Source organism: Escherichia sp. B1147 (assembly GCF_001660175.1).
GTDB classification, from domain to species: Bacteria; Pseudomonadota; Gammaproteobacteria; order Enterobacterales; family Enterobacteriaceae; genus Escherichia; species Escherichia whittamii.
Map to the genome: position 1 here is coordinate 230687 of NZ_LFHY01000012.1, position 57671 is coordinate 288357.

Genomic DNA, 57671 nt, shown 5'->3' on the forward strand with positions numbered 1-57671 from the left:
CAATGCCCGCCGCTATCAACCTGCCGTTAATGAATAACGATGAACGCGCCGCCGTTGGCACCTGCTATAAACAGCAAGGGTCAGACGCGGCGCTGGCGCTGGGGCATAAACTGGTGGCGGGTGAAATTCGTCAGCAGCGCATGGACGCCTGGCGCTCTGCTTGTCTGCAAAATCCGCAAGGTATTCTCTGCTGCGCCCGTGGCGGTCAACGTTCGCATATTGTGCAACGCTGGCTACATGAAGCGGGAATTGATTATCCGCTGGTGGAAGGCGGTTATAAGGCACTGCGCCAGACCGCGATTCAGGCGACCATTGAACTGTCACAAAAACCGATAGTGCTGATTGGCGGTTGTACCGGCAGCGGTAAAACGCTGTTAGTGCAACAGCAGCCGAACGGTGTTGATCTGGAAGGGCTGGCGCGCCATCGCGGCTCTGCTTTTGGTCGCACATTACAGCCGCAACTTAGCCAGGCGAGTTTTGAAAACCTGCTGACTACCGAAATGCTAAAAACCGACGCCCGTCAGGATCTACGCTTGTGGGTACTGGAAGATGAAAGCCGGATGATCGGTTCGAATCACCTGCCGGAATGTCTGCGCGAACGCATGACCCAGGCGGCGATTGCGGTGGTGGAAGACCCGTTTGAGATCCGTCTTGAACGCCTGAACGAAGAGTATTTCTTGCGGATGCATCATGATTTTACCCACGCCTATGGCGACGAACAGGGCTGGCAAGAGTATTGCGAATACCTGCATCATGGGCTTTCGGCAATTAAGCGTCGGCTGGGGTTACAGCGTTATAACGAACTGGCTGTCCGGCTGGATGCGGCGCTGACAACACAACTCGCAACCGGCAGCACCGACGGTCATATGGCCTGGCTGGTGCCGCTGCTTGAAGAGTATTACGACCCGATGTATCGCTATCAGCTTGAGAAAAAAGCGGAAAAAATTGTCTTTCGCGGTGAGTGGGCGGAAGTGGCGGAGTGGGTTAAGGCGTATGCCTGTGGTTATTAACCCACAAAAGTGCTTTTCCTTTCCTCTTTAAGAAATTGTGCAACTGGTTAACTACCAGTTGCCGTATGGATATTTTTTATCTTTGATAAAGTTTTTTGTACTTTCCGGATAAGAATACCCATGTTTATAGGCACTTCGGCCGTTACACATTTCCATTTTTTCACCTGAAACTGTTTCTATCAGAATCTGCTTATCTGTCAGGTGAATATTGGGTTTGTCAGGCTTCTCCAGCCATACCCGTACTTTTCCTTCCGGAGCCAGACCAATTAACAGATACCGCAGATAATACTTTTCACTGCTATCACCTGGTGGTGAATAAGGTGTGAGCATCAATTTCCAGACTTCTCCCGCCAGCGTTATCCAGGTTTCATACACTTTTTTATCAATCACTGAGTCCCAGCAGAAATGGATAGACATTGGGGGATTTTTGGCATGATTGAATGCCGTCATTCCACCACTAAGATTTTCCTGCCATTGTCCTATTGTTGTTGAGACAGGGATAGTGCCATCCAGCGTTCTGAACTGATAATAGATGCCATCAGTATCCAATAATTCCACATAGGTAACTTGTGCAGGTAGTGCATTAGGGTAAAAAAAATTGAAATACCACTTTTCATAGGGTGCAAGCAGCGATATTTTTTCTTTCGCTGCTGTCTGGACGGCTCCGGATATCATTAACGCAATGGTTAATCTATAAATTATTTTAGCTATTATTTTCACTGTTGCTTACCAGTTACCGTAGGGATATTTTTTATCTTTGATAAAGTTTTTTGTACTTTCCGGGTAGGAATACCCATGTTTATAGGCACTTCGGCCTTTACACATTTCCATTTTTTCACCTGAAACCGTTTCTATCAGAATCTGCTTATCTGTCAGGCGAATATTGGGTTTATCAGGTTTCTCCAGCCATACTCCTATTTTCCCTTCCGGAGCCAGCCCGATTAACAGATGCCGCAGATAATACTTTTCACTGCCATCGCCAGGTACTGAATAAGGTGTGAGCATCAATTTCCAGACGTCTCCCGCCAGCGTTATCCAGGTTTCATACACTCTTTTATCAATCACTGAATCCCAGCAGAAATGGATAGATATAGGGGGATTTTTGGCTTTATTGAATGATAACACCCCAACCCGAAGATTATCTTTCCATGGACCAATAGTTGTGGAACTCGGAGCGGTAGCATCCAGCGTTCTGAACTGATAATAGATACCATCAGTGTCCAATAGTTCTACATAGGTAACTTGTGCTGGTAGCGCATTAGGGTAGAAAAAAAGGAAATACCACTCATCATAGGGTGCAAGCAACGATATTTTTTCTTTCGCTGCTACGTTAAAATTAAGAATCATACACATAATAAAAACAAACGTTAACTTTATATTAAATTCCATTTTGTTTACTCCCTTGCATATCGTATATAGTTCTGCTCCAATTTTCATCCGGCCGATTAACAAAACTAAATGTTTTAAACGCTGATACTTCAGCAGACACCTTATTTTTTAATCGATAATCGACGGCATTCCAGTTGGAAGAACAGTGTAAATATTTTCCGACAACGAGTAGTTCTTCTGAAGAAAAAGGTTGTGGCGTAGATTTTTTCAATGCATCTTTAGCTTGTGATATTGATTTATCACATATTTTACTTAACTCCTCTGGATATTTATAATAATCATTATCTGGTATTTCATCAAATAATACCCCTGCCTCTTTAGCGACTTCATACATTACTCTTAACGCAATCTTTGACCAGTCATTGGTGATAGTTCTGCGAAATGTCACCGCTGCAGCGACCCGTTTTCTCACATTACCTAAGTGGTCAGGTGACGCTATTTCATCAATATTGGATTCAATTTTCAGGACACCAGAAGGCAGAATCGGAGCCAGCGTTGAATAGCGCCACAATAACTCTGCCTGCTGTGCTGCTTTTTGGTAAGTGCTTGTCGCTTCCACCGGCACATTTTCCAGTACCGTTTCAATCGCCGGGCGACTTAAAAACAGGTACTCATCTTCCAGTGGGTCATAACCGCCACCAATATCAGCATGTGATCCAGGGAAACTTAATTCTGGCCAGCTTTCCTTTATGCTATTGAGACAAAAGTTATAGCGGCATTCGTGCATTGCTGTAAGCTGGAATACATGTTTGGCCACACCTGGCGGTAACTTCACTTTTACCGGAAAGTTATTACCATCATGAGGGTCAAAACCATCCATCAGCCCTCCGATGGCTGCAACTGTGTCAAAAATACCTAAAAATTGCACTTCCCCGGAAGGTTTACCCAAATATTCAACTGACTGAAATGCCGTTGCAATGGTTTTAATCAGTACCGGATCACGCTCAAATACGCGATTAGCAAAATGCCGCGCGGCAGCAGCCCCACGACTAAAGCCAAATACGTCAAACTGTAGGCGCTTAATTACTAATTTATTCTCTTTTAAATCGACAATAACCTCTGCTAGTGCCTCACGAAGCAGTGATATTGCACGGTCAGTTTTAGCAATTACCCCAGTATCATTATTTCCAAGCCCCATTCCTACCAGAGAGTCTGCTTTATTATTTTCAGTGCCTATACCTTCGATATATATTTTTTTCTGAACTTTAGATAACCCTTCATATATATAGATATCTTTATGATACAATTCATTCAACCAATGAATATTCGTATAGTAATTCAAATAGCTCTGTACACCTGATCCCGTTTTACCCTGCTTGCTCATACATTGTTTATTAAACAAAGCCAAATCCTGGACATCCAGACCATAGGTTTCAGGTTGGCACAAACTCATACGTAAATTCGTATTGGTTAAATTGTTACCTGTGCCATCAAAGAATACGCCAATGGTGAGGATAATTTCTCGTTTAGGCGGTATTACTGGTTTTTCCTCGACAGATAAGAGCGTCGGTGGGAAAAGGCGATTATAATTTTCAGGTGTGAGTAAATAGCTAAATTCTGTATTGGCTGTAAGATGCTTACAGTAGATATATTCGTAGTGTATCGTTATATATTGATAGTCAAGTTCATTTTGTTTTATTACAATCTGATTTTGACTTAACGTCGCACCACGGACTTCAATATAATAATACCTTTCCCATTTTCCATATTTATTAATGCGATAAAAATCGAACTCAAAACGGCATCGCTCGTTATTATTAATGCAGTTCATCAGCAACGGTGAGCTTTTATCTAGAATTTTACAAAATTGTATCGTTTGATGATTAATGCCAAATCCTGTGTTACTTACTCCTCCCTGAAAACTAAAAACAAATATTTCATCCTCATGCCCCTGTTGATACCGATTCCCGACAGAGGCTTGCGTCCCGCATCCTGCAGAAATATTCCCTTGTTGCTCCCCTGTAATGCGTAAATATATAATGTCACTCATATTATCATACCCATTCCATAGATTTTAATTATATAACATAAACTTAATAAACATCTCATTTGGCAATGTATATTAATTAATGCTTGGGCATAACAATTTTTTATAAATTACCAATATAAATTTTTAATTACGTGATGCACTAATAAAAAAGCCGTCTATCTACCAGATAGACGGCTTTATCACATCACCCCGCAAACTGTCTGAACAGCGCCTTCCCCTTAACCAGCCGCGCGCCCAGCCAGCCGCCGCACAGGGAAAGAAGCAGCGCACCGCTGCACGGCAGCACAATCCACAATCGCCAGTCCGGCTCCCACGGGAAATCAAACACTTTCGATTGCAGTACCGCCAGCGCCGTTTCCGCACCGATCGCAGCCACCAGGCCAGAAACAAACCCAAGCATGGCGAACTCACACCATAATGTCGTGCGCAGCAGCTTTTTGCCCGCGCCGAGTGTGCGCCACACCACCAGCTCCTGATGACGCTGACGCATTCCCACCTGCACCTGTGCCAGCAACAGCAACATACCGCAGGCGGTGACCAGCACCACCATCACTTCCAGCGCCCGACTTACCTGTTCCAGCACCTGACCAACCTGTTTTAAAATCGCGCCAATGTCTAACAGGCTAATGGTCGGGAACTGGCGGTTGAGTTGCGTCAACATGCCGTTGCCGTTCTCCCAGCGGAAACTGGTGAGCCAGCTTTGCGGCTGCCCGTCCAGCGCCCCTTCCGGGAAAATAAAATAGAAATTAGGCCGCAGACTTTCCCAGTCCACTTTGCGCAGGCTGGTCACTTTGGCGCGAAACTCCTGGGTATCGCCCATAAAGGTGACGGTATCACCCAGAGCAACGTTTAAGCGTTTCGCCAGCCCCTCTTCCATCGACACTTCATCAGCTTTTGGCGGCCAGTTACCGGCGACAATCGGATTATGATCGGGCCGCGTATTTTGCCAGGTGAGATTAAGTTCGCGGTTGAGCGCCTCATCTTCATTGCCTTCTGTCGGCTTGTCATTAATCGCCGTCAGCCGCGCCCGCACCACCGGATAAAATGATTCCGGGACTATCTGATGTTCCGCGAGGAACGCTTTTAGTGGCGTTACCTGTTCCGTGGCGATGTTGATTAAAAAGTAGTTCGGGCTTTCTGGCGGTAGCTGCTGTTGCCAGCGGTCGAGCAGATCGCCACGCAGCACCAGCAGCAGTGCCAGCAGCATAAAGGAGATCGAAAATGCTGAAAGCTGGCTCAACGTTGACCACGGTTGGCGCAGCAGGCGGCTGACCGCCAGGCGCAGAGGTAGCGATTTCAGCGTCATGCGGCGAAGTACATTAAGCAGCATCCAGCCCAGCACACCACACAGCAAAGCCAGCACTACCGCGCCTGCCAGCACCGCCCAGAGCAGCATACTGCCGCCCATCAGTCCGGCAAGCAGCAGCACTACCACCACGGTGACAATCGGCAGATAAAACTTCAGCGGCCAGACGTTCGCGACCACATCATTACGTAATACGCGTAAAGGCTGCGTTGCCAGCAACAGGCGGTACGGTCGCAGCCCCACCAGCAGTGAGATGACCGTTATGGTGCCGAGCGCCCACAGCCACGGCCAGAGACTGGCAGGGGGTAGCGCGGCTGGCAGAACCGGCTTGAGCAAAACCATCAACACGTTTTCGAACAACAGGCCAATCGCCCCGCCGGTAACGGCTGAAAGTATCAGCACCATCAACCACTGACCGACAATCAACTTACGCAGCTGCGCTCGCCCTGCCCCCAGCGTTTTGAGGATCGCCACCAGGTCGTAGCGACTGCGACAGTAATGATTCATCGCCACCGCCACCGCCGCCACCGCCAGCAGCAAGGTCAGCAGCGCCGAAAGCAGCAGGAACTGCTGCGAACGTTCCATCGAGCGCCCCAGCGCGCCTTCGTCCTGTTCCAGACCGTACCAGCGTTGTTCGGGTTTAAGCTGTGGTAACAGCCATTTCTCATAGCCGTCGAGCTGATTCTCGCTGCCACCGAATTTATAGCGCCAGGTGACCCGACTCCCCGGCTGCACGGCTCCGGTTTTATCGACATCCGCCAGATTCATCATCAGGCGTGGGGCTATCTGGAAGGGGTTAAAACCGGAATCCGGTTCCTGAATCACTTCTCCGGCAATCCGCAGCGTGGCATCGCCCACGTCGATGGTGTCGCCCGTTTTCAGGTTAAGGAGTGCCATAAGACGTGGGGCCAGCAATACGCTGCCCGCCTGCGGTTTCAGGCCTGGAGGATTGGTTTGCAGCTCACCATACATCGGATAGATATCATCCACCGCTTTGACGTTCGCCAACTGCGGTGTGTCGCCCGCAAAGGTCATCGTGGCGAAAGTAAGCTGCTTGCCGACTTTCAGACCGCGCTTTTGCGCTTCCTCCAGCCACGCTTGCGGCACTTCGCGCGAACTGCGCAGCGCCCGATCGCCCGCCATAAACTCACGGCTTTGCTGGCTTAAACCTTTCTCCATCCGATCGCTGATATTGCCCAGCGCCAGCACGCAGGCTACAGCCAGACTTAGCGCCAGCCAGACAATTAATAGCGACGGCGAGCGCCATTCGCGCCAGAACCAACGTGCAATCATGCTTCCTCCTGCAACTGCCCGTTCACCAGCCGTAAGCAGCGGTCGCAGCGTGCCGCCAGTTGCAGGTCATGGGTCACCATAATCAGGGTGGTGCCATGTTCACGGTTGAGGGAAAACAACAGATCGGCAATTTTATCGCCCGTCTGGCGGTCAAGGTTGCCGGTAGGTTCGTCGGCAAACAGCACATCAGGCCGACCGTTAAAGGCTCGCGCCAGCGCCACACGTTGCTGTTCGCCGCCAGAAAGCTGTGCCGGAAGATGATCAAGACGTTTGCCCAGCCCTAACTGTTCGAGCAATGCTTTCGCACCGCTGCGACTTTCTGCGCTACTTTCGCCGCGCAACAGTGCCGGAAGCTCGACGTTTTCCAGGGCGTTAAGGGTCGGAATTAACATAAATGACTGAAAAACAAAGCCGATATGCTTCGCACGTAGCTTTGCCCGCGCCTCTTCATCCATGTCATGTAGCGGTTGCCCCACCAGATTCACTTCGCCACTGGTGCCGTCATCCAGCCCGGCGAGGATCGCCAGCAAGGTAGACTTACCCGATCCCGACTCGCCCACCAGCGCAATGGTTTCGCCGCGTTTGACAACCAGCTCAACTCCGGTAAGGATGGAGAGTTCATGCTCCCCCTGACCGACGGACTTCTTAAGATGATGAACTTCAACAATGTTTTCCGCTGGCATTTGCCCTTCCTGTTCCTGGTCCTGTTAACCTTCCGTGCCGCCGCAGCGGACACGTTATTAATTTTGGGTGATAGCCTGAGCGCCGGGTATCGAATGTCTGCCAGCGCGGCCTGGCCTGCCTTGTTGAATGATAAGTGGCAGAGTAAAACGTCGGTAGTCAATGCCAGCATCAGCGGCGACACCTCGCAACAAGGGCTGGCGCGCCTTCCGGCTTTGCTGAAACAGCATCAGCCGCGCTGGGTGCTGGTTGAACTGGGCGGCAATGACGGTTTGCGGGGCTTTCAGCCGCAGCAAACGGAGCAGACGCTGCGCCAGATTTTGCAGGATGTCAGAGCCGCCAACGCTGAACCATTGTTAATGCAAATACGTCTGCCTGCAAACTATGGTCGCCGTTATAATGAAGCCTTTAGCGCCATTTACCCCAAACTCGCCAAAGAGTTTGATGTTCCGCTGCTGCCCTTTTTTATGGAAGAGATCTATCTCAAGCCACAATGGATGCAGGATGACGGAATTCATCCCAACCGCGACGCCCAGCCGTTCATTGCCGACTGGATGGCGAAGCAGTTGAAGCCTTTAGTAAATCATGACTCATAAAGCAACGGAGATCCTGACAGGTAAAGTTATGCAAAAATCGGTCTTAATTACCGGATGTTCCAGTGGAATTGGTCTGGAAAGCGCGCTCGAATTAAAACGCCAGGGTTTTCATGTACTGGCAGGTTGCCGAAAACCAGATGATGTGGTGCGCATGAACAGCATGGGATTCACCGGTGTGTTGATCGATCTGGATTCGCCAGAAAGTGTTGATCGCGCAGCCGATGAAGTGATCGCCCTGACCGATAATTGTCTGTATGGGATCTTTAACAATGCCGGATTCGGCATGTATGGCCCCCTTTCCACCATCAGCCGCGCGCAGATGGAACAGCAGTTTTCCGCCAACTTTTTTGGCGCGCATCAGCTCACTATGCGCCTGTTACCGGCAATGTTGCCACACGGTGAAGGGCGTATTGTGATGACTTCATCGGTGATGGGATTAATCTCCACGCCAGGTCGTGGCGCTTACGCGGCCAGTAAATATGCGCTGGAAGCCTGGTCAGACGCGCTGCGCATGGAGCTGCGCCACAGTGGAATCAAAGTCAGTCTGATTGAACCCGGCCCCATTCGTACCCGCTTTACTGACAACGTCAACCAGACGCAAAGCGATCAACCGGTCGAAAACCCCGGTATTGCCGCCCGTTTTACTCTGGGGCCGGAAGCGGTAGTAGCCAAAGTGCGCCATGCTTTTATCAGCGAGAAACCGAAAATGCGCTATCCGGTGACGCTGGTGACCTGGGCGGTAATGGTGCTCAAGCGCCTGCTGCCGGGGCGCGTGATGGACAAAATATTGCAGGGGTGAGTTGAAGCGCGCGCTTAAGCCCCCATGTCAAAGAAAATATCGACAACAGAGAGCGACTCCATGTCCATAGAAAATATTGTCAACATTAACGAATCTAACCTGCAACAGGTTCTTGAACAGTCGATGACCACACCGGTGCTGTTCTATTTTTGGTCTGAACGTAGCCAGCACTGTTTGCAGTTAACGCCGATCCTGGAAAGCCTGGCAACGCAGTACAACGGGCAGTTTATTCTGGCGAAGCTGGACTGCGACGCAGAGCAGGTGATTGCCGCCCAGTTTGGCCTGCGCGCGATTCCGACCGTGTATCTGTTCCAGAACGGTCAGCCGGTAGACGGCTTCCAGGGGCCACAACCGGAAGAAGCGATCCGCGCCCTGCTGGATAAAGTGCTGCCACGCGAAGAAGAGTTAAAAGCGCAGCAGGCGATGCAACTGATGCAGGAAGGCAATTACACCGACGCCCTGCCATTGCTGAAAGATGCCTGGCAGTTGTCGAATCAGAACGGAGAAATCGGCCTGCTACTGGCAGAAACGCTGATTGCGCTGAACCGTTCTGAGGATGCAGAAGCGGTGCTGAAAACCATTCCGTTGCAGGATCAGGACACCCGCTACCAGGGGCTTGTGGCGCAAATTGAACTACTGAAGCAGGCGGCAGATACGCCGGAAATTCAGCAGCTGCAACAGCAGGTGGCGGAGAATCCAGAAGATGCCGCGCTGGCAACGCAACTGGCGCTGCAACTGCATCAGGTGGGGCGCAATGAAGAGGCGCTGGAGTTGCTGTTCGGGCATCTGCGTAAAGATCTCACCGCCGCAGACGGTCAGACGCGTAAAACGTTCCAGGAGATCCTCGCTGCGCTGGGCACGGGTGATGCGCTGGCGTCGAAATATCGCCGTCAGCTGTATGCGTTGTTGTATTGATATTGCGTTGAGATGCGATGCTGCATAGTTTCCAGGCTTGATAAAACGCGCCAGCGTCGCATCGGGCATTCGTGCATAACCGCCGGATGCGGCGTAAACGCCTTATCCGGCCTACGTTCGCGCACAGACTGTGCGGGCATCGCATTATTTCTTTTTCAATTGCGTCACCACCAACTGGTGGCGCGAATTGTAAAACTTACGATAGGTTAAATAGCAGGCGATAATAGTCGACAGGCTGGCAGTTGATAGCAGCATAAAGGTCACCATAATCTGATATTTAATCGCCTTTACCGGATCAATCCCGGCAAATATCAACCCGGACATCATTCCCGGCAAACTCACCAAACCAACCGTTTTTGCCGAATCCACCGTCGGAATTAATGCCGCGCGAATACTGTCGCGTATTAATATCGCTGACGCCTGTTTCGGCGTCGCACCAAGACTCAATTTTTCCTGGATTTGCTGCTGTTCGCTGATAAACCGCTGGCCGAGATTGTTATAACACAGCCCTACCGCCACCATAGCGTTACCGGCAATCATCCCGGCGATAGGGATCACCTGCATCGGGATAAACTCAATCGACCCTGAGAGAATCAATACCGCCAGAGTAATTCCCGCCCCCACCGTAATGGCAATAAACGACGAAACAAAGGCTTTAGTAATATATTTACTGCGTTTTTGCGCATTCCATGCCGCATTAAAGCAAATAAATAACACCATCAATAATGTCAAACTGGCATCATCAACGCTGAAAATATATTTCAGCACATAGCCGACAATAATCAGTTGGATTATCGCCCGTCCTACGCTCCAGAGAATATCTTTCTCCAGCGCCAGCTTTTCTTTATGGCTAATTAAAATTGCCACCACCACCAGCATTAATGCCAGGGCTAATGATTCGTTGGTAATATTATGCGTGTTCATAGCGTGCTTCCTGCATTTCTCCGGCATGCGGTTGCAGCGTAATCACCTTATCCGCATGATTAATCTCGTCTTTGTCGTGTGTCACCCACAGCACGGCAATATTTTTTTCGTGTACATAGCGATGGATAATCTCATTAACGTTACGTTTGTTGCTTTCGTCCAACGCACTGGTGATTTCGTCGAGCAATAAAACCTTCGGCATAAATTGCAGGTTGCGAATCAACGAGATGCGTTGTTTTTCACCACCAGAAAGCTCGGCGATGTTTTTTGTCAGGATGGTGTCCGGCAAGGAGAAACGTTCGAGAAAATCGAGGAAAATGGCCGGGTCAGGCTGCTGGTTACGGATCTGCCAGGGAAAGATCAGGTTATCGTATACCGTGTCGCCAAACAACACAGGTGTCTGAGCACAGTAGGAGACTTGCTGGCGATACTCTTCTGGCTTCAGTGTGAATATATCTTCGCCTGCAAATAGTAACGTTCCGCTGGTCGGGCTGATTAATGAAGCAACAATTTTTAGTAGCGTACTTTTGCCGCAGCCGGAAGGGCCGGTAATTAACTTAAATTCGCCAGCACGCAGCGAAAAATTGATGTTATTTAGAATCTTCGTATCGCCCACCTGATATCCAACATTTTGCAGTTGGAGCAAAAGACTATTTTCCTGCATTGCCCATCCCTTTTCTGATTTTTACTAAAAACAGTTTATCCTCCGCAAGAATAAGGGGGAACTCTCTTTCAGTAATCAGGTATAATTTGTTTAATCAAGCAGCAATTTTGCTCTTTATGGACGGTACAACAGGAGGTTTTCCCGATGCTAATTTTTATCCCGATTCTCATTTTTGTCGCGCTGGTGGTTGTTGGCGCGGGCGTCAAAATCGTACCGCAGGGCTATCAGTGGACGGTAGAACGTTTTGGTCGCTATACCAAAACGTTACAGCCGGGGCTAAGTCTGGTGGTGCCGTTTATGGATCGCATTGGTCGTAAGATCAATATGATGGAGCAAGTGCTCGACATCCCATCCCAGGAAGTTATCTCGAAAGATAACGCCAACGTGACCATCGACGCAGTCTGTTTTATTCAGGTGATCGATGCCCCGCGCGCGGCTTATGAAGTCAGCAATCTGGAACTGGCAATCATCAACCTGACCATGACCAACATCCGTACCGTTCTGGGTTCAATGGAACTTGACGAAATGCTCTCTCAGCGCGACAGCATTAACTCGCGTCTGCTGCATATTGTCGATGAAGCCACTAATCCGTGGGGGATAAAAGTCACCCGTATCGAAATCCGTGATGTACGCCCGCCCGCAGAACTTATCTCTTCAATGAACGCGCAGATGAAAGCGGAACGTACCAAACGCGCTTACATTCTTGAAGCAGAAGGGATACGTCAGGCGGAAATCCTCAAAGCCGAAGGTGAAAAACAGTCGCAAATCCTGAAAGCGGAGGGTGAACGTCAATCGGCGTTTTTACAGGCTGAAGCGCGTGAACGTTCTGCCGAAGCGGAAGCCCGCGCGACCCAAATGGTGTCTGAAGCCATTGCCTCTGGTGATATTCAGGCGGTGAACTACTTCGTGGCGCAGAAATACACCGAAGCGTTGCAGCAGATTGGTTCGTCCAGTAACAGCAAAGTGGTGATGATGCCATTAGACGCCAGCAGCCTGATGGGGTCGATTGCCGGGATTGCCGAACTGGTGAAAGACAGCGCCAACGAGCGAAATAAATCATGATCGAGATGATAGCTATCCATCCGCATATTTTTTGGCTGAGTCTCGGCGGTTTATTGCTGGCTGCCGAAATGCTGGGCGGCAATGGTTATCTGTTATGGAGCGGTGTCGCGGCGGTGATTACTGGTCTGGTGGTCTGGTTGCTACCGCTGGGTTGGGAATGGCAAGGGGTGATGTTTGCCATTCTGACGCTGCTCGCCGCCTGGCTGTGGTGGAAATGGCTGGCACGAGGCGTGCGCGAACAAAAGCACAGCGACAACCATCTTAACCAGCGCGGTCAACAATTGATCGGCAGACGATTTGTGCTGGAATCGCCACTGGTCAACGGGCGAGGTCATATGCGCGTCGGTGACAGTTCATGGCCGGTCAGCGCCAGCGAGGATCTCGGCGCAGGTACGCATGTTGAGGTGATTGCGATTGAAGGGATTACACTGATCATCCGTGCTGTCATCGCCTGATGCGACTTATCAGGCCTGGAAGTCTGTGCCTGAACGTAGGCCGGATAAGGCGTTTACGCCGCATCCGGCGGTTATGCGCGAATGCCTGATGCGACGCTGGCGCGTCTTATCAGGCCTACAAAACTAGCCAGTCTGCGCACGAACGTAGGCCGGATAAGGCGTTCACGCCGCATCCGGCATGTGAGCGGGTAATGGCAATTTACTCTTCTGTGGTTTTACCCATACTTTTCTGGTCTTCATCCGGATAATGTTTTTTTAGATATTCCAGGACGTTTTTATTGACCTTGTGTTGGGTATACACCCACCCTTTCCAGTAATCAGGCTGGTCCAGGTAAACTTCTGGTGGAATGGTGAAATCAGAAAGCGTTAACCATTCGGCTAACAAATCAGGATTACGTTTCTGGATTAACTGCAACAGCATAATCAGCGACATGGCAGAGGCAGGAGCCGTACTATCGCCACTTAAATATTTCCACACTGTTGACCGGTTCGAACGAAAAAGGATGGGTAGCAGCGCCCTGTCCAGATTCATTTCATTAAAAATCTTCTCAAATTCATTCATTTAATTTTCCTGCCTGGCGTAAACCTCTTAAAATTTGAGATTTATCAAAGAAACGCATTCTAGCACACATCAGGAACCGCTTCACGTTTAACCCAGAAACATCATTTATTTCGCTTATCAAAACAAGTCTTTATAGTTTCTTACAGAGAAATAGCACAAAATGCTTTTCCATTTTATTTCTAAAAGAAACATTTTTAGTTTCTATTAGTCGGTGTTTACGCTTACACAGTATAAAAACGCGCTTTACATCACACAAATGCCAGCGTAGATTCCGATCAATGCGAAACACATAACATTTCTTATAACAACAATTAGTGTTGCTATAAGAAACAAAAATGTGACTTACTTTGATTGAGAAAAAATGAATGAAAACTGTAAAGATGTCTTTACTGGCTGTCGTTGTTGCTACTGCTGTATGTCCATCGGCCTTTGCGGGGGACACCATTGAGGCGGCAGCGACAGAACAGACCCAGACAGACCGCGATGCGGCACAAGATACCGCCATCCAGAATGCGCAAACCACCGCGAACAAAGCAGTGACGACCGCCGATGAAGCACACCAAGCCATTACGTCAGCGCAAAACGATATTGACGCCAACAAAGCGGCTATTCATAAAAATACCAACAACATTACCGAACAGAATAACATTCTCAGAGCTCAACAAGAGCAAATTACCGACACACAAAAAACGGTTGCTGCTACCGGTGATGTTCAGAACGCAGCACGTTATCAAAGCATGGTAAACGCCCGTCAGGAGGCTGCGGATAACGCACAGCAGCAACAAGCCGAAGCCCAACAAACGCAGATTACCGAACAGCAAAAGCAAATCGAAGCCACACAAAAAACGGTCGCAGCAACCGGTGACGTTCAGACCGCAGCACGTTATCAAAGCATGGTTAACGCCCGTCAGGAGGCTGCAGATAACGCACAGCAGCAACAAATCGAAGCCACACAAAAAACAGTTGCAGCTACCGGTGACGTTCATACCGCCGCCCGTTATCAGGGAATGGTCAACGCTAAACTGGCTGCGGAAAATGAAGCCAGCACGCGAGCTTCTGCGGAGCAAGGGCAAAAAATTGACGCTCTTTCTTCTACCATGACGACGGTATCTCAAAGTGTTGCTACCGAGAACCACACAAAAGATCTGGAAGAAATTCATGGCGATATAACAAAAACCAACACTGCGGTAAGTAAGCTGGCGGCACAACAACAGATAGATAGCGTTCATTACGGTGAACAAATTCAAAACCTGGTGCAAGATTCCACCGATACGCATCAGCAGTTAAGCAACACGCAAAAACGAGTAGCGGATAACAGCCAGCAAATTAATACGCTCAATAACCATTTCAGCTCACTGAAAAACGAAGTTGAAGACAACCGTAAAGATGCCAATGCAGGGATCGCGTCAGCTATTGCCATTGCTTCACAGCCGCAGGTGAAAACCGGTGATTTAATGATGGTGTCTGCGGGAGCGGGAACGTTTAATGGTGAATCGGCGGTATCTGTCGGCACGTCTTTTAATGCCGGGGTCCACACGGTAATTAAAGCAGGCGTTTCTGCGGATACGCAATCTGATTTCGGTGCGGGTGTCGGTGTGGGATATTCGTTTTAAGATCTCGCTGGATATTTTATAAATATCAATAATAACCATTAAATAAATTAGAGCAAGGACGTTTGCCTGTTTTCACTCCTTAATTATTTTCATACTCTATTTAAGGTTAACAATGATGAATAGCTCCATTAAATCGTTTTCCCTGCTGGCTGTTATATTACTGGCTGGCTGTAGCTCTCCCACTTCCCGCATCGCAGATTGCCAGGCGCAGGGTGTCAGCCATGACACCTGTTATCTCGCCGAACAGCAGCGTCAGGCGGCTATTTTAAGTGCATCCGAGGCGCAGGCATTTAAAAATGCAGAAGCCGCACAACACGCCCAGGCGGCAAAGAAAGCCATTTATAAAGGATATGGCATGACCTTTAGAATGAGCAGTAAAAACTTTGCGTATCTCAATGATTCATTATGTGCGATAGATGAAGATAACGCCGATGCCACCGTTTATCAGTCTGGTCTGTATAACGTGATTGTTTATCACCACACAGGAAAAGTAGCATTAATGAAAGAAGGCCAGTTTGTAGGCTATTTAAAATGAAGGATGAAAAGAAAATATCCCTGACGCATATTCTGATCATCGGTGCGTTTATTTTTGCCTTCTTGCAAGTAGTATTATTAGCCTCCCTGATTCACGCTGTAAATGTTAACAACGAAATCCAGGAGGGCTTATTTCAGTCAGGGCGCATTATGGTAGAAAGTTTGCAGCATATTCTTTCTGTGCAAACGGGGATTAACGGGTAAAAGCACCATTTCCATTTACAGAGCAATAGTCACCTGCGTAATTTTCTGGCACAGTTCAGGGATCTGAATTTTCGGCTAAGGAGTGGCCATGCTTTTCCCCTTTCGAAAACCTGAAGTACGCCTGTTGAAAAATACCTCTGCGGGCGTCATTTTTTCGGTGAAGTCCGGGAAAGGATTTCTGCGTCAGTGTGTAGTTTACGATCCGCACCCTTACGGTCTTATCCGTTCGCTCTGCTGGCAGGATGTCCCATTGATACGTTTCTGGTCCGAGGCAGGCTGCCCCACCTGCGCAGAATTTGTCTACAGTGGTTTTGCGGATGATGAACAGGGAGCCGCCCGTTTTTTGTCTGCCCTCGAAAACTGGAATCGCCCATGGTCTGGCATGACGGATGCTTTTGCCGCGCTGACACCGCTGTTCTCATGCCTGGCCGATGGCTATTATCTGCTGGAAGATCGTGAGCTTTACCCGACGGATGGCAATGGACATTTCTTTTGGGCGGCAACGGACCATAGCCCCAGTAATCCGGCAACCGTTGCCGTCTGGGATCCTGAATATTGCTATTTCAGTGACACCGCCCCCTGTTTTCTTCTTCCCGGTCAGCCTCCATCACATTTTAATCCTGATCGTGCGACGTTTTATCGCGATAAGCCGGACGCCCGCGCTCTGGCCTGGTATCTCGCTGACTCGTTCCTCTGCGTTCTGCTCGACGGACACCATAAAGCCACTGCCGCCGCGCTGGAAGGGCGTCCACTGAAAACACTGGTGATCAGCACGGCAGCCCGTTTTAATGATGAGCAGCAAACACTGGTATTTCCGGGCGGGGAATTTCTGCACAAAACAGAGCTGCAATACCGCATACCAAAACTCACAGCGTGGAAAACATTACCGCCCAGCGCGTGGGAGAGTTTCGGCCCTGATAAGCACGTCACCCCATCCGAAACCTGGCCAGAAGAGTTGAAGCAGAGTGTCAGTCGTTACCCTTCACTGGATCAAGTCTGGCAAATTGTTGAGGCCGGGAATTTAAGCGAAACCCAAATTAAGCGCCTTATCCAGCAAGGACTGGCACATGATGAAAAGGCTGATGTTATTTTGCAGGCGCTATTTTACACACGCTCGCCGCTTTTTGTTGACTTTGCCCGATTCATTATCAGCCATCCGGCATACGCCATTTATCGCCCCCTCGCCTTCCGGTTGATGGCGCAAAACCGAACGCCGCAAGCAGATGCTTTTTTTCTGGATTTTGCCATTAACGATGACGGCGAACGTCCGGAGCTGACGAAAATAATGGACGACTATTTCCGCAAGCCCTAATCACCCCGCCCGATGATGACAGCAGCCGGAGAGATTTTCGATAATCGGGCAGTCTGCGCTGTCATCACCTGGGCAGGCATTCGCCAGCGCCAGCAATTGGTCGCGCATGGATTGCAGTTCTTCGATATGTCGCTCGATCTCCGCCACCTTCTCCAGCGTGCGCCGTTTCACGTCGGCACTGTGACGCTGCGGGTCGTTAAACAGATTAACCAGTTCGCCACTCTCCTCCAGGTTAAAGCCCACCTGGCGCGCCTGACGCAGTAAGGTCAGTTCGTTGAGATGCTGCTGCGTGTAGGTACGATAACCGTTTTCGCTGCGCATCGGCGGCGTCACCAGCCCCTTCTCTTCATAGAAGCGGATGGCTTTGCTGGTCAGGCCGGTAATTTTTGCTACATCGCTAATGTTCATCGTTCGCGCAACGCCTCCTGTGCTTTGTTAAAAGGTTTCAACAGATAATCCAGCACGCTTTTTTTGCCAGTGCGGATATCGACCGTCGCCACCATACCTGGGAATATCGGAAACTGCTGTTTATGTTTATTTTCCAGATGGTTGCTAAAGGTGCGAATGTACACCCGATAGTAATAAACATCGCGCCGCACTTCATCCTGAATAGTGTCCGGTGAGATCACCGCAACTTCTCCTGGTAAGCCACCGTAGATGGAGTAATCGTAGGCGGTTATTTTTACCAGCGATTTTTGCCCTGGATGGATAAACGCCACATCGCGCGGGGAGATTTTTGCCTCAATCAACAGTTGTTCGTCCAGCGGCACGATGGTCATCAGTTTACCACCAGGGGCGATGACGCCGCCAACCGTGGTGACGTCAATGTCCTGGACAATGCCACGCACCGGCGCGGTAAAGTTAAGCCTGGTGAGGGAGTCTTCTCGCCCACGGATCACCGAACGCTGGGTTTCCACTTCCGCATTAGCTTTTGCTAGCTCTTCCCGCGCCTGAACGAAATATTGTGTGCGCACGTCGTTAAGTTTGTTTTCCAGTTCATTGGCCTGGCGTTGCAAACGCAGTACTTCCACACTGCTCGCCGCCCCTTGTTTCACCAGTGGCTGGGTCATCGCCAGTTCGCGATTGACCAGACTAATCCCCTGCGTCAGCCCGGTAGTGGCTTTGTTCAGCCCGTCGCGGCGAGTGTTATATAACGCCGTTTCCGACTCGATAAGTTCGGGGAATTTATTCAGTTCGTCAGGGAAGACCAGCGGTTTATTGCTCACTTCCGCCCGCAGCCGCGCCGAGGTTGCCAGCGCCGCGTACAGGCGCGACATCGCTTCCTGGACGTCAGATTCGGTTTTGGTGCGGTTTAACTGCGCCAGCGGCTGGCCCTGTTCGACAATATCGCCAACCTTCACGTCGAGATGATACAAAATCCCGCCTTCCAGCGACTGCACCACCTGCTCACGCCCGGAAGGTTCTACCGTGCCGCTGCCAGTGGTGACTTCATCAAGCTGGAAGTACCACGCCCAGCCGAGAAAACAGAGCAGCATGACGACGGTCACACGTACCGCCAGCGCCGAACGCGGCAGGCGGGGTTCAGTCAGGCCACGGTTATATTGCAGTTGTCCGTTCATGCGGCAGACCCCTTATTCTTCTCCTGCAACACCACGCGTCGTGCCGTGGGTTCGCCCTGTTCACGCAAAATAGTCTCTTTCGCGCCGTCCATCACAATCCGCCCCTGATCCATCACGATTATCCTGTCCACCAGCTGCAGCATCGCCGTGCGGTGAGTGGCGATGACCAGCGTACGATGACCAATCCACTGTTTCAGTTGTTCGATTAAGTACGCTTCCGCCATTTCATCCAGCGAGGCGCTGGGTTCGTCGAGCAGAACAATATTGGGTTGAGAGATGAGTAGCCGCGCCAGCAGCAGCGTTTGCCGCTGACCACCGGAAAGGCCAAATCCCCCTTCCTGAATCATGTAGTTGAGGCCGTTTTTCTGCTTCTGGACAAAAGGCAGCGCCCCGCTGAGGGTTAAGGCGCGTTCGATATCTTCATCGCTAGCCTCCGGCATCCCCATGGTGAGATTTTCCCGTAGCGAGCCGAAGAATAGCCACCCGGTCTGGCTGAGTAACCCCATGTCGCGGCGCAGATCCGCCGGATCAAGCTGCCCGATGCTGATGTTATCCAGCAGCACCTGCCCCTGCTGGGCGATGCGCATTCCGGCGAGCATTTGCAGCAGCGTCGATTTGCCCGCGCCGTTGCGCCCAAGAATGGCGATTTTCTCACCTGCCTGAATGTTGAGTTTGCCGATCGCCACATCGGCAATCTTCTCTTCTTCGTCGTAATAAAACACCGCGTTGCTGAACTGATAATTACCGTGCAGCACCGCTTTATGCACCAGTTTGCCGTGCTCCGGCTGATCCACCGGGCGCTTCATCAGTTCATCAAGGCCGTTACGCGTCACTTTCGCCTGCTGCCAGCGCGAGAGCACGCCGGAAATCTGCGACAGCGGCGCAATGGTGTGCGAAGCCAGGATCGTCGTCCCGACCAGCGCGCCGGTGGTCATGTCGCCGTTCATCACCATAAAACAGCCCACCAACAGCACCACCACGTAGACGATGGATTGTACTTCCTGGTTCCAGGTGAGCAGCAGCCCGGTGAGAAAACGTTGCTTCATGCTGATGGAAGAGGCCACATCGTTGGTGTGATTCCACTGATTCTGGAAACGCTGTTCGGCGCGCAGCAGTTTAATGTCTTCAATCGACTGCACGGCTTCCACAAGCGTCGCGTTGCGTACCGCCGACTCGCGCATCCCTTCGTTCGCCAGCCGCGCCAGCGGGCCGGGGATCACCAGCAACGGCAGCGCCAACAGGACAACCAGCACCAGCCAGCCGCCAATCATCCACAGAATAAAGACAAACAGCAGGAAGAACGGCAGATCCGCCACCGCGCCAATGGTGGTAGAGGTGATCAGTTCACGCACCGACTCCAGTTCGCGGATCTGCGAGATAAACGATCCGGTGGATTTCGATCGCACGTTATTTTTCAGCCGTAACGCATGACCAAAAACGCGATCCGAAATCCGTAAATCCGCCCGCTTGCCAATCATATCCGAGAGGTGCGTGCGCACCATGCGCATACAGAACTCAAACAGGATCGCCATCATCACCCCGGCGAACAGCACCCATAGCGTCGGGTACGACTGCGCCGGAACGACGCGGTCGTAAACCTGCATCGAGAAAATCATCGCCGCCAGCGCCAGCACGTTCGCCACCAGAGAGGCCAGCATAATGTCGCCATAGCGCCGCCAGTCTTTCAGCGAGAGATTCCAGAACCAGTTCATCTGATACGGGCGAATATAGTCATCTACCCGCGCGTCAGGGATAGCACTGAGCGGTCGCAGCAGCGCCAGTTCGACGATGTTATCTTCAACATCCGCGACGTTAAGCGTGGTTTCCAGCCCTTCGTCACCGCTGAACTGAACGCTGATATTGTCGTGGTTGTCGCGGCGAGTGATCACGCCAATCTGCTGATTATCAAAAACCGCAATCAGCGGCAGCCGCCAGGGGTTAAGCGAATCGGCGGAGAACTCCACCAGCCGCAGCCCCATCCCCAACTGCCGCGCCATATCGGTAAGTAACTCTTCCCGCTTGCTGTCACGCTCCCAGTTGACGGTTGCGCGCACATTCTCCTGAGAAAAATCGAGGCGATAATAACGCGCCACGGCGATCATCGCCTCCAGCCAGGCTTCCACGGACTGGGCATTTTTTTTCATTATCTACACCACCATCAACTGATGATTCGCCAGTAAGGTGGCGAGGTCGGTATGCACGCCCGTCAGCGTGACCACGTTAGCTGTCGCAAAATTGCCGCCTGTGCCGTCGCGGTCGATCTGCACAATGGTGTCGCTGCCGCTCTGGGTCACTTTGACAAAATCACCGATGTTCCCCGCCTGGGCATCCAGCGTCGCCACGCCGTTGACGTAGCTGGCTTTACCGTTTCCGGTGTAGCCGCTGCCCTGTAACAGTTCGCGAATATCAATGCGATCGGTGTCAGCGGTGCCTTCCCAGGTGCCTACCGTAAAGCCATTCACCAGGTCCGAACCGTTACCACCAGTGGCGTCGCTGGCGTTGAGCAGTTTATAGAGCAAGGTGTCGTGCCCCCCGTTGCCGATGTTGATGGTGTCGTTGCCGCCGCGCCCTTCCAGTTGGTTATCACCTGTGCTGCCGGTCAGAGTGTCGTTAAAGTTAGAGCCGGAAATCCCCTCGATATTGGTAAATGTCGAGGTATTAAAACCGGTCGCCTGCGCGGCGGTGCTGCTTAAGTTCGCGGTCACGCCCACCGTCGAAAGCCGGAAATCAACCACATCCATCCCGCCGTTCGCCAGCCACGTTCCGGTGCCGGAGCTGTACACCCAGCCGCCGGAGCCGTCGTAAATATCGGTGCCTGCGGTGGCAAAGAAGGTATCGTTATAGCCAGTACCGACAAACTTGCCGTTGTTGCTCGCCGTGCCTGCTTCGGCGCTGAGATCGTAAGCGTGAGTGGCATCGGTGGCCTGTAAGCCGCCCCAGGTGGTATTCACCGTCTGGTCAATATTGCTGGCGGTGGCACCGGTGGATTTGATCAGCACCGCGTTATAGGTTTCTCCGGCATTCAGCCCGTAGAAATTAACCAGCGCCGAGGTGTCGTTAACGCCCATCCCCGACTGCGGGTTGATGATTTGCGTGGCGACCAGCACACCTGCCGAGTTGTACAGTTTTACGGTATTGCCGTAATAGACGTTAATACCGTTAGGATCGGTAATACGCAGGTGCAGCGAAGTGCCGTAGCTCACCGTGTTGGTGTTGCGAATCAGGAACACGCTGCCCGACTGCTTCGTCACCAGTACATCCACCGCGCCGTCCCAGTCGTAGTCCATTGCCGCCACGCCGCTGGTGGTGCCGCTCTGGCTGCCGCCGAGTGCCGCCTGCGTCCAGTTGCTGGCACCGCCAACGTTGGTGTAAAGGTAGGACTGTCCGGTCTGGGCGATACGGGCGATATCCATCAGGCCGTCGTGGTTCCAGTCCACCGCCACGCTGAACTGGCTGGCATAGGTGGTTGCCGTTGCCCCCACGGCCACCGGATTACCCAATACGCCGTTGGTATTGAATAACAGGGAACCGTAGTTAGCTCTTCCCTGACTGGCAGGCAGGAAGAGGTCCATATCGCCGTCACCATCGAAATCCGCCCAGGTCATGGAGACAGACGTCGAGTTGCCGCCGCCACCCGCTGTACTGAGGAAGGTATTGATGGTGTTCTGCCCCCAGACAAACGTGCCGTTGCCCTGGCTGATAAGCGACGAAAGTGTGTAGAAGTTATTCAGGTTGAAAGTGTGCTGAACCAGGTCAATCCTGCCGTCATTGTTAAGATCGACGCCGGAACCTTCGTTGAGCGAAAGATAGCCGTTCACCACCCCGCCGACCGTGGCGCTCCCGCCGTTGTTGGCGGTGGTGGAGTTGCCTACCAGCGTGCCTGCGTTGTTCCACAGGAAGGTATTGGAGTCCGGCCCCCCGGCGTCGCCAATCCAGAAATCAAGATAGCCGTCGCCTTCTTTATCGAACGCCACAATCGAACCGAACCACGTCAGCGTGCCGACGTTAACCTGAATGGCACTGGAGAAGGTGCCATCGCCGTTATTGGTAAAGCCGTTGATATACCCCGTGCCGTAGTCATCGCGAGTGATAAACAGATCGCCCGTGCCGTTACGATCGTAATCGGCAATGGAACTGGTGGCGTAGTTGTTACCGCTTTGCACCAGCGTCAGGGCGGTTTTCGACCAGGTGAGCGGGTCGGTTGATTGCATAATTTGCTGGTTGGCCAGCACCGTCCACATCCCGTGGCTGTCGAGGCCGTAGGTCAGCCCCCAGGCCGTTGTTTTATTGGCGGTCGTCCAGGCTGGCGTGTAATCGATCGCCGCGTTAACCGTCACCGTGCCGTTGCTGACGTTAGCGGTGTTGCCGTTGCCCGCCGAGCTTTTCACCTGCGCGGTGACGTTATAAGCGGTTGCGGACGCTGCCAGCACATCGGTATCTGGCAACTGCACATACCAGGTGTTGTGCGCCGGATCGACCACCACCGCACCGCCCGGCTGAGAGGTATAGGTTTTGCCGTTGATGACCACTTCGACATACTGCCCACTGGCGAGTGCCGCGGTGATTACGCCGCTGATAATTGGCGTGGTATCGCGCGTGGTTTGATTGGTGATTTGTGCCAGCGTGGTTGGAATAGACGTATCCACCGTCAGAACAAAATCACTGGAGGAGGTGATATTCCCTGCCAAATCCACTACCCGCGCACTGTAGGTATAGGCACCGCTGACCAGACCGCTGTCGCTGTAGGTCCAGTTCAGCGTGCCGACCATGGTCACCGCGCCTAACAGCAGGCCGTTACGGTAGAGGTAAACCACTTCACCGCTGGCCAGTGGGCCGGAGAGTACGCCGTTCAGTAACGGCGTGGTGTCGTCAGTGGCCTGCGAACTGCTTAACGTCCCCTGCCGCTGCCCGACATCATCGGTATACGACACAATACCTGGCGTGGCGGTCGGGTTAATCGTATCGACCACCACCGTTTTCGATACTACCGGGCCGGTATTTCCCGCCAGGTCCAGTACCCGCACCTGATAAATGTAGCTGCCATCGGTCAGCGTGCGGCTGTCGGTATAAGTCCACTGCGTGCCGTTGGTGGTGAGCGTGGTCCAGGTCGCGCCGCCATCAAGGCTAATCTGCGCCACTTCGCCGCTGGCAAGCCCCGCCCCCAGCGAACCGGTCAGCGTGAGCGTGGTATCGCTGGTAATAAAGTCGCTGCTGCTGGCTCCGGTGTCATCGCTGATGCCGGTAATGGTGATGCTTTTCGCCGCTTCCGGGCTAGTGGTATCGACCACCACGTTTTGCGTCGCGGTCTGCCCGACGTTCCCCGCCAGATCCACTACCCGCACCGTGTAGTTCCAGGTGCCGTCGGTCAGCGTGCGACCATCGGCATAGCTCCAGGTCGTGCCGATAACGGTTAACGTGGACCAGGTAACACCGCCATCGAGGCTGATTTGCGCCCGTTCATCGGCGGCAAGCGCTGCGCCAAGCGTCCCGCGCACGGTAAGCGTCGTGTCGCTGGTGACAAAATCGTTAGTAATCAGACCTGTATCGGTAGTTATCGCGCTAATGGCGATGGTTTTTACTGCCGGATCTGGCGCGATGGTGTCGATCACCACGTTCTGGCTGTCAGTCGCGCCGACGTTGCCCGCCGCATCAATCACCCGCACCTGATAGAGATAGTTACCATCAGTCAGCGTGCGGCTGTCGTTATAGCGCCAGGTCGTTCCGGTAACAGTGAGCGTGGTCCAGGTTGCCCCGCCGTCGATGCTGATTTGTGCCGTCTCGTTACTGGCAAGCGCAGCTGTCAGCGAGCCGTTGACCACCACCGGGCTGACGCTGGTGATAAAGTCGCTGGCGCTAAGGCCAGTGTCGGCTTGCAGGGAATCAATATTAATCCCCATCGCCGGGGCGCTGAGATCGACGGTAATGGTGTGATTGCTGCTGCCGGTGTTGCCAATGGCGTTGCTCACCGAGGCGTTAATCACGTAGGCGTTGCCGTCCGCCAGCGCGGTGACATCGGCGCTGCCGAGAGTGTAGCTCCAGCTACCGCCCGTCTGCACGGTGGTGGTGTAGGTTTTGCCGTTAAGAGTGACGGTGAGTTCTGTTCCCTGTGCCAGATGGCTACAGGTGCCAGAGAGCGTAAACCCGGCGGCCTGTTCGCTGGCGTTAATGATGTTATCGCCTGCGGTGGTGGCGACCTGTACGGCGGCCTGACTATTGTCGATGGTTAATGTTATCGACCTGGCGTTGGTGATGGTGCTGCCGACGATTTGCACCACTGACCAGGTATGTTCGCCCGCGCTTTGGGTGGGCAAATCGACGCTCCAGCGTCCATCGCTACCGACCTGGGTACTGGCGATGGTGTCACCATTGCTGTCTTTAATCTGGATGGTCGCCCCCGCCTGCCCGCTGCCGCTAAAGGTTGGCGTAGTGTCATCGGTGATATCGTTGGCGGAAAGAAAACCGCGTTGATCGCCCTGATTATCGGTTACCAAAAACGATGGCGTGGCGTTGCCAGGTTCGGCAGGCGGTGGATTGTTAACCACTTCGGTTTTCGAATCATCACCGCCACCGCTTGCCAGTAAAGCGCCAAGCGCGCCGCCACCTACCGCCGCCCCCGCCAACCATCCCCACGGGAAAGCCGTCGTCTGGCCGACGATATCAAGGTACGGCGCAATGCTTTCAATTGCGGTAGTCTGAGCGGTCAGCTACACGGGCGCTAATCCGCCCGCCGCGGTATCGGCAAAGGTGACATGGGTCAGCTGTTGACCATCGGCAAACACCAGTTCGGATTGTTCGCTGGTATTTGCCGCTTGCAGGAAATAGCCGTTGCAGCGGATCACCGTGCCGTCCTGCATATAGATCAACAAGTCATTTCCGTCACGAACATAACGCGCAACGGCAGATGCCTGAGCATGAACCTGCACAACAGAGGGCTCATAAATGACAACCGTAACGTCGCCAGGATTAATCAGCGTTTGTTTGACGGATGTTTTTCGCGGAATAACATCAATAATCAGGCTCATAATGGCATTCCTGATAAATGGCGCACATCCTTAGCGAGTCCATTTATCTAAATAAGACAAAGGTAATCACTCCACAACGATGCATACCTGATATTAATAATGGCAGGATTATTTCAAGTCGGGTAAGTCGTTGTATAAGCCCTGTTTAATTCCCGCTAATGGAATAAGGTTATTAACCGCAGCGGCATAATTCACTGCGGCGACCCAGCCATCATAATTGGCATTTATTTCAGCCGATTGCGCCTGAAAGACATCTTGCTCGACGGTTAATAGATCATTCAGGCTGCGTTTACCCAATTTATATTCATTCTGGTAGACATCTCGCGTTCTGTGCGCACTTTCAGATTGCGCTAACCCAGCCTCTTCTCGCCCTCGTGCGCCAGTCCAGTTGGCATAAGCCACCGACGCTCGTTGAAGCACGTCAAGTTTTGCCTGTTCGACCTGTGAGGCAGAGATTTTTGTTGCCCTTCGGCCTGTTGCACCAGGGCTGAAACCGCGCCGCCCTGGTACAGCGGCGCGTTGACATTCAGTTGCAACTGGTCGTCCCAGTACGAGCGGTCGCTGGTCTGGTTGCGCGTTTTGCCGCCCTGAATACTGAGCGTAGGCCAGTATTGCGCTTTGGTTTTCTCCACGCCGTACTGGGCAGACTGGCGTAAGTTTTCAGCAGCCAGTACCAGAGGGATGGACTGATAGTCGATTTTTTTTAGTGACACTGGCTGTTCAGCTAATGCGGCTGGCGGCGAAGCTATTGCCTCCGGCTATACGCGTTTGCGCCTGCAACTCATCAGATGATGAATTAAGCCCAGCGTTGGCGCGGAGTGCGGCCATGTTGTAGACGTTTTCCAGAGAGTGAATGTTACGTTGCGCAGCGTCGCATAAAGCCTGATAACGGCTGACTTCCATATAAACAGTCGCCGTTTTTTCTGCGACATCGGTTAGGGTTGCCATCAATTTAAAGCGGTAGCTGTCACGAGCGGCAGTTTGCAGTTTGATATCGTTACTGGTTTTACCAAAGTCATACACCAGCTGCGTCAGGGTTATGCCATAAGAAACGTTATTATCCAGTCTGCCGCTAGAGTCCGTTTGCCGGGAAGGCCCCGCATTTCCGGTTAAACCGACGTGCGGATACCAGGCACTTTTGGCTTCATCGATTTTCGCCTCGCCAATCCCTATCTGTGCTGCCTGTTGGGTGACGTCGGGGTTTCGCGCAAAGGCGCGCAATATGCTTTCCTGTAACGATAAACTGGCAACCGGGGTAACCGCAGGGGCATTGGCCCATTGTGGTAACGGTGCAGCAAGCGCGTCTCCTCCCATCACAATAAAACTGATTAAAAATATCAGACCTTTATTTTTACGGTTTTTTAATTGTAATCGCGCCATAGATAAGTCACTTCCTTCCAGGTCATTATTTTAACTGATCTTTATAACCAGCATCATTTTATTTAAGAAGGGTAATAACTTGTGCATCTCTTTTGTTTTTACTTCCCCCATTAAAAGAAATGCAGTTGAAAAGCTTATACGTCATTTATTAATGAATACACTACGACTTTTAGATTACCATCATCCCTGTTAAGAATAATCCATGTCAGGAAGTGATAGAAATCACAGTTTTATCGTCTATATATCTTTTTGCGTGAATTATTTATTAAAGGCATAAGCAAGGGGATTGAATTAAGGATAAAAATAAAAACGCAGTACAGAAAGCACTGCGCACAAGAAAGTTTATACCGTTTTATTCCGTTTCATTACCATTGCCACAATAAGGCTTAGTAATAGTGCGCCTATAATCCACATCAGCGCACTGCTGCCCTGGGACCACAGGCTGTAAATAAAACCGATGATCACCAACAACATAACCAGCGTGCCGACGACAAGGATTGGCAACGAAGCGTGGATATCATGACGCAGACGGATAGCGACCACAAACACCGCCAGATAGCAGATCAAAAAGGTGGCACTAGCGACGCTGGCCAGTGAGCCTAAATTCAACGCTGCCGTCATCAGCATGATCAACACCACCACGATGATGTTGCCCCAGGTGCTCTGTCGCCACAGGGATTTATTCATTAACGTCGGCAGTTCACGCTCGCTGCCCATGTTATCCATGATATTGAACACAGCAAACAGGTTGGCGTTAATGGCTGAAGCCGTCGCCAGTAAAGCGCCGATAACCACAATCACATACCCTACATGCCCGAGCAGTGGAGAAGCAGCTTGCGCTACCGCGGTATCGGCATATTTTTCTAACTCTAACGCCGAAACATCACTAAGCAGTACCAGCGCTAGTGCGATGTAAAGCAGCGTAGTCACGCCAATCGCCACCAGAAACGCCCGTGGCATTATAACTGCCGGATCTTTCACTTTATCCGCCGCGTTCGCCATCATGCCAAAGCCCGCGTAGGCAAGGAAGGTAATCCCGATGCAGGAGAAGAACGCGCCGGAAGTGGGTGGCGCGGAGACAGAAATATGCGAAGGTTGCAGCGACCAGACGCCCGCAATGATCAACAACAACAGGATCATCATTTTGATGCCAACGAGGATAACTTCCAGTCGGCCTACCGCGTGGTTGCTTAAGGAGTTGAATAGCGTCATCAGTGCAATGATCGCCAGCGCGTACAGCAAAATAAGATGCTCATCCTGGCTGCCTTCATGCAGAAACTGCACGGCATAAGCCCCAAATGCGCGGGCAACCATAGCAATACTCACCGCCAGCGTCATCAGGTAAAGCAAGGATAATGCCAGCGAAAAGACGCCGTTACCTAACCCCCGGCGAAAGAAGTCAATAATCCCGCCATTGCTGGGATAACTCGCTCCAAGCCGTGCATAGGCATAACCGGAAAACATCGCCACTATGCCGCCAAAGGCAAAGGCGACCCAGGTTGAGGCTTCCATTAACAACGCCGCCTGCCCCAGCAGGGCAAAGATCCCAGCCCCCACCATTGCCCCGATGCCAATGGAAACGACGTTCCATAGCCCGAGAGGTTTGTTACCGTTATCACCTTCCGCGTTCATCATGATCAGCCCTTAAACACGTTATAGCCGAGTTGGTTAGCGACAGATGCCACCATTTTCTGACCCCGAACACTGTTGCCGTCCTCATCCAGCGGCGGGGAGAACGCGGCAATCCCCATCACGCCAGGTACTACCGCCAGAATGCCGCCGCCAACGCCGCTTTTTCCGGGCAAACCAACGCGATACGCCCAGTCACCGGAGCGACCATACAGTCTTTCCATCATCATTTCGGCCAGAATATACGGCACGTTGTCGGCCTGCAGAATGCGTTTTTGACTTAACGGATTAACACCGCCCGCCGCCAGCGTCGCGCCAAGCGTCGCCAGTTCAACGGTATTGATGAGCGTGGAACATTGGCGAGTGTAGACATCACAGGCTTCCATCGCATCGCAATAGAGATACCCGGCGGAGTACAACAGCCAGGCAATGGCTCGGTTATGGAAGTTGGTCGTTTGTTCCGACTGGTTGACTTCGTCAGAGAGCGCTACCTGCTCTCCTGCGAGCTGTTGTTGAATATGTAAAATCCGCTGCCAGCGTTGTTCTGCATTCCCGGCTTTAATCAGACTGACGGCGGCAATAGCCCCCGCATTAACCAGCGGTGATAACGGTTTGCCACCATGAAGTTCTAACGCAATGACCGAGTTAAAGGGAAGTCCGGTGGGATCTGCGCCAATTTTATCCTGTACTGCCTGTGGGCCGACATCTTCTAACGCGAGGGCTAAAGTACAGACTTTAGAGATGGATTCCAGCGCAAAGCGGTAATCACTGTCACCGGCACTATAGATATTGCCATCGCAGGTGACGATGGCGACGCTCGCCAGTTGGTTGGGTACATTCGCCAGAAAGGGGATGTAATCGGCGTTTTGTCCGCCGCTAAGTGAGTGAAATTGGGTGTACGCCTGATCCACTGCCCGTTGTAGTTTGTTTGCATCTAACATCTTTTGTTAACTCCTTTTTATAGATGCGGGAGGTATTTCCTCACCCCGATGCCAATTTTCAGGCATCCTGATTTAACTTAGCATCCGTACTTTAGATAAAGGAAAACAAAGAGATAAATGTCTAATTCTGATGCAAATTGCGCCAATTTTTTAATCTCTGCCGACTTTTCATTTCGCTGATAAATAATTTCTTGACCTTCCCCTTGCTGGAAGGTTTACCCTTTACCACAGTCAGTCAACACTGTCTTAAAGGAGTATGTTATGTCACAAACTATCGACCTGACCCTGGACGGCCTGTCCTGCGGTCACTGCGTTAAACGCGTGAAAGAAAGTCTCGAACAGCGCCCGGACGTTGAGCAGGCTGATGTGTCTGTCACTGAAGCACACGTTACCGGCACTGCCAGTGCAGAACAGCTGATCGAAACCATCAAACAAGCGGGTTATGACGCATCTGTAAGCCACCCAAAGGCTAAACCGCTGGCGGAGTCATCAATCCCGTCGGAAGCACTGACAGCGGTTTCTGATGAGCTTCCGGCAGCGACCGCCGATGACGATGACAGCCAGCAGTTGCTACTCAGCGGCATGAGCTGCGCCAGCTGTGTCACCCGCGTACAAAATGCGCTGCAAAGCGTACCGGGCGTCACCCAGGCACGGGTAAACCTGGCGGAGCGTACTGCGCTGGTCATGGGCAGTGCCTCCCCACAAGATTTAGTCCAGGCGGTGGAGAAAGCAGGTTATGGCGCGGAAGCGATCGAAGATGACGCTAAACGCCGTGAGCGCCAGCAAGAAACCGCCATCGCTACAATGAAGCGCTTCCGCTGGCAGGCGATTGTCGCCCTGGCGGTGGGTATCCCGGTGATGGTCTGGGGGATGATCGGCGATAATATGATGGTCACCGCCGAAAACCGCAGCCTGTGGCTGGTTATCGGCCTGATAACGCTGGCGGTGATGGTTTTCGCTGGCGGGCATTTTTACCGCAGCGCGTGGAAAAGCCTGCGAAACGGCGCTGCGACGATGGATACGCTGGTGGCGCTGGGAACTGGCGTGGCGTGGCTCTATTCAATGAGCGTCAACCTGTGGCCTCAGTGGTTCCCGATGGAAGCGCGACATCTTTACTACGAAGCCAGCGCGATGATTATCGGTCTGATCAACCTCGGTCATATGCTGGAAGCGCGCGCACGTCAGCGTTCTTCAAAGGCGCTGGAGAAATTACTCGATTTAACCCCGCCGACAGCGCGCCTGGTTACTGACGAAGGTGAAAAAAGTGTGCCACTGGCGGAAGTTCAGCCAGGCATGTTACTGCGCCTGACGACGGGCGACCGCGTGCCGGTAGATGGTGAGATTACCCAGGGCGAAGCATGGCTGGATGAAGCGATGCTGACGGGCGAACCTATTCCGCAGCAAAAAGGCGAAGGCGATAGCGTCCATGCCGGGACAGTGGTACAGGACGGCAGCGTGCTGTTTCGCGCCAGTGCGGTTGGCAGCCATACCACGCTGTCACGGATCATTCGCATGGTGCGCCAGGCCCAGAGCAGTAAACCGGAAATCGGTCAGCTGGCGGATAAAATCTCTGCCGTGTTTGTGCCAGTGGTAGTGGTCATTGCGCTGGTCAGTGCGGCAATCTGGTACTTCTTTGGCCCGGCACCGCAAATTGTTTATACCCTGGTGATTGCCACCACGGTACTGATTATCGCCTGTCCGTGTGCGCTGGGGCTGGCAACGCCGATGTCGATTATTTCCGGCGTCGGGCGTGCGGCAGAATTTGGCGTGCTGGTGCGTGACGCTGACGCCCTGCAACGCGCCAGTACGCTCGACACCGTCGTGTTCGATAAAACCGGGACGCTGACCGAAGGTAAACCGCAGGTTGTGGCAGTGAAAACTTTTGCTGATGTTGATGAAGCGCAGGCATTGCGTCTGGCGGCGGCACTGGAGCAAGGTTCCAGCCATCCGCTGGCACGGGCGATCCTCGATAAAGCAGGCAATATGCAACTGCCGCAGGTCAACGGCTTCCGCACATTGCGCGGGCTGGGCGTGAGCGGTGAAGCAGAAGGTCATACCCTGTTGCTGGGTAATCAGGCGTTGTTAAATGAGCAACAAGTGGATACCAAAGCTATTGAAGCGGAAATTACCGCCCAGGCGTCGCAAGGCTCAACGCCTGTGTTGCTGGCGGTTGACGGGAAAGCGGTTGCCCTGCTGGCGGTACGTGATCCATTGCGTAGCGATAGCGTGGCGGCGCTGCAACGTCTGCATAAAGCGGGATATCGCCTGGTGATGTTGACCGGGGATAACCCAACCACCGCCAATGCAATCGCCAAAGAAGCGGGGATTGATGAAGTGATTGCCGGGGTGCTGCCAGACGGTAAAGCCGAAGCGATTAAACGTCTGCAAAGTGAGGGACGTCAGGTGGCGATGGTGGGCGACGGCATTAACGACGCACCAGCGCTGGCCCAGGCGGATGTGGGTATTGCGATGGGCGGCGGCAGTGATGTTGCCATTGAAACCGCGGCGATTACCCTGATGCGCCATAGCCTGATGGGTGTTGCCGATGCGCTCGCAATCTCCCGCGCGACGCTGCGAAATATGAAGCAGAACCTGCTCGGCGCGTTTGTCTATAACAGCATTGGTATTCCGGTCGCTGCCGGTATTTTGTGGCCGTTCACCGGAACGCTGCTTAACCCGGTAGTTGCCGGTGCGGCAATGGCGCTCTCGTCGATTACCGTAGTGAGTAACGCCAACCGGTTGCTGCGGTTTAAACCGAAGGAATAAGCATGTCATTGCGGATGCGCTGCTTTAGGGTGGCGCATTTGGCATCGACGCATGACTGCCGGATGCGGCGTAAACGCCTTATCCGGCCTACGGTTCGAGCACAGGTTTGTAGGCCTGATAAGACGCGCCAGCGTCGCATCAGGCAATAGTGCTCGAATGCCGGATGAAGCACTATGCACAAGTGCAACAATCAACTCCATTTGCGCCATCCCTCCCTGCGCGCTAGCATGATATTTCACAAAGGGAGGTCGTATGGATCTGTTGTACCGGGTAAAAACGCTTTGGGCCGCGCTGCGCGGTAATCATTACACCTGGCCTGCTATCGATATCTCTCTTCCCGGCAATCGCCATTTTCATCTGATTGGCAGTATTCATATGGGTAGCCACGATATGGCTCCCCTGCCCACCCGTTTGCTCAAAAAACTCAAAAATGCCGATGCGCTGATCGTCGAGGCGGATGTTTCCACCAGCGATACGCCTTTTGCCAATTTGCCCGCCTGCGAGGCGCTGGAAGAACGTATCAGCGAGAAGCAATTGCAAAACCTGCAGCACATTAGCCAGGAGATGGGCATTTCCCCCTCGCTGTTTTCTACCCAACCGCTGTGGCAAATCGCGATGGTTCTCCAGGCAACGCAGGCGCAAAAGCTAGGGCTGCGGGCAGAATACGGTATCGATTACCAGTTATTACAGGCGGCGAAACAACAACATAAACCTGTAATTGAACTGGAAGGGGCAGAAAAACAGATTGCCATGTTACTCCAGCTCCCTGACAAAGGACTGGCGCTGCTGGACGATACGCTGACCCACTGGCATACCAACGCACGGCTGCTGCAACAAATGATGAGCTGGTGGCTGAATACGCCGCCGCAAAATAATGAAATAACGCTGCCCAATACGTTTAGCCAGTCGCTGTACGATGTACTGATGCACCAACGAAATCTCGCCTGGCGGGATAAATTACGCGCTATGCCGCCGGGGCGCTATATGGTCGCGGTCGGTGCTTTACATCTGTATGGAGAAGGGAATTTGCCACAGATGTTGCGCTAAAAAAATGGCCAATATCGCTATTGGCCCGTCAAAGAGGAATTTCATATTTTTATTATTATGCCGTCACTTTACGCGACGGTGTAAGTCGATTGTCGCTCAATCTCACCATCCTGCCAATACTCTTAGGCAAGATGGCTCTTTTTTTTGGACCACTATCAGGCGTATGCTTGCTTCGTTTTTTGTTTAAGGCAGGAAATTTACGATGACACCGGCAGTTAAATTACTCGAAAAAAACAAAATTTCTTTTCAGGTTCATACCTACGAACACGATCCGGCTGAAACCAATTTTGGCGATGAAGTGGTCAAAAAATTAGGATTGAATGCGGATCAGGTGTACAAAACGCTGCTGGTCGCAGTGAACGGCGATATGAAACACCTTGCTGTGGCCATTACGCCAGTCGCAGGTCAATTAGATCTTAAAAAAGTGGCGAAAGCGCTGGGTGCCAAGAAAGTAGAGATGGCCGATCCGATGGTCGCGCAGCGTTCGACGGGATATCTGGTTGGGGGAATTAGCCCACTGGGGCAGAAAAAACGTCTGCCGACGATTATCGACGCCCCCGCGCAAGAATTTGCCACTATTTATGTTTCCGGCGGTAAACGCGGGCTGGATATCGAACTGGCGGCAAGTGATCTGGCGAAGATCCTCGATGCGAAATTTGCCGATATCGCCCGCCGCGATTAAGTGATGCACACGGAAGATAAGATGTGGAAAGGATTACAGAGACATTAAGTATCGCTTGTGCAGATGAGATACCGGATATCGCCTTACTTCGGCAAACACCGAAAGAGAAGGTATTACATCTGCATTTTGCCAGCGAAGCAGAGAAGTATCGTGAGGAATTCGGGCTGGAGCTGAAAGCACAGCTCGATGAGTTTGTTGTTGGCTTGCCTTCTGCCGACCCGGTTATCCGGATCGCCAGATTAATATCACTTGAAGAGATTAACCGCCATCAGGATTTTTTCGAACACTGCGCGAAAGAATATCGTAAGCTGGCGACAGAGCTTATATTTGCATTGGCTGAACAACTGAACGTTGCGATGACGGAAAATAACCCACTAGTTGCCTTTTCCCCCTTCAAATGCAACCGTAAGCGAAAAGGCAAAATGGGAAAGTGGCAGTATTGTTTTCACGGTTTTCATTGTGCATTTGAGAATAAAAAAACAGAGCAAAATATTGAAGTTCCCCTCGCCTATGGCTTTGATTTCGGCGATCTGGACCCGTATTTTTTTTCCGGATTTATCAAATCGACTCCCGCCTGGCAGCCTCTGCCAGTGGCTATTTACGATGATTACCACGACGGCAGCAGGATCATTCAACAACTGCTGGCGCTGGGAAAGTTAGAAAAGATCGCTTCACCGATCCCACAATACACGGGGGTTGCTGCGGTAGATCGGTCCAATGTCGACATCGTAAGTTTTCGCTCAACACTGGAGAGTCGCCTGCACCGATGTAAATTACGCTGGCTTCTGAAGCGTGTAAAAATTCACACAGGAGCGAAAAGATGAAATTTGACCATCTTGTTGATGTTAGTTTCCATGATTTTGTCTTTAACGGAAAATTCGATTTTGTCGAACCGGGGCAAACAATGGCATGGCTGGAACAAAACTTTGTTGAACCGGACTCTAAAAATGATATGGGAAATGGTTTTTATATCTGGCTATTTGGCAATGTTGAGTTCTATTTCGAAGGCAACAAGCTATATATGATTTGGTGCGATTATTTGAGCCAAATCCATTTGGGCAAAGCGATCAGATTTGATAAAGGAATATTGAATAACATCGCTGAGTTAAACGTTACGCGTGTATTTAACATGCTTGTTAACGAAGGCGCTGATCTGCAAATCCGCCGTCAATCGCCCCATACACTCTTAATCCACGTCAATCGCTCAGGCGTGACACTTTGGTTTGAAGCAGATGAAGAACAGCCTGGTGATCCGCAAAATTATATGCTGATGGCATTTGGTTTGACACATCGCGATTACGATGCAAGATTTCAATATTCATAAATGGCGGCGTCATATCATGACGCCGCGACGGGGTTCATTACTGCCAGCTCACCTCACCTTTCGGCTCGTACCCGCTCACATCCAGCGGCGAATTTTTCTGGATATAGTCTTTCAGCACTTCGGCATCAATAAAACCGGTATTCACATAGCCCGGTTTGTTATCAAGGCGCGGGTAACCATCACCACCAGTAGCATTAAAGTTTAATGTTGCCATGCGATAGGTTTTTGCCGGATCGACCGGTTCGCCTTTGATTTTCAGGTCGTTGAGTTTGCCGTCTTTCGCCACAAAACTGACGTTGGCAAATTGCGGATAGGCACCGGAATCCGGCTTCATTTGCGCGACGGCAGTCAGGTAATCAATCGCCTCTTTACCACTCATATCGGCATACACCACCACATTGCCGAACGGCTGTACTTTCAGCACATTTTTGTAGCTGATATTGCCAGCCTCAATGGAGTCACGAATCCCCCCACCGCTCATCACCGCGAAGTCTGCCCCGGTGCGATCCATTTGTGCTGCCAGAATCAATCGTCCCATATTGGTCTGCACAAAACGCACTTTACTGCGGTCGCCTTCCAGACGACCATTGGTTTCGCCTATTTTCACTTCCAGCTGCGCTTTGCCTTTGTTCTGGAACGGTGATAACAGCGAGATCATTTGCTGGTTCTCGGCGATTTCCGGTGTGTACAACACGCGCTCGCTTTTCCCATCTTCCCAGGTGACTTTTTTCTTCAGGTTCACCGGAATCAACTGATAGTTGACCATTTTCATTTCGCCGTTGCGAAACTCAAAATCGGCCCGACCAACGTATTTGCCCCACTCATGCGCCTGGACAATCCAGATGCCGTTTTGTTGATCCGGTTTGCATGGCGTACCAGGAACGTAATCTACCTGCTTTTTATTTTCCGCTGCCATACAGACTGGATCTTGCGAGTGACCGCCGACGATCATCGCCAGCGATCCGGCAGGCAGACTGCGCGCCATCTCGACATCACCCGGCGCGTTAGAGCCGTGCTCGCCGTTGTCGTAATGCCCCATATGCGTGGCTGCGATAATAATGTCTGGCTTTTCTGTCTGTTGAAGTTCCTGAATCACCAGCTTCGCTTCTTCGGCAGGTTTACGAAATTCAATGTCGGTGAAGTATTCCGGGTTACCAATTTTCGCCGTGTCATCGGTCGTCAGACCAACTACCGCGATTTTCAGATCCTGGCGCTTAAACAGCGCCCAGGGTTTAAACAATCTCTCGCCGGTACTTTTTTGATAGATATTGGCAGAGAGCAACGGGAACTTTGCCCACTTTTCCTGCTGGCGTAATACGGTGAGCGGGTTATCAAATTCATGATTGCCAATCGCCATTGCATCATAGCCCACCAGATTCATGCCGCGAAAATCAGGTTCGGCGTCCTGTAAGTCAGACTCCGGCACACCCGTATTAATATCACCACCTGAAAGCAGCAGCACGCTACCGCCTTCAGCGGCGACCTCTTTACGAATACCGTCCACCAGCGTTTTTTGTGCCGCCAGACCGTATTCGCCATATTCATTGCGCCAGAAATGACCGTGATGGTCGTTGGTATGCAGAACCGTAATTTTATAGGTTTTATCCTGCTCATAGGCCAACGCAGTTTCACTCGCCAGTGACAATGTGGTTAACAGTGCTAATGCCACACCCCGCTGCAATAATTTCATACTTCTCTCCCTGACCAGATAATAACGTGTTGAAAATTAGTATGACGCGACATCATAGACAAGTCTGCGTTCGGTTACGATAAATCTACATCCAGATTGGAAATTCTGTTTTCCACATTGAGACTTCCTTCAAACGGCACGTACAGGTATGTTAGTCAGGTAATAATCACAATTAAGATAAATTTTTACATCGCAACTCTGAAAAAGTGACTTTTCTATGGCAATGAGTGAACAATCCCAGCCTGTGGCAGGCGCGACTGCGTCGGCCACCAAGGCCCGAACTTCGTTTGGTATTTTAGGCGCAATCAGCCTCTCACATCTGCTGAACGACATGATCCAATCGCTGATTCTGGCGATTTATCCGCTATTACAGTCAGAGTTTTCCCTGACGTTTATGCAGATTGGGCTGATAACCCTCACCTTCCAGCTCGCCTCTTCGCTGCTGCAACCGGTGGTCGGCTACTGGACAGATAAATACCCAATGCCGTGGTCGCTGCCCATTGGCATGTGCTTTACCTTAAGCGGCCTGGTATTGCTGGCGCTGGCGGGCAGTTTTGGCTCAGTGTTGCTGGCGGCGGCGCTGGTCGGTACCGGTTCGTCGGTCTTTCACCCGGAATCTTCCCGCGTGGCGCGTATGGCGTCTGGCGGACGTCACGGTCTGGCGCAATCTATCTTCCAGGTCGGCGGTAACTTTGGCAGCTCGTTAGGGCCATTGCTGGCGGCGGTGCTCATCGCCCCCTATGGCAAAGGCAACGTTGCATGGTTTGTACTGGCGGCACTGCTGGCAATCGTGGTGTTGGCGCAAATCAGCCGCTGGTACTCTGCACAGCACCGAATGAGTAAAGGCAAGCCGAAAGCGCCAATAATCAATCCGCTGCCGCGAAATAAGGTCGTGCTGGCTGTTTGCGTACTGTTAGTGCTGATTTTCTCGAAATATTTCTATATGGCGAGCATCAGCAGCTATTACACCTTTTATCTGATGCAAAAATTCGGATTATCCATCCAGAATGCCCAACTTCATCTGTTTGCCTTCTTATTTGCCGTTGCGGCGGGGACGGTGATTGGCGGGCCTGTGGGCGATAAGATTGGTCGAAAATATGTGATTTGGGGCTCTATCCTCGGCGTTGCGCCATTTACCTTGATTTTACCCTACGCCAGCCTGTACTGGACGGGGGTTTTAACGGTGATTATTGGATTTATCCTTGCCTCGGCGTTTTCTGCCATTCTGGTTTATGCTCAGGAGCTACTTCCGGGACGTATCGGCATGGTTTCCGGGCTCTTTTTCGGTTTTGCTTTTGGCATGGGTGGCCTTGGAGCCGCAGTTCTGGGGCTTATCGCCGACCATACCAGTATCGAGTTAGTTTATAAAATATGTGCTTTCCTACCGCTTCTTGGAATGTTGACCATATTCTTACCTGATAATCGGCATAAATCCTGAATTCCTGGCAGCCAAAGGTAAACTTTGGCTGCTTCATTTTGCAGTAACCATAAGCCTTTCCTCTTCATACACCTCATCACTTTTCCGATCCGTGCCTTTTTTGCGGCTAATTCCATTTTTCTGCAAAATTCAACAATTATTCATAAACATCATCTATGAAATTGTCATAAACTATTACCTGTAATTTTGGTTTTCCCGGCCAAAATATGGACAACCACCACCAGGAAAAGGAGATGGAATGCATCACGCCACCCCGCTTATCACCACAATTGTTGGCGGCCTTGTGCTTGCCTTTATCCTCGGCATGCTGGCCAATAAACTGCGTATTTCTCCTCTGGTGGGATATCTGTTAGCGGGTGTGCTGGCAGGCCCATTTACCCCAGGTTTTGTTGCCGATACTAAACTGGCTCCGGAACTGGCGGAGCTGGGCGTTATTCTGCTGATGTTCGGCGTCGGCCTGCATTTTTCACTCAAGGATTTGATGGCGGTAAAGTCTATCGCCATTCCCGGCGCAATTGCCCAGATAGCCGTGGCGACGTTGCTGGGTATGGCTCTTTCTGCCGTGATCGGCTGGTCGTTGATGACCGGCATCGTGTTCGGCCTGTGTCTTTCCACCGCCAGTACCGTGGTGTTGCTGCGCGCGCTTGAAGAACGGCAGTTGATAGACAGCCAGCGCGGGCAAATCGCCATTGGCTGGCTGATTGTGGAAGATTTGGTGATGGTCCTGACGCTGGTATTACTGCCAGCGGTAGCGGGGATGATGGAACAAGGCGATGTTGGCTTTGCGACGCTGGCGCTGGATATGAGTATCACCATCGGCAAAGTAGTCGCGTTTATCGCCATTATGATGTTGGTAGGTCGCCGTCTGGTGCCATGGATTATGGCACGTAGCGCGGCAACAGGTTCGCGCGAGCTGTTTACCCTGTCGGTGCTGGCGCTGGCGTTAGGAATTGCATTTGGCGCGGTGGAGTTGTTTGACGTCTCCTTTGCGCTGGGCGCGTTCTTCGCCGGGATGGTGCTGAATGAGTCAGAACTTAGCCACCGTGCCGCTCACGATACGTTGCCATTGCGCGATGCGTTTGCAGTGCTGTTCTTCGTCTCTGTCGGGATGTTGTTTGATCCGTTAATCCTTATTCAGCAGCCGTTGGCGGTGCTGGCTACACTGGCAATTATTCTGTTTGGTAAATCGGTCGCTGCACTTTTCCTCGTCCGGTTGTTTGGTCACTCCCAGCGTACGGCGTTGACCATCGCCGCCAGCCTGGCGCAGATTGGTGAGTTCGCCTTTATTCTGGCTGGTCTGGGGATGGCGCTGGATCTGCTGCCACAGGCGGGGCAAAACCTGGTGCTGGCAGGGGCGATTTTGTCGATTATGCTCAACCCGGTGCTGTTCGCGCTACTGGAGAAATACCTGGCGAAAACCGAAACGCTGGAAGAGCAGACGCTGGAGGAAGCCATTGAAGAAGAGAAGCAGATCCCGGTGGATATCTGCAACCATGCGCTGCTGGTAGGTTATGGTCGTGTGGGCAGCCTGCTGGGGGAGAAATTGCTCGCGTCTGATATTCCTTTAGTGGTGATTGAGACTTCACGTACTCGCGTCGATGAACTGCGCGAGCGCGGGGTCCGGGCGGTATTAGGCAACGCGGCTAACGAAGAGATCATGCAACTGGCGCATCTGGAATGCGCAAAATGGCTGATCCTGACGATTCCCAACGGTTACGAAGCAGGCGAGATTGTGGCTTCTGCTCGCGCGAAAAACCCGGATATTGAGATTATCGCCCGCGCCCATTATGACGACGAGGTGGCGTATATTACCGAGCGCGGAGCGAATCAGGTAGTGATGGGCGAGCGTGAAATTGCCCGTACTATGCTGGAACTTCTGGAAACGCCACCTGCGGGTGAAGTGGTGACGGGGTAATACATTGACGCCATTGCCGGATGCGATGCTGGCGCATCTTATCCGGCCTACAGGTGCCATCTTCCGTAAGTCGGATAAGGCGTTTATGCCGCATCCGACAGTCATTGCCGGATGCGATGCTGGCGCATCTTATCCGGCCTACGCGTGCCGTCTTCCGTAGGTCGGATAAGGCGTTTATGCCGCATCCGACAGTCATTGCCGGATGCGATGCTGACTCATCTTATCCGGCCTACAGGTGCCATCTTCCGTAGGTCGGATAAGGCGTTTATGCCGCATCCGACAGCCATTGCCGGATGCGATGCTGGCGCATCTTATCCGGCCTACAGGTGCCATCTTCCGTAGGTCAGATAAGGCGTTTATGCCGCATCCGACAGTCATTGCCGGATGCGATGCTGGCGCATCTTATCCGGCCTACGCGTGCCGTCTTCCGTAGGTCGGATAAGGCGTTTATGCCGCATCCGACAGTCATTGCCGGATGCGATGCTGACGCATCTTATCCGGCCTACAGGTGCCATCTTCCGTAGGTCGGATAAGGCGTTTACGCCGCATCCGACAGTCATTGGTTCGATAGCTTAACGATCCCAGTAAGACTCTTCCAGGCTGTCTTCACGCTCCGGCAGTCCGCGCGTTAAGCGTGGTGAATGCTGGTTTAGCACCTGATAGCTCACACGGTTAGCGTATTTACACACCTGCGCTAACGACGAATAAGTCAGCCAGGTAAATTTATGCTTACTGGAATTTGGCACGTTAGTGCGGTGATAGCTGTTGGCGGTAATGTCATGCAACAGCGCCGCCAGTGCGCCATCTCCGGCACCGTTGGTGTTCATGATTTTTTCTGGTCCGCCCATGTACGGCGCAATGTGCGAATAGACGCGCAGCGGATTCTGGCAGTCCTTGTGGCGCATGGCGCGGCTAAACTCATACTGGTTAAATTCTGCGATAGCGCCCGGCAGCAGCGGATGCTGGGTTTTACGTTTCGCTTCGTCCTCGGTAAAGCCCGCCATATACAAACCGATTGGCCCGGCGGTGCATAGCACCAGATCCACCCAGTCCAGCGCCTTGTCAGATGCCAGCAGCGGATCGCTCTCTCCGGTCAACGCTTCGGCTTCTTCTTCGTTCATCGCAAGGATGGAGACGTGTTCTTTGAGGAATTGCTGCCACCACTGTGGATTCTCGGCGATGACAAATTTGGTGCCTAGCGTCAGCACCACTGGCACGTTATATTTCTTCGCGTACTCAATGGCTTTCATGGTCGCTTCCGGCATCGGTTCACCCGGTTTGCAACGCACCAGATATGAGGTGAGTACCAGCGCCGACGCTCCGGCAATCACATCTTCCGGAATGCTTTCTGCCCGTAGCTGGTTCATGTGACCAGGGCTAATGGCAAAAGTGCGTTCGCCAGATTCGCCAATCAGCGTAAAACAGCGTCCAATCGGGCCGTCTACGCCTTGCAGATAGTTAAGATCGGTACGACTGGATGTATTGCACAAGTAACGATAGGCGTAGCTGCCAATTTCAATATTGCTGCACATCACACCCAGCAGTACCGAGCGGTCATCCGCCAGCACAGAGTAGTTGTGCATGGTGTTACCAATAGTGCCGCCCGCAAACTGATGGGTAATCAGGTTTTTCTCTTTAAGTTCCTGATAGAGTGCTTCGGCAACATCATCTTCAATGACCAGTGAATGCCCGGCGCTTAATCCATAACGTTCAATAAAATCGTCTTCCACTTTGGCTTCAATATCCACCAGCGTCTGGTCGATACCGACCACCCAGGCTGCGCTGGTTTCGTTTTCTGGTTGGATTTGTTGCAACAGCGGATCGCGTGCATTTACGGGGAAGTAATGTTTGGATTTACGTTTACCGGGAAATTTCATGGTTGTTTTTACGGGTGGTTAACTGAGCGGCGAATGTTAACACAATCTCACGGGAACGCGCGAGATGCAGCCAGTTTCAATATCAGCAGACGAGATCGCATTATCATGGCAGAGCTTCCTTACAATGGCGTAATTTGAAAGGAGTTTTTCTATGAAGATGGAAAACAAATTACCCGCACTGGAACTGATTTCTGCCGAAATGAAGGCCGTTGTTAATACGCTTCAGCCTGATTTACCGCCCTGGCCCGCGGAAGGTACACTTGCCGAACAGCGTCAGCATTACACGCTTGAGCGGCGATTCTGGAATGCTGGCGCTCCAGAAATGGAAACCAGGGATTACGCAGTTCCAACAAAATATGGACAGGTGGAGGCCCGCTTATTTTGTCCAAATCCAGATAGCCCAGCGACGCTATTTTATCTTCATGGCGGTGGTTTTATTCTCGGCAATCTCGATACTCACGATCGCATCATGCGACTTCTGGCAAGCTACACCCAGTGTACGGTGATTGGCATTGATTATACCCTTTCGCCAGAAGCGCATTTTCCGCAACCGATAGAGGAAATTGTGGCCGCCTGTTGTCACTTCCACGAGCAAGCGGGCGATTATCAAATCAATATGTCACGCATTGGCTTTGCCGGTGATTCCGCTGGCGCAATGCTGGCGCTCGCCAGCGCCTTGTGGCTGCGTGATAAACAGATCGATTGCGGTAAGGTTGTGGGCGTTTTGCTGTGGTATGGGCTTTATGGGTTACGGGATTCCGTGACACGTCGCCTGCTGGGCGGTGGCTGGGATGGCTTAACGCAACAGGATTTGCAGATGTATGAAGAGGCATATTTAGGCAGCGAAGCGGATCGCGAGTCGCCGTATTACTGCCTGTTTAATAATGATCTCACTCGAAATATGCCGCCCTGTTATATCGCCGGGGCGGAGTTCGATCCGCTACTGGATGACAGTCGCCTGCTTTACCAGACGTTAGCGGCACACCAGCAGCCTTGTGAGTTCAAACTCTACTCCGGTACGCTGCACGCCTTTTTGCATTATTCACGGATGATGAAAACCGCCGACGATGCTCTACGCGACGGTGCTCAGTTCTTTACCGCTCAACTTTAGCGATACGCTGCAACAAGATTAGCCATCATTTCGATATGTTCCGGTGTGGCATTAAGCGCCGGAATATATTCATATTTTTTTCCGCCCGCACCGAGGAAGACTTCACGGTTTTGCTCGGCAATCTCTTCCAGGGTTTCCAGACAATCCGCAGCAAAGCCCGGACACATCACCTGAATATGACCGACTCCTTTTTCTCCGAGCATTTTCAGCGTTTCATCGGTATAAGGCATCAGCCAGGGTTCACGACCAAAGCGCGACTGAAAGGTCATCATCACTTTTTCCGGTGCCATCCCCAGTGCGGAAGCCAGTTCGCGAGTCGTTGTACGACAGCGCTGTGGGTAATCATCACCTTCATCCGCATAACGTTGCGGAATACCATGATAAGAGAGCAGCAGCAGATCCGGTTCGCCATGTTTGGCAAAAGAAGCGCGTACGCTGTTCGCCAGTGCATTAATGTAATCGTGGTTATCGGCGTAATCGCGAATAAATGATATCCCCGGAATGCTACGCTTGCGCGCAAGAATGCGTGCAAGTTCATCCCATACCGCACCAACCGTTGAGCAGGAGTATTGCGGATAGAGCGGCAGCACCACGATATGATCAACATGTTCTGCCAGTAGTTCATCTACGGCACTTTCCAGTGATGGCGAGCCGTAGCTCATGCCCAGCGCCACTGGCGTATCCGGTAAACGTTGTGCCAGTGCCTGCTGCTGCTGGCGGCTGTAAACCATCAGCGGCGAGCCACCTTCCATCCAGACCGAGGCGTACAGCTTCGCCACACGTGGTGAGCGCAGCGGCAAAATCACACCACGCAGCAACGGCCACCACAACAGCCGTGAGGCATCAACCACGCGTTTGTCGCTCAAAAATTGTTTCAGGTAACGTTTTACCGCTTCAGGTGTGGGGGCATCGGGCGTCCCCAGGTTTGCCAGCAAGATACCGGTTTTAGTCTGACGCATTACCGCCTCTTATCGATTCAACTTGTTGATAATTGTAGCGGAAAAGTGAGGAAGAAGAACTAATTGCTGTGAGAGGCTAAATCAGAAAATATCATAAGGCGCTATATCTTAAATAAGAGATTTTTGCCAGCGCCAGGTTTTCCAGAAGGTGCTATTGCGTCACGGGGGTATCATTGACGTTAAGTGTATATGGCCAGATTAAATTTAATGCCCTACCACACATTGGTGTACCCGTTCTGAAAGTGGTCCTGATCGTATATTCTCCGGCTTTCTGGGGAGTGCCTGAAAATTTTACCCACGCCTCTTCGGTCAGAGAATCTGCATTCTTTTTCAGAAACTCGGCATTTTCATCCGTGATGGGGAAAAGTTCACCCTCTTTGTTTTTTGCCCACAATGACATTTGTATGCCTTCAGGAAAAGTTTCAGGCTTTTCGGGACGAATGTCCGGCGCTTCATACCAACTTATGGTCGTTTTTACGACGGTTTCGTAATACTGGCCCACTTGAGCTTCAGGAAGCTCTTGTTTTTCATGCACTTTACCATTGCTGGTAACATGAGAAAGAGCTACACCGACGTAACACATAGGCATTTCACACCCTGTCAGCAATGACGAAAGCAATAAAATGCCTGTTGGTAATAAACAGAGATAACGCATATTTACATCCTTGTAAAAGGCCGGAAGTGTATCCGGCCTTTTTACTTAGCCGAGGATTTTTTCCAGAGCTGCGCGAACTTCAGCAACCGGTTTGGTGCCGTCAACTTTCGCGTATTTGGTGTTACCCGCTTCTGCTTCTTTGGAGTAGTAGCCAATCAGCGGCGCAGTCATCTGATGGTATTCAACCAGACGTTTACGCACGGTTTCTTCCTGATCGTCTTTACGGGTGGTCAGCTCTTCACCAGTAACGTCGTCTTTGCCTTCAACTTTCGGCGGATTGAATTTAACGTGATAAACACGACCAGACGGCGCGTGAACGCGGCGACCTACGATACGGTCAACAATCAGTTCGTCCGGTACGTCAAATTCCAGAACGTAATCAACGTTGATGCCCGCTTCTTTCATCGCGTCTGCCTGCGGAATGGTACGCGGGAAGCCGTCGAGCAGGAAACCGTTACGGCAATCTTCCTGAGCAATGCGCTCTTTAACCAGCGCGATCACCAGTTCATCGGTGACCAGTTTGCCAGCGTCCATAATGTCTTTAGCTTGTTTACCCAGCTCGGAGCCAGATTTGACCGCGGCACGCAGCATATCGCCAGTGGAGATTTGCGGAATACCATATTTCTCCATGATGAACTGAGCCTGAGTCCCTTTCCCCGCGCCCGGAGCGCCAAGCAGAATGATACGCATTGCGAAAATCCCCTTAAAATGTGTCGATTTTTTTGAAAAAGCGATAAACGATACCACCATCAGGCGATTGCCTCAAGAAAGGCACCTTAGGCTGAAACGGTTAAAGGGGAGATAATTTGCGGAAAGTGCAGATAATGAAAAGAAAAATGCCGGATGACACGAAGGTCATCCGACACCACATTCAGCTGTATGCCGGATAAAATTCATCCGGCATTACATCAGGAAACCAGCAGCTGGTTCATACGACGAATAAACAGGTTCGGATCTTCCAGCGTACCGCGTTCTGCCAGCAGCGCCTGATCCAGCAGCAGTTCTACCCACTCGCTGAACTTCGCTTCATCTTCAGTATCAGCCGCACGTTTCACCAGCACGTGATCCGGGTTCAGTTCGAAGATGTATTTCACTTCCGGCACTTTCTGGCCCGCTGCGGCGAACAGTTTCGCCATCTGAGTGCTCATTTCGTCCGCGTCGGTAGAGACAATCGCTGGCGTATCGGTCAGACGGTGAGTCAGACGCACATCTTTCACGCGCTCGCCGAGCAGTGCTTTCACACGATCGATGAACGGAGTCAGTGCTTTTTCCGCTTCTTTTGCACTTTCGTCGACTTCATCAGCCAGTTTTTCCAGCGACTCGTCAACTTTAGACACGGACTGGAACGGTTTACCGTCGAACTCAGTCAGATAGTTCATCATCCACTCATCGATGCGGTCGGAAAGCAGCAGAACTTCGATGCCTTTCTTGCGCAGCAGTTCCAGGTGCGGGCTGCTCTTCGCTGCCGCGTAGCTGTCTGCGGTGATGTAGTAGATTTTCTCCTGCCCTTCTTTCATGCGGGAAACGTAGTCTTCCAGAGACACGGTCTGCGCAGAAGAGTCGGTATGGGTAGAAGCAAAACGCAGCAGTTTGGCAATCGCCTCCTGGTTAGCGAAATCTTCCGCCGGACCTTCTTTCAGTACCAGGCCAAACTGCTGCCAGAAGGTCTGGTATTTTTCTGCGTCATCTTTCGCCAGTTTTTCCAGCATTTGCAACACACGCTTGGTCAGCGCATTGCGTAGGTTGCGGGTTACGGTGCTGTCCTGGAGGATTTCACGGGAAACGTTCAGCGGCAGATCGCTGGAGTCAATCAGGCCACGTACGAAACGCAGATAGTTCGGCATAAACTGTTCTGCGTCGTCCATGATGAACACACGTTGAACATACAGTTTCAGGCCGTGTTTGTGATCGCGGTTCCACATATCCCACGGCGCCTGCGACGGGATGTACAGCAGGCTGGTGTATTCCTGCTTACCTTCGACACGGTTGTGGCTCCAGGTCAGCGGATCGTTAAAGTCGTGAGCGATATGTTTGTAGAACTCTTTGTACTCTTCGTCGGTGATTTCCGACTTGTTACGGGTCCACAGCGCCTGCGCTTTATTGATTTTCTCCCAGGAAATAACGGTTTCGCCGTCTTTCTCTTCGCGTTTTTCGATCTCTACCGGCAGCGCGATATGGTCGGAGTATTTGCTGATGATGGAACGAACGCGCCAGTCATCGAGGAACTCGTCTTCACCTTCACGCAGATGCAGGGTGATTTCAGTACCGCGATCTTCTTTGGTGATATCGGCAACGGTGTATTCACCTTCGCCAGCCGATTCCCAGAACACGCCGTTTTCTGGTTTTTCGCCTGCCGCGCGAGTACGTACGGTCACTTTATCGGCCACAATAAACGCGGAGTAGAAACCAACACCAAACTGACCGATCAGCTGGCTGTCTTTCGCCTGGTCAGAACCCAGCGATTCGAGGAAAGATTTGGTGCCAGATTTAGCGATAGTACCCAGATGGTCAATCACTTCGTCGCGGGTCATCCCCACGCCGTTATCGGCGATGGTCAGCGTGCGCTTGTCTTTATCGAAAGAAACACGAACGCGCAGTTCGCCGTCACCTTCGTACAGATCCGGGTTAGAGAGTGCGCGGAAACGCAGCTTGTCCGCCGCATCGGAGGCGTTAGAGATAAGCTCACGCAGGAAGATTTCTTTATTGGAATACAGAGAATGGATCATCAGGTGCAGAAGCTGCTTCACTTCTGACTGAAAACCACGAGTTTCTTGTCCTTTCATGTAGGTCTACCTCAACAATGCCATTTTAAGGTTAAAAACAGGATGAGGGAGAAATGGGGACAAGGGGGGATAATTTCAAGCGAGAGCAGGTGATCCTGCTCTCGTTTGCTTAAAAACGAATCTTATGACGCCCGGCAAGGGAGTGCGACAATGTGGTGCCGTCGACCATTTCCAGCTCGCCGCCAACCGGTACGCCATGAGCGATACGGCTGGCTTCCACGTCATATTGCGCGCAAAGCTCGGCAATATAGTTGGCGGTGGCCTCACCTTCGACCGTCGGGTTGGTGGCGAGGATCACTTCAGTGATTTTTTCTACCGCCAGACGCTGTTCCAGGCGATCAAGCCCGATATCATCCGGACCGATGCCGTCCAGCGGTGACAGATGCCCCATCAACACAAAATAACGGCCTGAAAACTGCCCGGTCTGCTCAATGGCGTAGATGTCCGCCGGACTCTCCACCACGCAGATTTGACCGTTTTCCTGACGACGCGGATTTGAACAGATGTTACAGACTTCCTGTTCAGTGAAGGTGCGGCAATCAGCGCAGTGGCCAATTTCCGACATCGCCCGGGTGAGCGCTTGTGCAAGGCGCATCCCGCCGCTACGATCGCGTTGAAGCAGCGTGAACGCCATACGCTGCGCCGACTTCGGGCCAACGCCCGGCAGACAGCGCAGTGCTTCCATAAGCTGTGTTAACAGCGGGCTGGTTTGCATCAGAACGGCATCTTAAAGCCAGGCGGCAGCTGCATTCCGGAGGAAACAGAGGCCATTTTTTCTTTCTGAGTTTCTTCGATACGACGTGCTGCGTCGTTAAATGCTGCAGCCACCAGGTCTTCCAGCATTTCTTTGTCGTCTTCCAGCAGGCTCGGGTCGATCTCTACGCGACGGCAGTTGTGAGCGCCATTGATGGTCACTTTCACCAGACCTGCGCCGGATTCGCCAGTCACTTCCAGCTTCGCGATTTCTTCCTGCATCTGCTGCATTTTTTCTTGCATCTGCTGGGCTTGCTTCATCAGGTTGCCCAGACCGCCTTTACCAAACATAGGTTTCTCTCTCAATCACGTTAAGGATGACGATCGTAAGCAGTGCTTACGATCAAATGGGGCGGATACTTTCTTCATCCAGCTCCGCATCAAAGAATCGACGCAGGGTCTGAATATTATTATCCGCAATTATGGACTCGCGCGCCTGCGCAAGTTTTTCTTCGTATATCGCCTGACGCCACTCCAGCGGCGTACGCACCGCGGGATTATCATCTTCAACGATAGTCAGTTCAACCGTTGAACCATTTAACGTGCTCAACGCTTCAGCTAGTTTTTGCTGTGCGCCGCGGTTATTCAGATGCCGTTGAGAGGATCGCAAATGTAGACATACTGCGTTGCCGTTCTCCTCTTTCCAGGCATTTAACGCCACCTGTTCGACCAGTTTGGGTAGCGATAGTTGGCTCACCTGCGCCGCCCATGGGTCGCGCTCAATGGCTTCTGCCGCCAGCTTCGCCGCCAGTTCCGGCGTTTTTTCATGTTCCAGCGCTTTTTTCAGCGCCTTCGGCGTGGCGACCATTTCTTTCTGCTGCATCACTGGGGTAGTAGCTTTCCAGCGATACGCTTCTTTTTTGGCTGGCGCTTTTTCCAGCGCCGATGGCACCGGACGCGACTGAACGCGATCGGTGACCGAAGCCAGTCTTTCCAGCGCAGCGTTATTCACCGGCCGCGCGCGGGTAGCGGCTGCCGGTTCACTCTTTTTTGCTTTGGTTGCTCCCTGAGCGCGCTGCAGTTGCTGGCGCGCCGCCAGCACCTGGCTGGTGGTTTCTGAGAGTGGCACAGTTGCTGCCTGCTGCGGCGCTGATTGCGGTTGCGGCGGCACCTGCGTTGGTGTCATTACTGCCGTTGGCGCGACGGCTGCAAAGGACTGACGCGGCGCTTCCGGTTCAGGCAGCGGCATGCGCGGATGGAACGCCAACGCGCGCAATAGCGTCATTTCAACGCCCATGCGACGGTCCGGCGCATACGGTAATTCTTTGCGACCAATCAACAACGTCTGATAGTAAAGCTGAATATCCGTCGGCGGTACGGTTCGCGCCAGTTCACGCATCCGCAGCTCGATGGCGACCATGTCGTTGCCAAGTGCGGCAGGCGAAAGTTGTACCATCGCAATGCGGTGCAACAGGCCGAGCATTTCAACCAGCAACGCTTCCCACTCAATACCACGAGCGGCGGCTTCATTAATCAGCGCCATTACGCGCTCGCCGTTGGCCTCGACCATCGCTTCAACCAGCGACAGAGCCTGATCGTCGTCAAGCGTCCCAAGCATCGCGCTTACTGCCTGGGTCGAAACCTGGCCGTCGCCGCTGGCAATCGCCTGGTCGGTCAGACTTAACGCGTCTCGCAAACTGCCTTCAGCGGCGCGTGCCAGCAGTTGCAGTGCGCGTGGCTCGTGGGCGATATGTTCTTCGTTGAGGATGTGCTCAAGCTGGTGGCGAATTTGCTCGACATCCAGCGCCTTGAGATGAAATTGCAAACAGCGCGACAAAATCGTCACCGGCAATTTCTGCGGATCGGTGGTCGCCAGCAGGAACTTGACGTGCTCCGGCGGTTCTTCAAGGGTTTTTAACAGTGCGTTAAAGCTGTGGCGTGACAGCATATGCACTTCGTCGATCAGATAGACTTTAAAACGACCACGCGCCGGAGCGTACTGAACGTTATCCAGCAGGTCGCGAGTGTCTTCAACTTTAGTGCGCGAGGCGGCGTCGATTTCAATCAAATCGACAAAGCGCCCTTGCTCGATTTCACGACAATTATCACATACGCCGCACGGCGTCGCGGTAATGCCGGTTTCGCAGTTTAGCCCCTTCGCCAGCAGTCGGGCGATAGAGGTTTTTCCGACGCCACGGGTGCCGGAAAAAAGATAAGCATGATGAATACGCCCTAACGACAAGCCGTTCGCCAGTGCGGTCAGCACATGTTCCTGGCCGACGACGTCAGCAAAGGTTTGTGGGCGCCATTTTCGGGCTAAGACCTGATAACTCATTGGCAGGCTCTGAAACGCTGGAAGGTGGATTCACGAAGGGGTAATGCTAACACAGCCCCGTCAGAACGGCGAGGCTGAATGTACAACTTGTGCTGCCCATGACGTGGGCTGGCGAAAATTAATGGCCCGGGAACGGGACAAGGCTATAACAGGTAATGCCCTGCTTTTCGAGGCGCTGTTCGCCGCCAAGATCGAACAGATTAATGATGAACGCAGCATCAGTGACTTCACCACCCAGGCGACGGATCAGTTTCACAGTCGCTTCAATGGTGCCGCCTGTTGCCAGCAAATCATCAACCACCAGCACTTTGTCGCCAGGTTTAATGGCATCAACGTGGATTTCCAGCTTATCGGTGCCGTATTCCAGTTCGTAAGATTCGTTGATAGTTTCGCGCGGCAGTTTGCCCGGTTTACGTACTGGCACAAAACCAACGCCCAGACCCAGTGCTACCGGAGCGCCGAACAAGAAGCCACGAGCTTCAGTGCCGACAACTTTGGTAATACCCGCATTTTTGTAACGCTCAACCAGTAAATCGATGCTGAGAGCGTAAGCTTTCGGGTCTTCCAGTAAGCTGGTGACATCGCGGAAAAGAATGCCGGGTTTCGGGTAGTCCTGAATGCTTTTGATGCTATTTTTGAGATACTCAAGCTGCTGTGCAGTCGCGGTCATAAGTGTATGCCTGCTTGTTACGGTGGTACTCACGGCGCGTTTTAAACGAGTCAAAAGTAACAGTTGTTTAACCTTTGACCGCCTGCGCCTGTGCTCGAAAACGCCAGAATGTACTGGCTGCGGGCGATAATTGCAACAGCGATTGTTGTGCTTTGCCGTTTTTATTGCTTTTCATCAATCACCGGGATTCGCCACATAAAAATCAGCAAACAGCCGAGGATCACCAATAACAGAATCCGCACCCACGTCATATGAACGAACCAAAGTGAAATCGCAAAAGTCAGTAAAATAATGAATATCGCCCGAGGCTTTGCACCACGTGGCATCGCATGATATTTCTGCCAGAAGCGTAAATAGCTGCCAAACCATGAGCGGTACAGCAACCAGGCGTGGAAGCGCGGCGATGAACGGGCAAAGCACCAGGCAGCCAGCAGGATAAATGGCGTAGTCGGCAATACCGGTAATACCACGCCCAGCGTACCCAACACTACCGCCAGCCAGCCAATGATGATTAAAATGATTCGTTGCATATTATGAGTAGTCAGCATACAGAGTGGCTACTTTAGCATAACAATTATCATTTTCATTGAGGTCTTATCGTGAAAACTGCCCTGCTGCTGGAAAAACTGGAAAGTCAGCTTGCTACGCTGCGCCAGCGTTGCGCCCCGGTGTCGCAGTTCGGCACGTTAAGCGCCCGTTTCGACAGGCATCTTTTTCAGACCCGTGCGACAACGTTACAGGCGTGCCTGGAAGAAGCGGGAGATAATTTGTCCGCGCTTCGCCATGCTGTTGAGCAACAGCAACTGCCGCAAGTCGCCTGGCTGGCAGAACATCTGGCGGCGCAACTGGAGGCTATAGCGCGTGAGGCCGCAGCCTGGTCGCTACGCGAGTGGGATAGCGCACCACCCAAAATTGCCCGCTGGCAGCGTAAACGTATTCAGCATCAGGAATTTGAGAGGCGGCTACGTGAGATGGTTGCCGAACGTAAAGCCCGTCTGGCGCGGGCGACCGATCTCATTGAACAGCAAACGCTGCATCGTGAAGTGGAAGCTTATGAGGCCCGTCTGGCGCGGTGCCGTCATGCACTGGAAAAAATCGAAAACAGGTTAGCGCGTTTAACCCGCTAACAATGGAGAAAGTATGTCACTGGAAAATGCCCCTGACGATGTCAAACTGGCCGTCGATTTAATTGTGCTGCTGGAGGAAAATCAGATCCCTGCAAGCACCGTGCTGCGTGCGCTGGATATTGTAAAGCGTGATTATGAAAAGAAATTAACGCGCGATGATGAGACGAAAAGTGATAAATAAATGGGGCAGCCAGATGCCGCCCTCTGATTGCTGGTAAACGCAAAATTGCCTGATGCGCTACGCTTATCAGGCCTACACCACTCCTGCAATATATTGAATTTTCGCTGTTTTGTAGGCCGGACAAGGTAGCCACGCCGCATCCGGCATGAACAACGCGCACTTTGTCAGCATTATCGGGGGCGGCTAAATGCCGCCCCTTTCGTTATTACCCTACCGCGGGCGTCGGATCATCACCTTTGTAGTCACGTTTCACTTCCGTCACTTCATCGCCCTTCTCGTTGTGCAGATGCACTTCAAGCTGGTTAAAGGCAATGTTGATGTCGTTTTCACGGCACAACTGATCGATAGTACGGTTCAGCTCATCGACGGTGCGGCTACGATCCCGCAGTTCACGAACGTACAGGCGCAGTTCGTGATCCAGGGTGCTGGCGCCAAATGCCGTAAAGAAGACTTCCGGCATTGGTTCGTGCATCACCCTTGGATGCTCAGTCGCCGCCTGCAGCAGTACTCTGCGGACTTTTTCCAGATCGGAACCGTAGGCCACGCCCAGGCGGATCACCAGACGCGTGGTGGTGTCGGTTAACGACCAGTTGATCAGACGCTCGGTTACGAACGCTTTGTTCGGGATGATCACCTCTTTGCGATCGAAGTCCGTAATAGTCGTCGCACGAATACGGATCTTACTGACCGTTCCGGAGAACGTACCGATAGTGACCGTATCGCCAATGCGCACCGGGCGTTCGAACAGGATGATCAAACCAGAGACGAAGTTACCGAAGATCTCTTGTAAACCAAAACCCAGACCTACAGATAATGCCGCCGCCAGCCACTGGAGTTTATCCCACGACACACCAAGCGACCCAAACACTGTCATCGCACCCACGGCAATAATGATGTAGTTCAGGATAGTGGTGATGGCATACGATGCCCCCTGGCGCATGTTCAGGCGCGACAGCACCAGTACTTCCAGCAAACCTGGCAGGTTGCGGATCAGCGCCCAGGCAACCATCGATGCAATAATCGCAAACAGCAGGCTACCCATGGTGACGTTTTTCACCACCGCAGCCCCGGCTTCAGTGCCGTTGTAATGCCACAGGGTTATGCTGTCGAGATAGCTGAACACGGTTATCAAATCGGACCAAATTGCCCAGAACATGACACCGAACAGCGCAAACATCAGCAACATAGTTATACGCAACGTCTGCTGGTTAACCTGCTCCAGTGCAATGGTGGGTTCTTCCGGCGGTTCGGCACCTTCTGCGCCCTCTTTCACCAGATTCTGTCGACGCGCCAGCGCACGGCGCCAGGCGATACGCCGTGCCGCCACGCTTAAGCCGCGCAGTACGGTCTGGTACAGCAGGTTCCAGATGATCACCAGATAAACAGTTTCGATCCAACGCCCGGAGAGGCGCAGCGTGGTGTAAAAATAACCCGTAGCGGTCAGCACCATCAGCGCAATCGGGATAATCGACAGCACGGTAATGGTGACCAGACGCATGGTGTGCGACTCTTTATCACGCCAGCTTTCGCGGCACATCGGCCACACCAGGAAGGCAATCAGCAGCAAGTTAAAGAAAATCATCGCCTGCCCCAGCACATCATCCATCAGATGCAGCGGGGAGAGTTCTGCCACCACAGACCAGAAATGGATTGGCAGCAACGCGAGGCTGATGCGGACAATTTGCCGACGCCAGTGGCTGGTCTGCTGTTCCGGCATGCCGAAGTGACGCACGGCAACACCGTTTTTCTCCAGCACTTTCCAGCACAGGCCAAACACCAGCCAGAAAATCGCCAGTTTTTTGCTGAACGACCACAATAATTCACTGATGTTGAGCTGCATAGTCAGCAGAATCAGGCCAACAGCGAGAATAATCAGGCATACCGGCAGTGCGCGGATCAGGTCGATAAGAATCGCTTTTGGTGTGTTGAGCTGGCTGTCGTTACGAAGAGATCCCACAGCCGAAGCCAGCTTTTGTTGATACGCTTTCAGCCACCCCAAACGCCAGTGGATCAGCCCGGCAATCAACAGCAGCGGCAAACCGGCGAGAAAAGCGATAAAGACGGCAGGCCAGGCTTTTTCCCAGTTCACCGTGATTTTCATCGACTTAAATTCATCTTTCAGGCTTTGCGGGAACCCTTTGATCCAGTCCCAGTCCATCGGACGGTTACTGTTCACCCAAAAGATTTGCTGAGTCAGGATGGATTTCAGGTTTTTCGATACGCTCATTAACTGCTGCTGGTTGATTTGCAGATTAATGGCCATCATCAGCTGGTTACCCAACTGTTTGTTAAGCTGATCTAACAGTTCGCGACGCATATCAACCACTTGCAATAACGCATCGTGAACTTCGCCGTTGACTTCGTTGGCGTGACCTTCTTCCAGCTTGCTGACGAACGCATCGCTCTGGAACAGCGCGTCACGCTGCTGGTTGACTTCAAACTGTTCGAGACGCAAGTCCGCGATGCGGTTGGTCATATTTTCCAGTTCATCCGCCGAGGGCAGCGTTTGTTGTTGCTGATAGAGGATGCGCGACAGTAATAGACTGCCCTTCAGGACAGAAATCTGTTCTTTGATATTACGTTCCGATTGCAGCGCCCGCTCCAGCCAGTTTTTGACTTTGATGTTTTGCTGCATCAGGACATTACCGTTTTCGGTAGCGGTAATCAGACGCTGGCTTAATTGCTGGTTTATTTCCAGCTCCTGCTTCACCAACGGATTAGCCTGAATACGCGCAGCTTCATCCGGGGTAACAGCTTCCTGCGCCGTTTTTTCGGTTAATGTCAGGCGCTTGCTGTTCACCGCCTCCTGCAACAGTTGTAGCTGATGCTCAAGACGCGCACTGTTCGCCGTCACGTAATCACGCTGCTTTTGCAGGGTGTCCTGTAAGACGGTGTTCCCTTCCAGGCTTTTACGCTGTTGGTCAATCTCGGCATTCAGCAAAGCCTGCTGTGCCTGCAGTAACACTTTCTGACTGGGGCGTAAGGCGGCTTCGCCAACCTCGGTTCCATCCAGGCGGCTGCGAATTTGTTGCAGCTGCTGCGAGGCGGTATACATCGCATTTTGCACGCGTTCAGGCTGCGTCTGTAACGAAACTAACTGGCTGTTATAAGAAGCCAGATCGTTTTGTGCATTCTGCAAATCGTCCAGCGCCTGGGAGACACGTAACTCCAACTGGCGCAACGAGAGCGTACTCAGAATTTTGCGGGTTTCTTCGTCGTTATCCACATCGTTAAGCGCAGTTAACGCTGCGGTCGCTTGCCGCATTTTCTCTGGCGCTTCAGCAACTTTTTGCCGTAATTGCACCGTTTCGTCTTTTACGCGATCGATTTTCTCGAGGGTAGCTAACGTGTCAGTAATATCTTGCTGCACCAGTTTGTCCTGGGCAGAAAGATCTTTTTGTTTATTAAGTGAGTCAAGTTGTGCCTGCAGGTCTGCTTTCGTCGGTAGATCACCATTCGATGACGCCCGTGCAAACGCTGTGTTCTGGCATAACAAGACAAGAACAAAAGCAATAAATGCTGAAAAAACAAAATGCCGTGATCGTTTGTAATACTGGAACATAGTCATGATGAATGAAGGTTTCTGAACCTGAAGAACGACCTGAACTAGTCGGGCGGCTAGAATATCACGGCGTAGAGAGTCAGAATAGCAACAGCGAAAATGTCCAGGATAAATCCTGGAGTCTGATTCAGGATTTTTCGTTGACTGCGGGGGTACGCAGGGTCGGGCAAAGGAGATACATTTCCAACAAAATGGCAACGTAATCGCGCGCTTCTTTTTTGAGATCAAAAGATTGCGGTGCAAACAGCCAGTTTTCCATCAGGCCGGAAATATAACCGCGCATTATTATCGCCGCACGGCGCGTCATTAAATCGGTAGGCAATAATTTCTTTTCAATACAATGTCTTAACGTTTGCTCAATACGTTCATAACTTTCCAGACAGAGATTACGTTGTGCCTGTTGGACAACAGCCATTTCTCCGACAAATTCGCATTTGTGGAATATAATCTCCATCAATAATCGACGCCGTTCTTCTGTCACCGTCGATTCAAGCACATGAATTAGTATTTCTCTTAAAACTGAGAGTGGATCGTCAGGGAATTTTGCCTGATACTCAAGCTCTAGTTCACCAATATTGGATTCTGACAGCTCCCAGATCTCACTGAACAAATCCGACTTGTCTTTAAAATGCCAGTAGATTGCACCGCGCGTAACGCCTGCCGCTTTTGCAATCTCTCCCAGTGAGGTGGATGATACCCCCTGCTGTGAGAAAAGACGTAGCGCCACATCGAGGATGTGTTGACGCGTTTCTTGCGCTTCTTGTTTGGTTTTTCGTGCCATATGTTAGTGAATTTACAGGCGTTAGATTTACATACATTTATGAATGTATGTACCATAGCACGACGATAATATAAACGCAGCAATGGGTTTATCGACTTTTGACCATTGACCAATTTGAAATCGGACACTCGAGGTTTACATATGAACAAAAACAGAGGGTTTACGCCTCTGGCGATCGTTCTGATGCTCTCAGGCAGCTTAGCGCTTACAGGAT

49 protein-coding genes, 2 pseudogenes and 1 other annotated feature (2 of these 52 running past the window's edge) are annotated in these 57671 nt (G+C 51.8%); of the genes and pseudogenes, 22 read left to right on the forward strand and 29 right to left on the reverse strand.

The window, feature by feature from the left end; translation table 11 throughout:
• On the forward strand, window positions 1–1010 hold the 3' portion of the coding sequence (mnmH, locus tag A9180_RS12345) for a tRNA 2-selenouridine(34) synthase MnmH (protein WP_064529046.1). It extends 97 nt beyond the left edge of the window; only the last 1010 of its 1107 coding nucleotides appear in the window; its start codon lies beyond the left edge, outside the window; its stop codon occupies window positions 1008–1010.
• Window positions 1011–1061: 51 nt separating this feature from the next.
• Here mnmH and A9180_RS12350 read toward each other — a convergent pair whose 3' ends face one another.
• From A9180_RS12350 to ybbA, 5 genes are all read right to left on the reverse strand, one after another.
• Complete coding sequence (locus A9180_RS12350) at window positions 1062–1685, reverse strand: DUF2931 family protein (RefSeq protein ID WP_064529095.1); 624 nt, start codon at window positions 1683–1685, stop codon at window positions 1062–1064.
• Between the two features lie 51 nt (window positions 1686–1736).
• The gene (locus A9180_RS12355; protein ID WP_064529047.1) at window positions 1737–2399 is read right to left on the reverse strand and encodes a DUF2931 family protein; all 663 of its coding nucleotides are present in this window, start codon (window positions 2397–2399) and stop codon (window positions 1737–1739) included.
• A complete protein-coding gene (gene tssD, locus A9180_RS12360) occupies window positions 2389–4389 on the reverse strand; it encodes a type VI secretion system tube protein TssD (RefSeq protein WP_064529048.1) in 2001 nt (666 codons plus the stop codon). The genes A9180_RS12355 and tssD overlap by 11 nt, the downstream gene beginning before the upstream one ends.
• 184 nt (window positions 4390–4573) lie before the next feature.
• Window positions 4574–6988 (reverse strand): putative ABC transporter permease subunit YbbP, encoded by a 2415-nt coding sequence (ybbP, locus tag A9180_RS12365; RefSeq protein ID WP_064529049.1) that lies wholly within the window; start codon window positions 6986–6988, stop codon window positions 4574–4576.
• On the reverse strand, window positions 6985–7671 hold the full coding sequence (gene ybbA / locus A9180_RS12370) for a putative ABC transporter ATP-binding protein YbbA (RefSeq protein WP_064529050.1): 687 nt from the start codon (window positions 7669–7671) through the stop codon (window positions 6985–6987). The genes ybbP and ybbA overlap by 4 nt, the downstream gene beginning before the upstream one ends.
• Here ybbA and tesA point away from each other — a divergent pair.
• From tesA to cnoX, 3 genes are read left to right on the forward strand one after another with little or no spacing between them, the layout of a single operon-like run.
• On the forward strand, window positions 7642–8265 hold the full coding sequence (tesA, locus tag A9180_RS12375; RefSeq protein ID WP_064529097.1) for a multifunctional acyl-CoA thioesterase I/protease I/lysophospholipase L1: 624 nt from the start codon (window positions 7642–7644) through the stop codon (window positions 8263–8265). The genes ybbA and tesA overlap by 30 nt on opposite strands.
• Window positions 8255–9064 carry an NADP(+)-dependent aldehyde reductase gene (ybbO, locus tag A9180_RS12380; protein ID WP_074399549.1) on the forward strand — a complete coding sequence of 270 codons (810 nt, stop codon included), beginning with the start codon at window positions 8255–8257 and terminating at the stop codon, window positions 9062–9064. The genes tesA and ybbO overlap by 11 nt, the downstream gene beginning before the upstream one ends.
• Before the next feature lie 60 nt (window positions 9065–9124).
• Window positions 9125–9979: a chaperedoxin gene (cnoX, locus tag A9180_RS12385; RefSeq protein WP_064529051.1), complete on the forward strand. Its 855-nt coding sequence runs from the start codon at window positions 9125–9127 to the stop codon at window positions 9977–9979.
• A gap of 144 nt (window positions 9980–10123) precedes the next feature.
• On the opposite strand, the gene fetB is transcribed toward cnoX, so the two are convergent.
• Both fetB and fetA read right to left on the reverse strand, forming a co-directional pair.
• Window positions 10124–10903 (reverse strand): iron efflux ABC transporter permease subunit FetB, encoded by a 780-nt coding sequence (gene fetB / locus A9180_RS12390; RefSeq protein ID WP_064529052.1) that lies wholly within the window; start codon window positions 10901–10903, stop codon window positions 10124–10126.
• On the reverse strand, window positions 10890–11567 hold the full coding sequence (gene fetA / locus A9180_RS12395; protein ID WP_064529053.1) for an iron efflux ABC transporter ATP-binding subunit FetA: 678 nt from the start codon (window positions 11565–11567) through the stop codon (window positions 10890–10892). Before fetA ends, fetB begins: the two co-directional genes overlap by 14 nt.
• 144 nt (window positions 11568–11711) lie before the next feature.
• Here fetA and A9180_RS12400 point away from each other — a divergent pair, with 144 nt between their 5' ends.
• Entirely contained in the window at window positions 11712–12629 is a 918-nt protein-coding gene (locus A9180_RS12400) for an SPFH domain-containing protein (RefSeq protein WP_064529054.1), read from the forward strand.
• Complete coding sequence (locus tag A9180_RS12405) at window positions 12626–13084, forward strand: NfeD family protein (RefSeq protein ID WP_064529055.1); 459 nt, start codon at window positions 12626–12628, stop codon at window positions 13082–13084. The genes A9180_RS12400 and A9180_RS12405 overlap by 4 nt, the downstream gene beginning before the upstream one ends.
• A gap of 199 nt (window positions 13085–13283) precedes the next feature.
• Here the strand turns inward: A9180_RS12405 and A9180_RS12410 are convergent, their stop codons facing one another.
• Window positions 13284–13646: a hypothetical protein gene (locus A9180_RS12410; protein ID WP_001001645.1), complete on the reverse strand. Its 363-nt coding sequence runs from the start codon at window positions 13644–13646 to the stop codon at window positions 13284–13286.
• Between the two features lie 365 nt (window positions 13647–14011).
• On the opposite strand from A9180_RS12410, the gene A9180_RS12415 reads away from it, so the two are divergent.
• The 4 genes from A9180_RS12415 to A9180_RS23945 all read left to right on the forward strand — a co-directional run bounded on the left by A9180_RS12415 (window position 14012) and on the right by A9180_RS23945 (window position 17309).
• Window positions 14012–15259: a YadA-like family protein gene (locus A9180_RS12415; RefSeq protein ID WP_064529056.1), complete on the forward strand. Its 1248-nt coding sequence runs from the start codon at window positions 14012–14014 to the stop codon at window positions 15257–15259.
• 112 nt (window positions 15260–15371) lie between these two features.
• Window positions 15372–15794 (forward strand): hypothetical protein, encoded by a 423-nt coding sequence (locus A9180_RS12420; protein WP_064529057.1) that lies wholly within the window; start codon window positions 15372–15374, stop codon window positions 15792–15794.
• Window positions 15791–15997, forward strand: a complete 207-nt coding sequence (locus A9180_RS12425; protein ID WP_064529058.1) for a hypothetical protein — start codon at window positions 15791–15793, stop codon at window positions 15995–15997. The genes A9180_RS12420 and A9180_RS12425 overlap by 4 nt, the downstream gene beginning before the upstream one ends.
• 88 nt (window positions 15998–16085) lie before the next feature.
• The gene (locus A9180_RS23945) at window positions 16086–17309 is read left to right on the forward strand and encodes a hypothetical protein (RefSeq protein ID WP_064529059.1); all 1224 of its coding nucleotides are present in this window, start codon (window positions 16086–16088) and stop codon (window positions 17307–17309) included.
• On the opposite strand, the gene cueR is transcribed toward A9180_RS23945, so the two are convergent.
• The 8 genes and pseudogenes from cueR to glsA form a co-directional block, all read right to left on the reverse strand.
• Window positions 17310–17717, reverse strand: coding sequence for a Cu(I)-responsive transcriptional regulator (gene cueR / locus A9180_RS12435; protein WP_001026747.1), 408 nt, complete (start codon window positions 17715–17717; stop codon window positions 17310–17312).
• Window positions 17714–18889: an HlyD family type I secretion periplasmic adaptor subunit gene (locus A9180_RS12440; protein ID WP_064529060.1), complete on the reverse strand. Its 1176-nt coding sequence runs from the start codon at window positions 18887–18889 to the stop codon at window positions 17714–17716. The genes cueR and A9180_RS12440 overlap by 4 nt, the downstream gene beginning before the upstream one ends.
• Window positions 18886–21033, reverse strand: coding sequence for a type I secretion system permease/ATPase (locus tag A9180_RS12445; protein WP_064529061.1), 2148 nt, complete (start codon window positions 21031–21033; stop codon window positions 18886–18888). The genes A9180_RS12440 and A9180_RS12445 overlap by 4 nt, the downstream gene beginning before the upstream one ends.
• A 3-nt stretch (window positions 21034–21036) precedes the next feature.
• Window positions 21037–25542, reverse strand: a pseudogene (locus tag A9180_RS23065) (beta strand repeat-containing protein); the annotation flags it as partial.
• A gap of 51 nt (window positions 25543–25593) precedes the next feature.
• On the reverse strand, window positions 25594–25911 hold the full coding sequence (locus A9180_RS23070) for a BapA prefix-like domain-containing protein (protein WP_074399551.1): 318 nt from the start codon (window positions 25909–25911) through the stop codon (window positions 25594–25596).
• A gap of 108 nt (window positions 25912–26019) precedes the next feature.
• Window positions 26020–27291 (reverse strand): annotated as a pseudogene (locus A9180_RS23950) (TolC family protein).
• 342 nt (window positions 27292–27633) lie between these two features.
• The gene (locus A9180_RS12465) at window positions 27634–28926 is read right to left on the reverse strand and encodes an APC family permease (protein WP_064529062.1); all 1293 of its coding nucleotides are present in this window, start codon (window positions 28924–28926) and stop codon (window positions 27634–27636) included.
• A gap of 2 nt (window positions 28927–28928) precedes the next feature.
• Complete coding sequence (gene glsA / locus A9180_RS12470; RefSeq protein WP_064529063.1) at window positions 28929–29861, reverse strand: glutaminase A; 933 nt, start codon at window positions 29859–29861, stop codon at window positions 28929–28931.
• 261 nt (window positions 29862–30122) lie between these two features.
• Between glsA and copA the strand changes: the two genes are divergently transcribed.
• From copA to A9180_RS12495, 5 genes are all read left to right on the forward strand, one after another.
• On the forward strand, window positions 30123–32627 hold the full coding sequence (copA, locus tag A9180_RS12475) for a copper-exporting P-type ATPase CopA (RefSeq protein ID WP_064529064.1): 2505 nt from the start codon (window positions 30123–30125) through the stop codon (window positions 32625–32627).
• A gap of 252 nt (window positions 32628–32879) precedes the next feature.
• Complete coding sequence (locus tag A9180_RS12480) at window positions 32880–33674, forward strand: TraB/GumN family protein (protein WP_064529065.1); 795 nt, start codon at window positions 32880–32882, stop codon at window positions 33672–33674.
• Window positions 33675–33876: 202 nt separating this feature from the next.
• Window positions 33877–34356, forward strand: a complete 480-nt coding sequence (gene ybaK / locus A9180_RS12485; RefSeq protein WP_064529066.1) for a Cys-tRNA(Pro)/Cys-tRNA(Cys) deacylase YbaK — start codon at window positions 33877–33879, stop codon at window positions 34354–34356.
• A gap of 23 nt (window positions 34357–34379) precedes the next feature.
• Complete coding sequence (locus A9180_RS12490) at window positions 34380–35180, forward strand: DUF6896 domain-containing protein (protein ID WP_064529067.1); 801 nt, start codon at window positions 34380–34382, stop codon at window positions 35178–35180.
• On the forward strand, window positions 35177–35680 hold the full coding sequence (locus A9180_RS12495; protein ID WP_064529068.1) for a hypothetical protein: 504 nt from the start codon (window positions 35177–35179) through the stop codon (window positions 35678–35680). The genes A9180_RS12490 and A9180_RS12495 overlap by 4 nt, the downstream gene beginning before the upstream one ends.
• Window positions 35681–35717: 37 nt before the next feature.
• Here the strand turns inward: A9180_RS12495 and ushA are convergent, their stop codons facing one another.
• Window positions 35718–37370, reverse strand: coding sequence for a bifunctional UDP-sugar hydrolase/5'-nucleotidase (gene ushA / locus A9180_RS12500; RefSeq protein WP_064529069.1), 1653 nt, complete (start codon window positions 37368–37370; stop codon window positions 35718–35720).
• A 217-nt stretch (window positions 37371–37587) separates the two neighbouring features.
• Between ushA and fsr the strand changes: the two genes are divergently transcribed.
• The 3 genes from fsr (at window position 37588) to A9180_RS24525 (ending at window position 40883) form a co-directional block, all read left to right on the forward strand.
• Window positions 37588–38808, forward strand: coding sequence for a fosmidomycin MFS transporter (fsr, locus tag A9180_RS12505; RefSeq protein ID WP_064529070.1), 1221 nt, complete (start codon window positions 37588–37590; stop codon window positions 38806–38808).
• Window positions 38809–39046: 238 nt separating this feature from the next.
• Window positions 39047–40723, forward strand: a complete 1677-nt coding sequence (gene ybaL, locus A9180_RS12510; protein ID WP_064529071.1) for a YbaL family putative K(+) efflux transporter — start codon at window positions 39047–39049, stop codon at window positions 40721–40723.
• A 4-nt stretch (window positions 40724–40727) separates the two neighbouring features.
• Window positions 40728–40883 (forward strand): hypothetical protein, encoded by a 156-nt coding sequence (locus A9180_RS24525; RefSeq protein WP_157945701.1) that lies wholly within the window; start codon window positions 40728–40730, stop codon window positions 40881–40883.
• A 412-nt stretch (window positions 40884–41295) separates the two neighbouring features.
• Here A9180_RS24525 and gsk read toward each other — a convergent pair whose 3' ends face one another.
• Entirely contained in the window at window positions 41296–42600 is a 1305-nt protein-coding gene (gene gsk, locus A9180_RS12515; protein ID WP_064529072.1) for an inosine/guanosine kinase, read from the reverse strand.
• Between the two features lie 151 nt (window positions 42601–42751).
• Here gsk and aes point away from each other — a divergent pair, with 151 nt between their 5' ends.
• Window positions 42752–43711 carry an acetyl esterase gene (aes, locus tag A9180_RS12520; RefSeq protein ID WP_064529073.1) on the forward strand — a complete coding sequence of 320 codons (960 nt, stop codon included), beginning with the start codon at window positions 42752–42754 and terminating at the stop codon, window positions 43709–43711.
• On the opposite strand, the gene hemH is transcribed toward aes, so the two are convergent.
• The 9 genes from hemH to A9180_RS12570 all read right to left on the reverse strand — a co-directional run bounded on the left by hemH (window position 43708) and on the right by A9180_RS12570 (window position 52336).
• Window positions 43708–44670 (reverse strand): ferrochelatase, encoded by a 963-nt coding sequence (gene hemH / locus A9180_RS12525; protein ID WP_064529074.1) that lies wholly within the window; start codon window positions 44668–44670, stop codon window positions 43708–43710. The two genes, aes and hemH, sit on opposite strands and share 4 nt — an antisense overlap.
• A 151-nt stretch (window positions 44671–44821) precedes the next feature.
• Window positions 44822–45325, reverse strand: coding sequence for a hypothetical protein (locus A9180_RS12530; protein WP_149025976.1), 504 nt, complete (start codon window positions 45323–45325; stop codon window positions 44822–44824).
• Between the two features lie 45 nt (window positions 45326–45370).
• Entirely contained in the window at window positions 45371–46015 is a 645-nt protein-coding gene (gene adk, locus A9180_RS12535; RefSeq protein WP_001313630.1) for an adenylate kinase, read from the reverse strand.
• Window positions 46016–46233: 218 nt separating this feature from the next.
• On the reverse strand, window positions 46234–48108 hold the full coding sequence (htpG, locus tag A9180_RS12540) for a molecular chaperone HtpG (protein ID WP_064529076.1): 1875 nt from the start codon (window positions 48106–48108) through the stop codon (window positions 46234–46236).
• 109 nt (window positions 48109–48217) lie between these two features.
• On the reverse strand, window positions 48218–48823 hold the full coding sequence (gene recR / locus A9180_RS12545; RefSeq protein WP_064529077.1) for a recombination mediator RecR: 606 nt from the start codon (window positions 48821–48823) through the stop codon (window positions 48218–48220).
• A complete protein-coding gene (locus A9180_RS12550; RefSeq protein WP_001515903.1) occupies window positions 48823–49152 on the reverse strand; it encodes a YbaB/EbfC family nucleoid-associated protein in 330 nt (109 codons plus the stop codon). The genes recR and A9180_RS12550 overlap by 1 nt, the downstream gene beginning before the upstream one ends.
• A 52-nt stretch (window positions 49153–49204) precedes the next feature.
• Window positions 49205–51136 carry a DNA polymerase III subunit gamma/tau gene (gene dnaX, locus A9180_RS12555; protein WP_064529078.1) on the reverse strand — a complete coding sequence of 644 codons (1932 nt, stop codon included), beginning with the start codon at window positions 51134–51136 and terminating at the stop codon, window positions 49205–49207.
• Window positions 49808–49872, reverse strand: a sequence feature (DnaX frameshifting element). It overlaps the preceding gene by 65 nt.
• 118 nt (window positions 51137–51254) lie before the next feature.
• Window positions 51255–51806 (reverse strand): adenine phosphoribosyltransferase, encoded by a 552-nt coding sequence (gene apt / locus A9180_RS12560; protein ID WP_064529079.1) that lies wholly within the window; start codon window positions 51804–51806, stop codon window positions 51255–51257.
• 161 nt (window positions 51807–51967) lie between these two features.
• Window positions 51968–52336: a DUF454 family protein gene (locus tag A9180_RS12570; RefSeq protein ID WP_064529099.1), complete on the reverse strand. Its 369-nt coding sequence runs from the start codon at window positions 52334–52336 to the stop codon at window positions 51968–51970.
• A 69-nt stretch (window positions 52337–52405) separates the two neighbouring features.
• Here A9180_RS12570 and priC point away from each other — a divergent pair, with 69 nt between their 5' ends.
• Both priC and rsmS read left to right on the forward strand, forming a co-directional pair.
• On the forward strand, window positions 52406–52933 hold the full coding sequence (priC, locus tag A9180_RS12575) for a primosomal replication protein N'' (protein WP_064529081.1): 528 nt from the start codon (window positions 52406–52408) through the stop codon (window positions 52931–52933).
• Between the two features lie 13 nt (window positions 52934–52946).
• On the forward strand, window positions 52947–53114 hold the full coding sequence (gene rsmS / locus A9180_RS12580; RefSeq protein WP_064529082.1) for a pleiotropic regulatory protein RsmS: 168 nt from the start codon (window positions 52947–52949) through the stop codon (window positions 53112–53114).
• 205 nt (window positions 53115–53319) lie between these two features.
• Here the strand turns inward: rsmS and mscK are convergent, their stop codons facing one another.
• Both mscK and acrR read right to left on the reverse strand, forming a co-directional pair.
• Window positions 53320–56682 (reverse strand): mechanosensitive channel MscK, encoded by a 3363-nt coding sequence (gene mscK, locus A9180_RS12585; protein ID WP_064529083.1) that lies wholly within the window; start codon window positions 56680–56682, stop codon window positions 53320–53322.
• Window positions 56683–56803: 121 nt separating this feature from the next.
• Window positions 56804–57457, reverse strand: a complete 654-nt coding sequence (gene acrR, locus A9180_RS12590; protein ID WP_064529084.1) for a multidrug efflux transporter transcriptional repressor AcrR — start codon at window positions 57455–57457, stop codon at window positions 56804–56806.
• Window positions 57458–57598: 141 nt separating this feature from the next.
• Between acrR and acrA the strand changes: the two genes are divergently transcribed.
• Window positions 57599–57671: the 5' portion of a multidrug efflux RND transporter periplasmic adaptor subunit AcrA gene (gene acrA / locus A9180_RS12595; protein WP_064529085.1), read on the forward strand. 1121 nt of this gene lie beyond the right edge of the window; 73 of the gene's 1194 nt are visible here — the first part of the coding sequence; it begins with the start codon at window positions 57599–57601; the stop codon falls past the right edge of the window.

What these genes read in the sequence shown, in the direction of transcription:
- mscK (WP_064529083.1), bottom strand. Translation starts at nt 56,682, where the DNA reads ATGACTATGTTCCAGTATTACAAACGATCACGGCATTTTGTTTTTTCA.
- copA (WP_064529064.1), top strand. Translation starts at nt 30,123, where the DNA reads ATGTCACAAACTATCGACCTGACCCTGGACGGCCTGTCCTGCGGTCAC.
- A9180_RS12465 (WP_064529062.1), bottom strand. Translation starts at nt 28,926, where the DNA reads ATGATGAACGCGGAAGGTGATAACGGTAACAAACCTCTCGGGCTATGG.
- fetB (WP_064529052.1), bottom strand. Translation starts at nt 10,903, where the DNA reads ATGAACACGCATAATATTACCAACGAATCATTAGCCCTGGCATTAATG.
- A9180_RS12355 (WP_064529047.1), bottom strand. Translation starts at nt 2,399, where the DNA reads ATGGAATTTAATATAAAGTTAACGTTTGTTTTTATTATGTGTATGATT.
- recR (WP_064529077.1), bottom strand. Translation starts at nt 48,823, where the DNA reads ATGCAAACCAGCCCGCTGTTAACACAGCTTATGGAAGCACTGCGCTGT.
- ushA (WP_064529069.1), bottom strand. Translation starts at nt 37,370, where the DNA reads ATGAAATTATTGCAGCGGGGTGTGGCATTAGCACTGTTAACCACATTG.
- A9180_RS12420 (WP_064529057.1), top strand. Translation starts at nt 15,372, where the DNA reads ATGATGAATAGCTCCATTAAATCGTTTTCCCTGCTGGCTGTTATATTA.
- A9180_RS12425 (WP_064529058.1), top strand. Translation starts at nt 15,791, where the DNA reads ATGAAGGATGAAAAGAAAATATCCCTGACGCATATTCTGATCATCGGT.
- A9180_RS12440 (WP_064529060.1), bottom strand. Translation starts at nt 18,889, where the DNA reads ATGAACGGACAACTGCAATATAACCGTGGCCTGACTGAACCCCGCCTG.
- A9180_RS12530 (WP_149025976.1), bottom strand. Translation starts at nt 45,325, where the DNA reads ATGCGTTATCTCTGTTTATTACCAACAGGCATTTTATTGCTTTCGTCA.
- htpG (WP_064529076.1), bottom strand. Translation starts at nt 48,108, where the DNA reads ATGAAAGGACAAGAAACTCGTGGTTTTCAGTCAGAAGTGAAGCAGCTT.
- tssD (WP_064529048.1), bottom strand. Translation starts at nt 4,389, where the DNA reads ATGAGTGACATTATATATTTACGCATTACAGGGGAGCAACAAGGGAAT.
- ybbA (WP_064529050.1), bottom strand. Translation starts at nt 7,671, where the DNA reads ATGCCAGCGGAAAACATTGTTGAAGTTCATCATCTTAAGAAGTCCGTC.
- acrR (WP_064529084.1), bottom strand. Translation starts at nt 57,457, where the DNA reads ATGGCACGAAAAACCAAACAAGAAGCGCAAGAAACGCGTCAACACATC.
- fetA (WP_064529053.1), bottom strand. Translation starts at nt 11,567, where the DNA reads ATGCAGGAAAATAGTCTTTTGCTCCAACTGCAAAATGTTGGATATCAG.
- aes (WP_064529073.1), top strand. Translation starts at nt 42,752, where the DNA reads ATGAAGATGGAAAACAAATTACCCGCACTGGAACTGATTTCTGCCGAA.
- A9180_RS23070 (WP_074399551.1), bottom strand. Translation starts at nt 25,911, where the DNA reads ATGAGCCTGATTATTGATGTTATTCCGCGAAAAACATCCGTCAAACAA.
- A9180_RS12495 (WP_064529068.1), top strand. Translation starts at nt 35,177, where the DNA reads ATGAAATTTGACCATCTTGTTGATGTTAGTTTCCATGATTTTGTCTTT.
- cueR (WP_001026747.1), bottom strand. Translation starts at nt 17,717, where the DNA reads ATGAACATTAGCGATGTAGCAAAAATTACCGGCCTGACCAGCAAAGCC.
- gsk (WP_064529072.1), bottom strand. Translation starts at nt 42,600, where the DNA reads ATGAAATTTCCCGGTAAACGTAAATCCAAACATTACTTCCCCGTAAAT.
- A9180_RS12400 (WP_064529054.1), top strand. Translation starts at nt 11,712, where the DNA reads ATGCTAATTTTTATCCCGATTCTCATTTTTGTCGCGCTGGTGGTTGTT.
- rsmS (WP_064529082.1), top strand. Translation starts at nt 52,947, where the DNA reads ATGTCACTGGAAAATGCCCCTGACGATGTCAAACTGGCCGTCGATTTA.
- tesA (WP_064529097.1), top strand. Translation starts at nt 7,642, where the DNA reads ATGAACTTCAACAATGTTTTCCGCTGGCATTTGCCCTTCCTGTTCCTG.
- A9180_RS12410 (WP_001001645.1), bottom strand. Translation starts at nt 13,646, where the DNA reads ATGAATGAATTTGAGAAGATTTTTAATGAAATGAATCTGGACAGGGCG.
- glsA (WP_064529063.1), bottom strand. Translation starts at nt 29,861, where the DNA reads ATGTTAGATGCAAACAAACTACAACGGGCAGTGGATCAGGCGTACACC.
- A9180_RS12350 (WP_064529095.1), bottom strand. Translation starts at nt 1,685, where the DNA reads ATGATATCCGGAGCCGTCCAGACAGCAGCGAAAGAAAAAATATCGCTG.
- adk (WP_001313630.1), bottom strand. Translation starts at nt 46,015, where the DNA reads ATGCGTATCATTCTGCTTGGCGCTCCGGGCGCGGGGAAAGGGACTCAG.
- A9180_RS12445 (WP_064529061.1), bottom strand. Translation starts at nt 21,033, where the DNA reads ATGAAAAAAAATGCCCAGTCCGTGGAAGCCTGGCTGGAGGCGATGATC.
- ybaK (WP_064529066.1), top strand. Translation starts at nt 33,877, where the DNA reads ATGACACCGGCAGTTAAATTACTCGAAAAAAACAAAATTTCTTTTCAG.
- hemH (WP_064529074.1), bottom strand. Translation starts at nt 44,670, where the DNA reads ATGCGTCAGACTAAAACCGGTATCTTGCTGGCAAACCTGGGGACGCCC.
- ybbP (WP_064529049.1), bottom strand. Translation starts at nt 6,988, where the DNA reads ATGATTGCACGTTGGTTCTGGCGCGAATGGCGCTCGCCGTCGCTATTA.
- A9180_RS23945 (WP_064529059.1), top strand. Translation starts at nt 16,086, where the DNA reads ATGCTTTTCCCCTTTCGAAAACCTGAAGTACGCCTGTTGAAAAATACC.
- ybbO (WP_074399549.1), top strand. Translation starts at nt 8,255, where the DNA reads ATGACTCATAAAGCAACGGAGATCCTGACAGGTAAAGTTATGCAAAAA.
- A9180_RS12550 (WP_001515903.1), bottom strand. Translation starts at nt 49,152, where the DNA reads ATGTTTGGTAAAGGCGGTCTGGGCAACCTGATGAAGCAAGCCCAGCAG.
- cnoX (WP_064529051.1), top strand. Translation starts at nt 9,125, where the DNA reads ATGTCCATAGAAAATATTGTCAACATTAACGAATCTAACCTGCAACAG.
- dnaX (WP_064529078.1), bottom strand. Translation starts at nt 51,136, where the DNA reads ATGAGTTATCAGGTCTTAGCCCGAAAATGGCGCCCACAAACCTTTGCT.
- ybaL (WP_064529071.1), top strand. Translation starts at nt 39,047, where the DNA reads ATGCATCACGCCACCCCGCTTATCACCACAATTGTTGGCGGCCTTGTG.
- A9180_RS12415 (WP_064529056.1), top strand. Translation starts at nt 14,012, where the DNA reads ATGAAAACTGTAAAGATGTCTTTACTGGCTGTCGTTGTTGCTACTGCT.
- A9180_RS12480 (WP_064529065.1), top strand. Translation starts at nt 32,880, where the DNA reads ATGGATCTGTTGTACCGGGTAAAAACGCTTTGGGCCGCGCTGCGCGGT.
- A9180_RS12570 (WP_064529099.1), bottom strand. Translation starts at nt 52,336, where the DNA reads ATGCAACGAATCATTTTAATCATCATTGGCTGGCTGGCGGTAGTGTTG.
- fsr (WP_064529070.1), top strand. Translation starts at nt 37,588, where the DNA reads ATGGCAATGAGTGAACAATCCCAGCCTGTGGCAGGCGCGACTGCGTCG.
- A9180_RS12405 (WP_064529055.1), top strand. Translation starts at nt 12,626, where the DNA reads ATGATCGAGATGATAGCTATCCATCCGCATATTTTTTGGCTGAGTCTC.
- apt (WP_064529079.1), bottom strand. Translation starts at nt 51,806, where the DNA reads ATGACCGCGACTGCACAGCAGCTTGAGTATCTCAAAAATAGCATCAAA.